The sequence below is a fragment of the Nocardia cyriacigeorgica genome, assembly GCF_010858045.1.
In the GTDB taxonomy this organism is placed as follows: Bacteria; Actinomycetota; Actinomycetes; order Mycobacteriales; family Mycobacteriaceae; genus Nocardia; species Nocardia cyriacigeorgica_E.
Genome location: NZ_JAAGVC010000003.1, coordinates 262,674 through 317,848 on the forward strand (window position 1 = coordinate 262,674; position 55,175 = coordinate 317,848).

The 55,175-nt window shown below is 69.2% G+C and carries 55 protein-coding genes and 2 pseudogenes; 32 read left to right on the forward strand and 25 right to left on the reverse strand.

The genetic code is table 11. The annotated features are described in order from the left end of the window. The 7 genes from GV790_RS30715 to GV790_RS05145 form a co-directional block, all read left to right on the forward strand. Positions 1–497 (forward strand): PfkB family carbohydrate kinase (locus GV790_RS30715; RefSeq protein ID WP_218586374.1); only part of this gene is annotated, 497 nt, incomplete at its 5' end. Further along, complete coding sequence (locus GV790_RS05120; protein ID WP_163810979.1) at positions 494–1,468, forward strand: glycosyltransferase family 9 protein; 975 nt, start codon at positions 494–496, stop codon at positions 1,466–1,468. The genes GV790_RS30715 and GV790_RS05120, both read left to right, overlap by 4 nt. Next, complete coding sequence (locus GV790_RS05125; RefSeq protein ID WP_163810981.1) at positions 1,458–2,543, forward strand: hypothetical protein; 1,086 nt, start codon at positions 1,458–1,460, stop codon at positions 2,541–2,543. The genes GV790_RS05120 and GV790_RS05125 overlap by 11 nt, the downstream gene beginning before the upstream one ends. Before the next feature lie 74 nt (positions 2,544–2,617). Next, on the forward strand, positions 2,618–3,700 hold the full coding sequence (locus GV790_RS05130) for an NAD-dependent epimerase/dehydratase family protein (RefSeq protein ID WP_163810984.1): 1,083 nt from the start codon (positions 2,618–2,620) through the stop codon (positions 3,698–3,700). Positions 3,701–3,747: 47 nt separating this feature from the next. Continuing rightward, positions 3,748–4,575, forward strand: a complete 828-nt coding sequence (locus GV790_RS05135) for an SDR family oxidoreductase (protein WP_163810986.1) — start codon at positions 3,748–3,750, stop codon at positions 4,573–4,575. 43 nt (positions 4,576–4,618) lie between these two features. Continuing rightward, complete coding sequence (locus tag GV790_RS05140) at positions 4,619–5,533, forward strand: alpha/beta fold hydrolase (protein WP_163810988.1); 915 nt, start codon at positions 4,619–4,621, stop codon at positions 5,531–5,533. Positions 5,534–5,574: 41 nt separating this feature from the next. After that, positions 5,575–6,381 (forward strand): MerR family transcriptional regulator, encoded by an 807-nt coding sequence (locus GV790_RS05145; RefSeq protein WP_163810990.1) that lies wholly within the window; start codon positions 5,575–5,577, stop codon positions 6,379–6,381. Here GV790_RS05145 and GV790_RS05150 read toward each other — a convergent pair. Beyond that, positions 6,335–7,552 (reverse strand): erythromycin esterase family protein, encoded by a 1,218-nt coding sequence (locus tag GV790_RS05150; protein ID WP_163810992.1) that lies wholly within the window; start codon positions 7,550–7,552, stop codon positions 6,335–6,337. The two genes, GV790_RS05145 and GV790_RS05150, sit on opposite strands and share 47 nt — an antisense overlap. 112 nt (positions 7,553–7,664) lie before the next feature. Here GV790_RS05150 and GV790_RS05155 point away from each other — a divergent pair, with 112 nt between their 5' ends. Continuing rightward, the gene (locus GV790_RS05155; RefSeq protein WP_163811145.1) at positions 7,665–8,357 is read left to right on the forward strand and encodes a MerR family transcriptional regulator; all 693 of its coding nucleotides are present in this window, start codon (positions 7,665–7,667) and stop codon (positions 8,355–8,357) included. A 148-nt stretch (positions 8,358–8,505) separates the two neighbouring features. Here GV790_RS05155 and ligD read toward each other — a convergent pair whose 3' ends face one another. The 3 genes from ligD to GV790_RS05170 form a co-directional block, all read right to left on the reverse strand. After that, positions 8,506–9,447, reverse strand: a complete 942-nt coding sequence (gene ligD, locus GV790_RS05160) for a non-homologous end-joining DNA ligase (protein WP_163811147.1) — start codon at positions 9,445–9,447, stop codon at positions 8,506–8,508. Between the two features lie 89 nt (positions 9,448–9,536). Continuing rightward, positions 9,537–11,582 (reverse strand): CocE/NonD family hydrolase, encoded by a 2,046-nt coding sequence (locus GV790_RS05165; protein ID WP_175585803.1) that lies wholly within the window; start codon positions 11,580–11,582, stop codon positions 9,537–9,539. Beyond that, the gene (locus GV790_RS05170; RefSeq protein WP_280212490.1) at positions 11,583–12,863 is read right to left on the reverse strand and encodes an ATP-grasp domain-containing protein; all 1,281 of its coding nucleotides are present in this window, start codon (positions 12,861–12,863) and stop codon (positions 11,583–11,585) included. Between the two features lie 139 nt (positions 12,864–13,002). Between GV790_RS05170 and GV790_RS05175 the strand changes: the two are divergent. The 3 genes and pseudogenes from GV790_RS05175 to GV790_RS05185 form a co-directional block, all read left to right on the forward strand. Beyond that, positions 13,003–13,880: pseudogene (locus GV790_RS05175) on the forward strand (molybdopterin oxidoreductase family protein); the annotation flags it as partial. Next, positions 13,877–14,224, forward strand: coding sequence for a hypothetical protein (locus GV790_RS05180; RefSeq protein ID WP_163810996.1), 348 nt, complete (start codon positions 13,877–13,879; stop codon positions 14,222–14,224). The pseudogene GV790_RS05175 and the gene GV790_RS05180, both read left to right, overlap by 4 nt. A 142-nt stretch (positions 14,225–14,366) precedes the next feature. Further along, positions 14,367–14,912: an STAS domain-containing protein gene (locus GV790_RS05185; RefSeq protein ID WP_163810998.1), complete on the forward strand. Its 546-nt coding sequence runs from the start codon at positions 14,367–14,369 to the stop codon at positions 14,910–14,912. 84 nt (positions 14,913–14,996) lie between these two features. Here the strand turns inward: GV790_RS05185 and GV790_RS05190 are convergent, their stop codons facing one another. Further along, a complete protein-coding gene (locus GV790_RS05190) occupies positions 14,997–15,725 on the reverse strand; it encodes a PAS and ANTAR domain-containing protein (RefSeq protein WP_163811151.1) in 729 nt (242 codons plus the stop codon). Positions 15,726–16,030: 305 nt separating this feature from the next. Between GV790_RS05190 and GV790_RS30500 the strand changes: the two genes are divergently transcribed. Then, a complete protein-coding gene (locus tag GV790_RS30500) occupies positions 16,031–16,771 on the forward strand; it encodes a hypothetical protein (protein ID WP_175585804.1) in 741 nt (246 codons plus the stop codon). Then, positions 16,752–17,708: a hypothetical protein gene (locus tag GV790_RS05200; RefSeq protein ID WP_163811001.1), complete on the forward strand. Its 957-nt coding sequence runs from the start codon at positions 16,752–16,754 to the stop codon at positions 17,706–17,708. Before GV790_RS30500 ends, GV790_RS05200 begins: the two co-directional genes overlap by 20 nt. A 52-nt stretch (positions 17,709–17,760) precedes the next feature. Here the strand turns inward: GV790_RS05200 and GV790_RS05205 are convergent, their stop codons facing one another. The 4 genes from GV790_RS05205 to GV790_RS05220 all read right to left on the reverse strand — a co-directional run bounded on the left by GV790_RS05205 (position 17,761) and on the right by GV790_RS05220 (position 21,599). Further along, positions 17,761–19,098, reverse strand: coding sequence for a flavin monoamine oxidase family protein (locus tag GV790_RS05205; protein WP_163811003.1), 1,338 nt, complete (start codon positions 19,096–19,098; stop codon positions 17,761–17,763). Between the two features lie 190 nt (positions 19,099–19,288). Then, on the reverse strand, positions 19,289–19,900 hold the full coding sequence (locus tag GV790_RS05210; RefSeq protein ID WP_163811005.1) for a TetR/AcrR family transcriptional regulator: 612 nt from the start codon (positions 19,898–19,900) through the stop codon (positions 19,289–19,291). Positions 19,901–20,019: 119 nt separating this feature from the next. Further along, complete coding sequence (locus GV790_RS05215) at positions 20,020–20,877, reverse strand: polysaccharide deacetylase family protein (RefSeq protein WP_163811007.1); 858 nt, start codon at positions 20,875–20,877, stop codon at positions 20,020–20,022. 362 nt (positions 20,878–21,239) lie between these two features. After that, complete coding sequence (locus tag GV790_RS05220; RefSeq protein WP_163811009.1) at positions 21,240–21,599, reverse strand: hypothetical protein; 360 nt, start codon at positions 21,597–21,599, stop codon at positions 21,240–21,242. Positions 21,600–21,880: 281 nt separating this feature from the next. Between GV790_RS05220 and GV790_RS05225 the strand changes: the two genes are divergently transcribed. After that, positions 21,881–22,510: a hypothetical protein gene (locus tag GV790_RS05225; protein ID WP_163811011.1), complete on the forward strand. Its 630-nt coding sequence runs from the start codon at positions 21,881–21,883 to the stop codon at positions 22,508–22,510. Between the two features lie 82 nt (positions 22,511–22,592). Here the strand turns inward: GV790_RS05225 and GV790_RS05230 are convergent, their stop codons facing one another. Both GV790_RS05230 and GV790_RS05235 read right to left on the reverse strand, forming a co-directional pair. Beyond that, positions 22,593–22,742, reverse strand: coding sequence for a hypothetical protein (locus GV790_RS05230; RefSeq protein WP_163811013.1), 150 nt, complete (start codon positions 22,740–22,742; stop codon positions 22,593–22,595). A gap of 77 nt (positions 22,743–22,819) precedes the next feature. Then, entirely contained in the window at positions 22,820–24,475 is a 1,656-nt protein-coding gene (locus GV790_RS05235; protein ID WP_163811015.1) for an acyl-CoA synthetase, read from the reverse strand. 327 nt (positions 24,476–24,802) lie between these two features. On the opposite strand from GV790_RS05235, the gene GV790_RS05240 reads away from it, so the two are divergent. Continuing rightward, on the forward strand, positions 24,803–26,758 hold the full coding sequence (locus GV790_RS05240; RefSeq protein WP_163811017.1) for a GMC family oxidoreductase N-terminal domain-containing protein: 1,956 nt from the start codon (positions 24,803–24,805) through the stop codon (positions 26,756–26,758). A 66-nt stretch (positions 26,759–26,824) separates the two neighbouring features. Here GV790_RS05240 and GV790_RS05245 read toward each other — a convergent pair whose 3' ends face one another. Both GV790_RS05245 and GV790_RS05250 read right to left on the reverse strand, forming a co-directional pair. Beyond that, entirely contained in the window at positions 26,825–27,097 is a 273-nt protein-coding gene (locus GV790_RS05245; RefSeq protein WP_163811019.1) for a MoaD/ThiS family protein, read from the reverse strand. A gap of 4 nt (positions 27,098–27,101) precedes the next feature. After that, positions 27,102–28,199, reverse strand: coding sequence for a WD40/YVTN/BNR-like repeat-containing protein (locus GV790_RS05250; protein WP_163811020.1), 1,098 nt, complete (start codon positions 28,197–28,199; stop codon positions 27,102–27,104). Positions 28,200–28,384: 185 nt separating this feature from the next. Here GV790_RS05250 and GV790_RS05255 point away from each other — a divergent pair, with 185 nt between their 5' ends. From GV790_RS05255 to GV790_RS05265, 3 genes are all read left to right on the forward strand, one after another. Continuing rightward, complete coding sequence (locus GV790_RS05255; RefSeq protein WP_163811023.1) at positions 28,385–29,008, forward strand: hypothetical protein; 624 nt, start codon at positions 28,385–28,387, stop codon at positions 29,006–29,008. Positions 29,009–29,119: 111 nt separating this feature from the next. Then, complete coding sequence (locus tag GV790_RS05260; protein ID WP_163811025.1) at positions 29,120–30,076, forward strand: ferritin-like domain-containing protein; 957 nt, start codon at positions 29,120–29,122, stop codon at positions 30,074–30,076. An 81-nt stretch (positions 30,077–30,157) separates the two neighbouring features. Continuing rightward, complete coding sequence (locus tag GV790_RS05265) at positions 30,158–31,693, forward strand: lipase maturation factor family protein (RefSeq protein ID WP_163811027.1); 1,536 nt, start codon at positions 30,158–30,160, stop codon at positions 31,691–31,693. Positions 31,694–31,705: 12 nt separating this feature from the next. Here GV790_RS05265 and GV790_RS31845 read toward each other — a convergent pair whose 3' ends face one another. Next, the gene (locus GV790_RS31845; RefSeq protein ID WP_228806660.1) at positions 31,706–31,873 is read right to left on the reverse strand and encodes a hypothetical protein; all 168 of its coding nucleotides are present in this window, start codon (positions 31,871–31,873) and stop codon (positions 31,706–31,708) included. 65 nt (positions 31,874–31,938) lie between these two features. After that, a pseudogene (locus tag GV790_RS31850) lies at positions 31,939–32,145 on the reverse strand (cold-shock protein); the annotation flags it as partial. A gap of 128 nt (positions 32,146–32,273) precedes the next feature. Here GV790_RS31850 and GV790_RS05275 point away from each other — a divergent pair. Continuing rightward, the gene (locus tag GV790_RS05275; RefSeq protein WP_163811032.1) at positions 32,274–32,780 is read left to right on the forward strand and encodes a flavin reductase family protein; all 507 of its coding nucleotides are present in this window, start codon (positions 32,274–32,276) and stop codon (positions 32,778–32,780) included. Between the two features lie 45 nt (positions 32,781–32,825). On the opposite strand, the gene GV790_RS05280 is transcribed toward GV790_RS05275, so the two are convergent. Continuing rightward, positions 32,826–34,004, reverse strand: a complete 1,179-nt coding sequence (locus GV790_RS05280) for a hypothetical protein (RefSeq protein WP_163811035.1) — start codon at positions 34,002–34,004, stop codon at positions 32,826–32,828. Beyond that, positions 34,001–34,942: a metal-dependent hydrolase gene (locus GV790_RS05285; RefSeq protein ID WP_163811037.1), complete on the reverse strand. Its 942-nt coding sequence runs from the start codon at positions 34,940–34,942 to the stop codon at positions 34,001–34,003. The genes GV790_RS05280 and GV790_RS05285 overlap by 4 nt, the downstream gene beginning before the upstream one ends. A 140-nt stretch (positions 34,943–35,082) precedes the next feature. Here GV790_RS05285 and GV790_RS05290 point away from each other — a divergent pair, with 140 nt between their 5' ends. Both GV790_RS05290 and gndA read left to right on the forward strand, forming a co-directional pair. Further along, positions 35,083–35,718: a TetR/AcrR family transcriptional regulator gene (locus tag GV790_RS05290; RefSeq protein ID WP_163811153.1), complete on the forward strand. Its 636-nt coding sequence runs from the start codon at positions 35,083–35,085 to the stop codon at positions 35,716–35,718. A 95-nt stretch (positions 35,719–35,813) separates the two neighbouring features. Beyond that, positions 35,814–37,259, forward strand: coding sequence for an NADP-dependent phosphogluconate dehydrogenase (gene gndA / locus GV790_RS05295; protein WP_163811038.1), 1,446 nt, complete (start codon positions 35,814–35,816; stop codon positions 37,257–37,259). A 50-nt stretch (positions 37,260–37,309) separates the two neighbouring features. Here the strand turns inward: gndA and GV790_RS05300 are convergent, their stop codons facing one another. Beyond that, entirely contained in the window at positions 37,310–38,083 is a 774-nt protein-coding gene (locus tag GV790_RS05300) for an acyl-[acyl-carrier-protein] thioesterase (protein ID WP_163811040.1), read from the reverse strand. 80 nt (positions 38,084–38,163) lie between these two features. Between GV790_RS05300 and GV790_RS31730 the strand changes: the two genes are divergently transcribed. Continuing rightward, positions 38,164–39,792 carry a LuxR family transcriptional regulator gene (locus tag GV790_RS31730; protein ID WP_163811042.1) on the forward strand — a complete coding sequence of 543 codons (1,629 nt, stop codon included), beginning with the start codon at positions 38,164–38,166 and terminating at the stop codon, positions 39,790–39,792. Here the strand turns inward: GV790_RS31730 and GV790_RS05310 are convergent. Then, on the reverse strand, positions 39,789–40,754 hold the full coding sequence (locus tag GV790_RS05310) for a GNAT family N-acetyltransferase (RefSeq protein ID WP_163811044.1): 966 nt from the start codon (positions 40,752–40,754) through the stop codon (positions 39,789–39,791). The two genes, GV790_RS31730 and GV790_RS05310, sit on opposite strands and share 4 nt — an antisense overlap. 231 nt (positions 40,755–40,985) lie before the next feature. Between GV790_RS05310 and GV790_RS05315 the strand changes: the two genes are divergently transcribed. After that, a complete protein-coding gene (locus GV790_RS05315) occupies positions 40,986–41,525 on the forward strand; it encodes a VOC family protein (RefSeq protein ID WP_163811046.1) in 540 nt (179 codons plus the stop codon). A 57-nt stretch (positions 41,526–41,582) separates the two neighbouring features. Here the strand turns inward: GV790_RS05315 and GV790_RS05320 are convergent, their stop codons facing one another. The 6 genes from GV790_RS05320 to GV790_RS05345 all read right to left on the reverse strand — a co-directional run bounded on the left by GV790_RS05320 (position 41,583) and on the right by GV790_RS05345 (position 47,492). Continuing rightward, the gene (locus GV790_RS05320) at positions 41,583–43,970 is read right to left on the reverse strand and encodes a serine/threonine-protein kinase (RefSeq protein WP_163811048.1); all 2,388 of its coding nucleotides are present in this window, start codon (positions 43,968–43,970) and stop codon (positions 41,583–41,585) included. Positions 43,971–44,064: 94 nt separating this feature from the next. Beyond that, entirely contained in the window at positions 44,065–44,850 is a 786-nt protein-coding gene (locus tag GV790_RS05325) for a MerR family transcriptional regulator (RefSeq protein ID WP_163811050.1), read from the reverse strand. A 17-nt stretch (positions 44,851–44,867) separates the two neighbouring features. Then, complete coding sequence (locus GV790_RS05330) at positions 44,868–45,662, reverse strand: CPBP family intramembrane glutamic endopeptidase (protein WP_163811052.1); 795 nt, start codon at positions 45,660–45,662, stop codon at positions 44,868–44,870. Positions 45,663–45,730: 68 nt separating this feature from the next. Next, positions 45,731–46,921, reverse strand: coding sequence for a serine hydrolase domain-containing protein (locus GV790_RS05335; protein WP_163811054.1), 1,191 nt, complete (start codon positions 46,919–46,921; stop codon positions 45,731–45,733). 104 nt (positions 46,922–47,025) lie between these two features. Further along, complete coding sequence (locus tag GV790_RS05340) at positions 47,026–47,304, reverse strand: hypothetical protein (protein ID WP_163811056.1); 279 nt, start codon at positions 47,302–47,304, stop codon at positions 47,026–47,028. A gap of 2 nt (positions 47,305–47,306) precedes the next feature. Continuing rightward, positions 47,307–47,492, reverse strand: a complete 186-nt coding sequence (locus GV790_RS05345; protein WP_163811058.1) for a hypothetical protein — start codon at positions 47,490–47,492, stop codon at positions 47,307–47,309. Positions 47,493–47,738: 246 nt separating this feature from the next. Here GV790_RS05345 and GV790_RS05350 point away from each other — a divergent pair, with 246 nt between their 5' ends. From GV790_RS05350 to GV790_RS05390, 9 genes are all read left to right on the forward strand, one after another. Next, positions 47,739–48,629, forward strand: a complete 891-nt coding sequence (locus GV790_RS05350) for a helix-turn-helix domain-containing protein (protein WP_163811060.1) — start codon at positions 47,739–47,741, stop codon at positions 48,627–48,629. Continuing rightward, positions 48,616–48,825, forward strand: a complete 210-nt coding sequence (locus GV790_RS05355) for a DUF397 domain-containing protein (protein ID WP_163811062.1) — start codon at positions 48,616–48,618, stop codon at positions 48,823–48,825. Before GV790_RS05350 ends, GV790_RS05355 begins: the two co-directional genes overlap by 14 nt. A gap of 371 nt (positions 48,826–49,196) precedes the next feature. Then, complete coding sequence (gene gntA, locus GV790_RS05360) at positions 49,197–49,886, forward strand: guanitoxin biosynthesis heme-dependent pre-guanitoxin N-hydroxylase GntA (RefSeq protein WP_163811064.1); 690 nt, start codon at positions 49,197–49,199, stop codon at positions 49,884–49,886. Between the two features lie 733 nt (positions 49,887–50,619). Next, positions 50,620–51,849 carry a lytic transglycosylase domain-containing protein gene (locus GV790_RS05365; protein WP_306042607.1) on the forward strand — a complete coding sequence of 410 codons (1,230 nt, stop codon included), beginning with the start codon at positions 50,620–50,622 and terminating at the stop codon, positions 51,847–51,849. Positions 51,850–51,860: 11 nt separating this feature from the next. Next, complete coding sequence (locus tag GV790_RS05370; protein WP_163811068.1) at positions 51,861–52,121, forward strand: hypothetical protein; 261 nt, start codon at positions 51,861–51,863, stop codon at positions 52,119–52,121. 69 nt (positions 52,122–52,190) lie between these two features. After that, positions 52,191–52,979, forward strand: a complete 789-nt coding sequence (locus GV790_RS05375) for an oxygenase MpaB family protein (protein ID WP_163811070.1) — start codon at positions 52,191–52,193, stop codon at positions 52,977–52,979. Between the two features lie 260 nt (positions 52,980–53,239). Further along, entirely contained in the window at positions 53,240–53,632 is a 393-nt protein-coding gene (locus tag GV790_RS05380) for a phosphopantetheine adenylyltransferase (protein WP_163811072.1), read from the forward strand. Beyond that, positions 53,629–53,994, forward strand: a complete 366-nt coding sequence (locus GV790_RS05385) for a DUF4345 family protein (protein WP_163811074.1) — start codon at positions 53,629–53,631, stop codon at positions 53,992–53,994. The genes GV790_RS05380 and GV790_RS05385 overlap by 4 nt, the downstream gene beginning before the upstream one ends. A 93-nt stretch (positions 53,995–54,087) precedes the next feature. Then, a partial coding sequence (locus GV790_RS05390; RefSeq protein WP_163811076.1) for a Dyp-type peroxidase occupies positions 54,088–55,175 on the forward strand: 1,088 nt, incomplete at its 3' end.

A 55,175-nucleotide genomic window follows, 5' to 3' on the forward strand; every position in this document is an offset into this window, starting at 1 on the left:
CCGTCGGCGCCGAGCGTGACGGTGACCCCCCGCGACGGACACCACTGGTGTGGGATCCCCATCCGAAAGGGCCGACCCCCGTGCGCGGGGCGGACCTGGTGACGCCCAACCGCCCCGAGGCCGAGCACTTCCTGCCGGACTCGGCCGATGTCGGTGCTCGTGCCCGTGCGCTCGCGCGGCGCTGGTCGGCGCGGGCGGTCACCGTCACGCTCGGCGCCGACGGGGCGGTGCTGTTCTGCGCCGGACGATCCGATGTCGTGCGCATCCCGGTTCCGGCGACAGGACCGATATCGGTGCGCGACACCTGTGGTGCCGGCGACCGCTTCGCGGTGGCCGCCACGATCGCCATGGGTGAGGGCGCCGACGCCGAGGACGCCGTCCGCGCGGCCGTCGCTGCCGCCTCGGCCTTCGTCGCCGACGGCGCGGCTGCCGCCTTCGGCGAGAACGCGCCCCAGATCCCCGCACCCGAACTCGCCGCGAGCGACCCGAGCTGGTGAGCGTCGTCCTGGTTCTGCGCGCACTCGGTCTCGGCGATCTGCTGACCGCGGTACCCGCCCTGCGCGCCCTGCGCCACGCCCGCCCCGGCGATCGGCTGGTGCTGGCCGCTCCGCGGTGGCTGCGCCCGATCGTCGAACTGACCGGCACGGTCGACGCACTGCATCCGGTATCGGGCCTCGGCGCACTGCGCTGGGCCGGGCCGTCTCCGGCCACCGCGGTGAACCTGCACGGGCGTGGACCCGCCAGCATCGCCGACCTCGCGGTCATCGCGCCCGAGCGCCTGATCACCTTCGGGCACCGCGATTTTCCACAGTTCCCCGGCCCGGACTGGCCGGAGGACACCCACGAGGTCACCCGCTGGTGCGGCCTGCTCGACTGGGCCGGGATTCCCGCGGACCCGGCCCGGCTGTCGCTCGCGGCGCCACCGGCCACCGCAGCCGATCCGGCGCGAGTCCTCATCCACCCGGGCGGCAGCTCGGCCGCGCGCCGCTGGCCCGCCGAACGATTCGCCCGCGTCGCCGCGCACCTGCACGGCCGCGGATACCGGGTGCTCATCACCGGCGATGCGCGCGAGCGCACCCTGGCCGCACAGGTGGCCGCCGAAGCCGGTGCGGGCACGGTGGTGGCGGGCCGACTGGCCCTGGACGAGACCGCCGCCCTGGTCGCCGGTGCGCGCCTGGTCGTTTGCGCCGATACCGGCCTCGCGCATCTGGCCACTGCGTTCGGCACGCCGTCGGTCGTCATCTTCGGGCCGAACCCGCCGCGCTGGTGGGGACCACCGCCACGGTCCCGGCACCGGGCGCTGTGGGCGGGCCGGATCGGCGATCCGCATGCGAGCACACCCGATCCCGGACTGCTCATGATCGGCGCGGACGACGTCATCGAGGCCGTCGACGACCAACTCGCGCTCGCCTGGTCACCGCGCGCCCGCACCGACGCGATGAGCACGGTGAGCGACCGTGCCTTCTGACGGCGCCGAGCGTGCCGCGGTGACCGTCGGCATGGTCGCCGACCCGGATCTGCCTGCCCGCCTGGCCCACCAACTCGGCGAGCGCCTACCGGACCTGCTCGCCCGGCACGATCGCGGCATCGACTGGAAGGTCGAGGTCTTCTACGACCCGTTCGAGGCGATGCACCCCGACGACGAACACCTCATCGACAAGGCCGCCCAGCACGTCGGCCATACCGACTGGGATCTGGCGCTGTGCCTGACCGATCTGCCGTTGCGCACCGACGACGGCATCGTGCTGGCGAGCCTGGACCGAGCGCACCATGTCGCGCTGATCTCCCTGCCCGCGCTCGGCGGCTGGCGCTTGCGTAACCGGTTGCAAGAGCTGGCCGTGCGGTTGATCGACGGGTTACGACCGGCCGGGGTCCCGCGCGAACTGCGGATGCCGCGCCCGTTCCACCGCGCCCGCGTCGAGACCCCCGACCCCTCGACGGCGCGCATCGTCTCGCCTCGGCGCGTCGGATTACCGCGGCTGCTGGCAGGCATGGTGCGAGCCAACCGGCCGTGGCAGCTGTTCCTCGGGCTGTCGTCGGCGCTGGCGGGATCGCTGGCAGGCACCGCGTTCGGTGTGTTGTATTCCAGCATCTGGCAATTGGCCACCGCGCTCGGGCCGTTCCGGCTGGCGGGTGTGGTGGTCACCGCGATCGCCGCGCTCACCGTCTGGACCATCGCCGGGCACGGCCTCTGGGAGCGCGCCGATGCCGCGGGCATGGCACACGGACCCGATCTCGCACTGCGCAATGCCGGCACCGTGGCCACCGTCGCGGTCGGCACGGTCGTGTTCTTCGCGACGCTGTTCCTGCTCACCTGCGCCGCGGTCGGGCTGATCATCCCGCCGGCCTACCTGGGCAGCGTGCTCGGTCGCGCGGTCGATGTCGGCGACTACCTGACCATCGCGGCCATGGCGAGCGCGCTCGGCACGGTGGCGGGCGCGGTCGGTTCCGGCCTGGAAGACGACATCACCGTCCGGCGCGCCACCTACGGCTATCGCGAGCGGGAACGACGCGACCGCGTCGCCCGCGACCGGGACAGCTGAATCGGCCCGGCGGCGTGGTGTGGGCGCCGGGCACGCGGGTATGCCGGTAGGGCCGGCCGACACGAGGAGGACCGATGCGGGTAGTCGTGATGGGGGCGACGGGGAACGTGGGCACCGCGGTGATCGACGCGTTGTCGGGCACACCGGAGGTGACCTCCATCGTCGGTGCGGCGCGGCGGCGCCCGGCCGAGGACCGGGTCGGGGTGGAGTGGGTCGCCGCCGACGTACGCCACGACGACCTCACCGCGCTGTTCCGCGGTGCCGATGTCGTGGTGCACCTGGCCTGGCTGTTCCAGCCGACCCACCGGCCCCTTGACACCTGGCGGGCCAACGTCGGCGGCACCTCACGAGTGCTGGAGGCGGTGGCGGCCGCGCGGGTGCCTGCCCTGATCTACGCCTCCTCGGTCGGCGCGTATTCGCCGTGCACAGACGACCGCCCGGTGTCGGAGTCCTGGCCCACCGAGGGCTGGCCCGGCGCGTCCTACATGATCGAAAAGGCGTATGTGGAACGGCTGCTCGACACCTTCGAGCGCCAGCAGCCCGACTGCCGGGTGGTGCGGATGCGCCCGGCCTTCACCTTCCAGTACGCCTCCGCCAGCGAGCAGCGCAGGCTGTTCCTCGGGCCGCTGATGCCCAATCCGCTGCTGCGGCCCGGGTTGCTGCCGGTGCTGCCGTATCCGCGCGAGATGCGCTTCCAGGCCGTGCACAGCGTCGATGTGGGACTGGCCTATGCGCTGGCCGTGGTCTCCGAGGCGCGCGGCCCGTTCAATATCGCGGCCGAACCGGTGCTCGCCCGCGCCGAACTCGCCCGCATCCTGCGCACCCGCACGGTCGAAGTGCCGCCCCGGCTGGTGCGCACCGCGCTCGCGGCGGCCTGGCATCTGCGGCTGGCGCCGGCCACCCCGGGATTGTTCGACGCGATGATGCACCTGCCCGTCATGGACACCACCCGCGCCCGCGTCGAGCTGGGCTGGACGCCGCGGATCAGCTCCTCGGACGCCGTCACCCAGTTCCTGGACGGATTCCGCGCCGGCGCCGGGGGCCGGACGCCGCCGTTGGCGCCGGATGCCGGCGGGGCCTGGCGCTACCGCGAGTTCACCTCCGGTGTCGGTGGACACGACCCGGTCGACCGCGCGCTCGCCCAGCACGGACGATGAGGACCGCACGGCTGTGTCGCCCGGGCGTTGGCGGGTAGCCGATCAGCATGGCAACTATCGCTCCCTTACCGAAGGAACGCATCGGCGCACCGCTGCGCGCCGTGGTCACCGGCTCCGATTCCGGCATCGGACGTGCCATCGCCGTCGCCCTCGCCGGTGGCGGGGTGGATGTGGGCATCACCTATCACGCGGACGAGCAGGGCGCCGCGCGCACCGCCGAGCTGGTCACCGAGCGCGGCGCGCGGCCCGCCGTCCGCCACCTCGATCTCGACGATCTGCCGACCAGTACCGCCGTCATCGACGAATTCGCCGCCGAACTGGGCGGGCTGGACGTGTTGGTGAACTGCGCCGGAACGGGCTCGGCCACACTGGCCATGGAGATGGACTTCGACACCTGGCGGCACGTGCTGTCGGTGGATCTGGACGGTGCGTTCCTGTGCTCCCAGCGCGCCGCCGCGCACATGATCGAGGCCGGTCGCGGCGGACGGATCATCAACATCACCAGCGTGCACGAGCACGCGCCGAAGGTCGGTGCGGCGCCGTACTGCGCCGCCAAGGCCGGACTGGGCGCGCTCACCAAGGTGCTCGCGCTGGAACTCGCCGAATACGACATCACCGTCAACTCGGTGGCGCCGGGGGAGATCTCGACTCCGATGACCGGCCAGGAAGACGCCGATCCACGTGCGCAACCGCGCCCCGGACTGCCACTGGGCCGCCCCGGCCACGCCGACGAAGTCGCCTCCGTGGTGGCCTTCCTCGCCACCCCCGCCGCCGGATACGTCACCGGCGCCTCCTACATCGTCGACGGCGGCATGCTGCTGATGGGCCCGCAGTCCAGCCAGCTCGTCCCCGACGAGAAGTGGCGTCGCCCCTAGCCGGGTTGACCTTGACCCTGCGTCAGGGTTGCAGCCTTGGCGCATGACGCACAACAGCACCCACGCCGCTCGGCTCGTCCCGCCGATCGGCGCATTCCAGGACATCGATGGACGGCGACTGTTCATCCACCGAGCGGGCAGTGGGGGACCGGCGGTGGTGTTCCTGCCCGGCGCGAGCGCGGTGGGGCTGGACTACTTCGGTGTCCAGCAGGAGATTTCGCGATTCACCACGGCCGTGATCTACGACCGTGGCGGAACCGGCTACAGCGATCGGCTCCCGCTGCCGCGCACGGCTGCCGCCGTTGCCGTCGAGCTGCGCGATCTGCTGCGCGCGCAGCACATCGCCGGCCCCTACGTACTCGCCGCGCATTCCCTCGGCGGGTTCTACGCGCACCGATTCGCTCAGCTCTATCCGCGTGAGGTGGCCGGACTGGTCTGGCTGGATGCCCTGCACCACGACTGGGACGCGTACATGCCGGCATCAGCGAGCCTGGCCGCCGCCGAACACGCGGGCCCCGGCCTCGCTGAACTCGAGCAGATGCGCCCGATGCTGCGCGACATCCACTCCGAACTGCTCGCGGCCTACCCCGAACACCTGCGGCAACCGCTGGTGCGGGCCAAGCTGACCACCGAGTGGCTTCGGGCCGGCCTCGCCGAACGCAGCGGATTGGCCGAACTCGCCGCCGAGCTGCGCGGCGGGCCCGGGCTGCCGGATGTCCCCACGATCGCGCTCAGCGTCGTCGGCACCGATCCGGCCGAGCGGGACCGGATCCCGGCCTCGACGGTGCAGCAGCTGCACGATGGCAGACGACGCATGGATGCCGCGCGGGCGGCTGCGGCCCCGCAGGGCGAACAGCGCATTGTGGACGACACCGTGCACCACCGGCTGTGTTTCGACCGCCCCGACGCCGTCGTCCGGGCGGTCGCCGATGTCATCGACCGGGCCACCCGCCCCTAGACTCGGCGCGATCACCCGCGACGACGATTCGGAGGAGGACGGTGCTCACGATCGGACAGCTCGCCACGACCGCCGGCGTGACCGTGCGCACCGTCCGCCACTACCACCACGTCGGACTGCTGCCCGAACCCGAACGCGACGCCTCCGGCTACCGCCGCTACAGCCCGCAGACAGCGGTCGATCTCATCCGGATCAGGACCCTCGCCGAGGCCGGGGTGCCGCTGGCCCGGATCGACGCGTTGCTACACGCCCGGCCGGCCGAATTCGCCGCCGCCGTCGCCGATATCGACGCCGACCTGCAGCGCAGAATCGACCAGCTGGCCGGCTACCGCCGCAGCATCGCCGCACTCGACAGCGGTGAGCGGCTCGTCCTCCCGGCCCAGGTGGTCGACATCCTGGACCGCATGCGCCGCCTCGGCGTCAGCGAGCGACGTGTCCGCGCCGAACGTGACGCGTGGATTCTGATGCAGGCGCTGGAGCCGGGCGCCATGGCGCAGCGGATCCGGGAGAAGAACAGCGCCTTCGACGATCCGGAGACCGTCCGGCTGTATCTGGCCTGTGATCGCGCGGCGGACTGGGATCCGCGCGATCCGCGGCTGGACAGGCTCATCGACGAGCTCGACGCGTGGAAGACCCGGCACGAAGCAGACGGCGGCGGCTCCGGACATGTGGCGCTGGTCTTTTCCCGGATCTCGGAGGAAACCCCGGCGTGGCAGCGCATCGTCGAGGTGCTCACCTACCGCGCCGAGCGGCGCCGCACCGCCCGGTCGGGCAGTGGAGGCGGTGCGGCTCTCGGTTCGCCTACCAGTACCGATGCCGCTGCCCGTCGGTGTCGGCGATCCAGATGATCGCGTCCGCGCCCGTCAGGTCCGCCGGGGTGAACGGGATGTGGCCGGGCATCATCGGCTCGCCTGACCGGATCGTCGCGGGCAGGGCGGCGCGCAGCGGGCCGGCCGGGAACAGGGCGCGCCCGCTGGTGGCCTCCGCCAGCACACCGGCCAGGGTGCCCGGCTCGCTGTGCGGGTTCGCGTCGGCGGCCACGAAGGCATAGCGCTCACCGAGGGCGAGGGCGACGAGCGCGCCGGCGTTGGCCCACCGCACCTGGTTCTCGCCGACCGCCATGCTGGGCGGCGCGTATTGCAGGTGCACATTGTGGGCGAAGACCAGGGTGGCACCGCGGTGTTGTTCGCGGGCCCTGATGTCGAGCAGGTTGTCGGCCATCAGCTCCGCGCGCACCGCGAGCATGTGCGCGATGCGGTCGGGGCCGGTCTCGGCCATGGCGGCATGGAAGCGCAGTTGGCCGAGGGCGGTGCGGGCGGAGGCGACGGCGTCGGCGTAGCCGTCCGGGTCCGCCGGGTGCAGGGCAGGCGCGGCGCGCCGCAGGGCACCGGCCAGATCGTCGGCCAGGATACGCAGGGCGCGAGCGCGTTCGGAGTCTCCGATGGAGGCGGCCGGGTCGTACATGGCGGCCTGGTTCGTCCACTCGGCGTCGTCGCCGAGTAGCGTTTCCAGCTCATCCGCCGACCGCGGGCGCAGGGGCTCGGGCAGGTACGCGACGGTCGCGCGCAGGGCAGGTCCGGGGCTCGCGATCTCGACCTGGTCGCCCGGAAAGTCGAAGCCGTAGAAGCGGACCCGATCGTGCGGCGGGCGGCCCGCGTTGTGCATGCGGAGCCATTCGACGAGTTCCCGATTGCCCGGTACGGCGCCGAAGTGATGGCTGAACCCGGTGGCGAGCACGGTGTCGAGATCGGTGCCCGCGCCGTGGACGTAGTCGTCGACCAGCGTGGCGGCGGTCATGTCGATCTCGAGCGCGATCGACCGGAAACCCCGGTCCACCAGTTGGGCGAGGAGTTTATTGCGCAGCACCGGGAAGGCCGCGATCCCGTGCGTCGGCTCGCCGAGCCCGAGCAGGGCCGTCGGCTCGGCACGCGCGGCGAGCAGTTCGTCGATGGCCCGGCCCAGGCTCGCCGAATCGCCGAGTTCGCGCCCGAGCGCGCGCAGCGAGGTGTCAGTGGACATGGATACCCCTTTCAGAAGAACCTGCCCTCGACGCTATCGTTGAAGAATCGGGTGAGACTTTCTCGAACCCCACCAGGCATTTACTGCTGAAACCCTCAAACGGAGGTCCGCGCTGCGTCCCATCGACCTCGCCCGGGAACACCGGTTGTCCGCCCAGGCGATCCGCAACTACGAGGACGCGGGCATCCTCCCGCCGAGCGCGCGCAGCGACACCGGCTACCGGCGCTACACCTCCCTGCACGCGCAGGCGCTGCGCACCTTCCTCGCCTTACGTGCCGGACACGGCCATGAACCGGCCGCGGAAATCATGCGCGCCGTCAACCGCGGCGACACCGAATCCGCCTACCGCCGGCTCGACGCCACCCATCTGGCCCTGCTCACCGAACGCGACACCCGCCTCGATGTCGCCGCCGGCCTCGGCGCACTGTCCACCACGCCACCGCCGATCCCCGGACCTCCGCTGACCGTCGGCGAACTCGCCCGCCGCATCGGTGTGCACCAAGCCACCCTGCGCGCCTGGGAATCCGCGGGCATCCTGCGCCCGCAGCGCAACCGGGCGACCGGCTACCGCGAATACGGCCCCGACAGTGTGCGCGACGCTGATATCGCTCGTCAGCTGCGCCGCGGCGGCTACCCGCTGCACAAGGTCGTGCAGTTCCTCGACTCCGTCCACGAGGCCGGCGGCCCGGAAGCTCTGCACGAGTTCCTGGCCGCCTGGCAACATCGCCTCGACACCCGCAGCCGCCACTTACTCAGCGGTGCAGCACAATTGGATGCCTACCTCACCCTGCTCGATCGCCGATAGCCGGTCCGCGCCCAGGGCTGCACAGTCTCGTCGCATGCCGAGCGCACTGCGCCCGCCGCCCTGGCCCGAGCCATCCTGCACGGCGACGCATGAGCACTCCGGTGCTTCCAGGGCCGCCGTGCCCGACGGCTGCGGCTCGGGTGTGACCTCAACTGCTCGCCGGAACGCCGACCTGCTGCGGTGTCTTGTCATTGCGCAGCCCGCGCCAGCTGGGGTGGCGTAGGCCCTCGCCGGTGTATTCGCGGTATTCGATATCGCCGACCAGGACCGGGTCCACCCAGTGGGCGGCGCCGACGGCGGAGCGGGGCGGCGGTTGGGGGAAGGGCGGATCGGTGCGGGCGAGGGTATCGAGACGGGCGCGCAGGGAGCGGCGGACGGCGGCGGTGAAGCCGGTACCGACGTTGCCGAGGTAGACGAGGCGGCCGTCCGGGTCGTTGGCGCCGAGGATCAACGATCCGAAGGTGGATGCCATGGCGCCGTTGCCGGTGGTCCAGCCCGCCACGATCGCCTCGGTGGTCTTGCGCAGGGGCGTTTTGATCCAGGCGGGGGAGCGGCGGCCGGGCTGATAGGTGGAATCGATGCGTTTGGACACGATGCCTTCGAGATGGTTCTCCCGGGCCACGGCGATGAGCTTGTCGGCGTCGACGTCGAGCCAGTGCGGCGGAGTGCGCACCGGCGCGTCGGTGAACTCCAGCTCCTGCAAACGCTCGCGCCGTCGCAGGTACGGCAGGCCGGTCAGCGAGTCGGGGCCGGCACCGAGGATGTCGAACAGATGCAGCTGCACCGGCACCGCGGCGATCAATTGGTTGGTCGGCCGCACGACATGCATCCGCCGCTGCAACAATGCGAACGACGGCGCGCCCGTGGCGCTCTGGGCGATGATCTCGCCGTCGAGTACCAGCTCACGCCCGCCCGCCAGATCGCCGAGCACGCCGGCCAACTCCGGATACGACCCGGTGACATCGCGCTGATTGCGGCTGTAGAGCCGGCATTCACCGCCCCCGCAGACCACGATCGCCCGCACCCCGTCCCACTTCATCTCGACCGCCCACTCGGCATCATCGGGCGGCCGTCCTGAGACGGCAAGCATCGGCGCCGGAACCGCGACCACCGCCCCAGCGTATCCGCAGCAAACCTCCGCGTCCGCCGATTCGCTCGGGGCACGGTCGGGCGGCGTGTTCACACCAGGTCGCGGGGGATGCGCCGGTGCCAGTTCTGCGAATACACCCGCTGGTCGACCACCCGCGGGTCGACGGTGGACAGGTCGATCTCGTAGGCGTCGAGCCGGGCGTCGATGACGAACTCCTCGGCGGTGCAGCGCAGCACGGTGCGGGTGACGATCTCGGTGCGCCAGCTGCCGCGCTCGAGACGGCGCACGGTGCGGGTCTCGCCGCGTACGGAGGTGACATCGTTGCCACGGAAGCTGAACCATTCGGTGGTGGCACGCCGGACCCGGGTTCCGGTCTCGTCCAAACGGATGATGCCCTGGTCGTTCTCCACTTCGAGCGTGGAGACGCCGCTGGCCAGGTCGCGTTCCACCTTCCAGTGGTGCTTGCCCGGCTGCAACCGAGTGCTGGCGTCCGGTGGCGCCGCTTCCGGGGCGCCGAAGGAACGCGGCTCGGTGTCCCCGCGCCGGGCCGGACGATGCGGCAGCATGAGCGAGCTGCGCCCCGCCACCAGGGTGAGCATGACGGGCTCCGGCGACGGCCAGGCCAGCGGCCAGTACGACGAGGAGATCGACAGCCGGATCCGGTGACCGGGCGGGAACGAGTGGGCGATGCCGTTGAGCGGCACCCGGACCCGGTAGTGGCGGCCCGGCTCCAGCGGCCGCGGATCGGCGCTGCCGTCGCGATGGGTGAGGTTGAGCAGCCCGTAGGTCACCCGGGTCGCCTCGCCATTGGGCGCCACATCCGACAGCCGCGCGGCGACCATCGCGTTCGGACGGTCCGCCGACACCTCCAGCTCCAGGCTCGGCAGCCCCAGCACCTCGAAGGTGTCCTCCAATGCCTCGGTCTCGAAGACCAGCGACCCGCCGTCCTCCTCGCGCTGGTCCGACGGGAGATCCGGGGTCGCGGCATAGGACGCCCATTTGCCTGCGAACATGCCGACACTCAATGGCGACTGCACGTGCAGCAGGCGGGCGTCGATCTCGGCCGGCGCCTCGGCCAAGGTGTAGCGCCCGAGCACGTAGTGCCGCGGCTCGATTCCCGCGGAGGGCCACCGCGGTTCACCGACCCAGCGGCCGGGCCGGTCCTCGTAGGACGGCTGCGGTGACACGCTGTCCTGCATCCACGCCCGCAGCATCGGCTCGTCCATGATCCCGGTGTCGACGCCTTTGAGCCAGTGATCCCACCAGCGCACCAGCTCCTGGAGGAACCCGATCGCCGGGCCGGGCACCCCCAGATGCGGGTACTTGTGCCCCCACGGTCCGATGATGCCGAGACGGGGCACCTCGAGGTGTTCGAGCAGCCGGAAGATGGCATTGGTGTATCCGTCGGCCCAGCCGCCGACCACCAGCACCGGGCAGCGCACCGCGCCGTAGTCCTCGTTCACCGACGCCCGTTTCCAGTAGTCGTCGCGGTGTTGATGGCGCAGCCACTGCTCGATCCACAGCCCACTGCCCGCCAGCCGTTCGTGCCACATCTCGCGCCAGCGATCACCGACGATGTCCGGATCCGGTGGCAGGCTGTTGAAGGCGAACATCACCGTCGCTTCGGACAAATTGTCCGAGAGCAGGCAGCCACCCATGTAGTGCATGTTGTCGACATAGAGGTCCTCGGTCGCCGACGCGCTCATCACCGCCTTCAACGCGGGCGGGCGCTGAGCGGCCACCTGCAAACTGTTGAAACCGCCCCAGGAAATGCCCATCATGCCGACATTGCCGTCGCACCACGGCTGCGCGGCCAGCCATTCGATGACGTCGCAGGCATCCTGGTGTTCGGTGGGCAGGTACTCATCGGTGAGCACACCGTCGGAGTCGCCGCTGCCGCGCAGGTCGACCCGCACGCTGACATACCCGTGCCCGGCCAGATAGGGATGGTTCAACGCATCTCTGGCTCGGGTGAGGTCGCGTTTGCGATACGGGATGTACTCGAACACCGCAGGTAGTGGCGTGTCGGCGACCGGTCGCCACACGCGAGCCGCGAGCCGGGCCCCGTCGCGCATCGGGATGAAGATGTTCTCGATCTCGCGCACCCGGTAGGGAAACGATTCGACCGTATGCACTCAGTCGACCTCCTGGAATTCGAACCGAAGGGCCTCGAGACAGTCCTGATACCGCTGTTCGAGCTCGGCGTGATCGTTCGCGCCGATGTAGAGGGTGGCGAGCCGGTACCGATAGGCATCCTGATTCGGCAGCTCCGACAAGCGGTCGCCGACATTCACGTCGATGTGCACCACCGTCGCCGGGAACCGCCGGCGCAGCGCCGCGATCTCGCTCTCGGCCGGCACCCTCGTGACCACACCGTCGTCGTACCGGGGGATCAGGCATTGGGCGGCGACGGCGAAATCACCCTGCCGGGAAGGCATCCGCGGCCTGCGCCCGAGCGCGACGTCGATGGCGACCGAATGATTCGAGGTGCCATCGACTTTGACGAACAGATCGCTGTGCGACTGCGAGATCCGGGTATTGATCTCGATCAGCCACAGCTGTGCGGTCTCCGGCTCCCACATGAACTCGGAGTTGAAGCAGCCGTTGTCGAAACCGATGTGGCGCAGGTACCGCTCGGTGACGTCGATCATCTGCTGTTGGACCTCGACCGGCACCGTGCGTGCCGGGTAGTCCAGGTGCACGAAACTGTGGCCCGCTTCGTCCTTGCGCATGTCGAACACCCCGTGCACGTGGTACTCGCCCTGGAACATCGATCCTTCCGGCGCCGCCTGGATCCCGCTGACGACCTGTTCGGCCAGGCAGGTGCGACCGCCGACGGCCCGGGCCTCCTCGGGGACGCGCACCCGCTCGAGTACCTGGTCGAAGGGGTCGGCGATGCGCGCGATGGCGTCCCTGATCTCGGCGGTCGCGTCGGCGAACTGCTGTGCGTCGGCGATCTCGAACCCCAGCTGTGAGGAATGCGCCTTGATCGGCTTCACCCAGAACGGGAACGCCAGGTCGATCGTGTCCAGCGCGTGCGCATCGAAGGGGTCGAAGGCGGCGAACCCGGGGACGCATTCGGGCACCGACGCCCGTTGCAGCATCCGGCTCCACAACTTGTGTTCGCAGCCGATCACACTGTCCAGGCTCGGCGAGGGCAGGTGATACTCGGCGGCCAGGATCGGCACGAGCACGCTGGTCGGGAAGTCCCAATGCGCGATGATCGCGTCGATCGGGCCGTCGAACGCGGCGAGTTCGTCGCGTGCGCGCCGGAGCAGCTCGTCGAAGTCGAACTCCTCGGCCGAGACCAGCGCGTCGTAATCGAGCAATCCGTGCACGCGCAAGCCACCGGGCACCTCGACCGTCTCCAGGTCGGCGCGCTGCCCGCGCGTCAGACCCGGGACGAAGACATTCACCACGTTCGTCCTCCAAATGCGGCTACCGCGATGACGGCGTCGGGCCGGGCAGCGACAGCCGCTCTCACGCCACAGCTCGACGGGCTCTTGGACACCGGCTACCCCGTACCGGGCGCGGCACGCACCCGGCACGATTCCGGGCCGCTGCGCACCCCTCGTTGAGACCGGCCATCGGGGGTTCCATCAGGCCACGGCCGCCGCGGTGCCGGTCAACAATGTGCACCTGGTGCGCGGCATGCTCGGCAGGCCCGGCTGCGGGGTGTTGCAGATGAACGGCCAGCCCACCGCCGAGAACACCCGTGAATGCGGCGCCGACGGCGACCTGCCGGGGTTCCGCAACCAACCCGGCGGTCTCGCTGCCGGAGCTGGGACGTATCCGCGAGATCCTGTCGCAGGAGCGGCTGTTTCTGGTGGTGCAGGATATTTTCCGGACCGAAACCGCCGAACTGGCCGATGTGGTGCTGCCCGCGGCGGCGTGGGGTGAGAAGACCGGCACCTTCGACGGGCAGCCGCTACCGGCCTGGCATGATCCGGAATCGGCGTTCGAGGCATGGCAGCGGTGCTCGGACGGCCGACCCTGCGATTACACCGGCGTCGGTTACCGAATGCTGCGCGGTGGTGATCGCCGGAGCGGATGCCGCCGACCTCGGCATCTCCGAGGGAGATCTGCTCGAGCTGACCTCGCCGCGCGGCACGATCCGGGCGCACGCTCGGGTATCGAGGATTCGGCGGGGTGTGTTGTTCGTACCGTTCCACTACGGCTACTGGGATGCCGAGGGGCACGGTCATGATCGTGCCGCCAACGAAATGACCGTCACCGATTGGGATCCGGTGTCCAAACAACCCCTGTTCAAGACTTCGGTGGCAGCGGTCCGCCGCCTCGCCCGCGGCAGCGAACCGGCCCGCGCACCGACCAATACGTCCTCGGCGCCGCTGGACCAGTCCGTGCCGCCCACCCGTGGGGGAGCGCAGGCGATGGCGGACTCCGATGTCACCGCTACGAGGAGCTCCCGATGACATTGGCGATGCCGCTCGACGAACTCCATCGCGGTGAGCACACGCTCGAGCACGACCTCACCGCGCTCTCGGCCCATCACCACGGCGAGCACGAGATCCGCTACATCGCAGGCGATCTCGCCGCCTGGTCGCGCGAACATCGGAAGCGGATCGAGCGAGTGTGCCCGCACCGTGGTGCCGGCGCGCACCACGCGGTGAGCCTGCGATCGATCACCGCACCACTACAGCGACGGGTGAGTGATCTGCTGGAACTGGCACAGGATTGCCATCCGCAGACCCTGCGTCAGCTGCGCTGGGCGAACGCCATGCTGAAAGTGCTGTCCCCGCAGATCCTCGCCGGCTGACCACCGTGGCCATCGCGTTATGACGAATAAGCGGTGCCGACCACACGATGTCGTAGACTGGTCGGTATTCAAAGGTTTGCCTTCAGAATGCAGGGTGGCCTGATCAGGGCGCGCAAGCGCACGGACCTGATTCGGGAGCATGATGGCACCACATTCCGAGTTCGAGACCACCCCGTTGCCGCGCCGGGAACTCTCCGCGCTGTGCGGGCACCCCGATCCGAAGGACCGGCTGGTGTGCTGCCGGCGCAGCCGCGGCCGCTCGGTCGTGCTGTCGGTGCGCGGCGAGGCCGACGCCTTCACGCTGCCGCTATGGCGGCAGGCAGTCGCCGAGGCCGCCGAGGATGCGCGTGCCAAAGGTGGCGGGTTGATCGTCGACACCACCAGACTGAATTTCCTGTCCTGGCGCACCTTGGCCACGCTGGCCGAGGACGCTGAGCGCTTCGGATGCGACGGCGTACCGGTGTGCCTGGTCAGTACCAGTTCCACGGTCTTCCGGCTCGCCGCCGCCGACCCGCGGGTCGGGCGGCTACCCATCCACTCCACCGTGGTGAGCGCGCTGACCCGGCTCGAGCTGGGCCGGCGCGGTTCACCTCCGCCGCGCGGAACCCGCCATCAGCAGACGCGCACCGCTCTCGTCGACCCGCCGCCGAGCGGGGACGGCTACAGCTCGACGAATGGGCATGGCTGACCGGGCGCACGCCACTTCGATGCCACGCCGGCGGCCCGGGCCTGCGACGTGGGCACACAGCCGCTCAGACGAGCCCGCCGACGATCACGCGGAATCTTCGTCCGGCTGCCCGTCGGAGCCGCCGTGATCGACGCCTGCCGTGCCGTCGCCTCCCAGTCGCCGGTGCACGGTGAGCAGCATGTGGTCGAATCGGATGCGCTGCTGCGCGGGCGCCTCGCCCTGCGTGCGAAGTGCCGCGACGAGTAGTTCGGCGAAATCACGCAGTTTGATGTTGGTTTCCTGGGATCGCCACCGCAGCACCCGGAAGGCTTCGTCGGCACTGAGACCGTAGATGAGCATCAGAGCGCCCTTGGCCTGTTCGATGACGGATCGGGCGTGGATGATGTCGGGCACCGTCTCGTCGAGGATTTCCTTGCGCTGGACGTCGAAGGATCCGGTGACGTCCACGCAGTATCCGGTGGCGCCGACGACGACGCCGTCCTCGACCAGCGGCTCGCCCACCACGATGACATGATGTTGCTGCCCGGCGGTGTCCACGATGCGGTGCCTGCTGGAGAACGGTTCACCGGTCTCGATGGCCTGCGCGATGCACCGCGCGACGCCCTCGCGGTCGTCGGGATGTTTGTGTGACAACAGCAGCTCGGTGGTCGGCTCCACCTCGCCGGGTTCGTATCCGTACAACCGGGCGGCCTCATCCGACCACGCCCAGTGCTCGTCGGTGAACCAGAGCCGCAGGATCCCCATCCGCTGCGGCTCTCCCGCCACTGCCTCCAGCGGATGGACAGTGGTGCCCGGTTCACTTTCGCCGCGCATGCTCGGCACCCGCCCGATTATCGTCTAACCAGCGGAAATATGCCAGGAGCCGGATCGCGGAGGCAGGGTGGCCGGCGGGGTCGTGCGGGCTCGACAACCACACCAGGAAACAGTTCTGAATCCCATGGTGAAATCACGCGCGACCGGTCGCCGGTACTGCTTCAATTAGCTATCCGGCGAGGGCGATCGCCGGGAGCGGAGGGTGGACGATGGATCCGCAGGCGATTCGAACGGCTCTCTATGGCGGCGATCCGGCCGGGACCGATCACGGGAGACCATGGCCCGGGATCGCCCCGATATTCGCCGTGGCCGCCGCATCGGTGCTGATCTGCGCGGGATGCGGTACGACGCCTCCCACTGCTCGTACCCCACCGCCTCCCGTCGGTGCGACGACGTCGAACGAGGCGGCCATCGCGACCACGCCGAGCGGTGCCGGACCCGACAACACGACCGGTGGCCAGGTGCCGCCACGTGGCCCGGGAACCGGTGGGCCGCCGCCGGTTCCGGGGAAGCCGGATCGTGGTGGGGGCGGCGGTGGGCCGGTCGCGCCGATCCGGATCGCGAACCCGGTGCAGCGTCAGGGGACCCCCATCGACCCACTGCTCGCGGAGGTGCGTGCCGCTGTCGCCAGCGTGTGCGACGGGTGCGTGGTGACGAAGGGCATCAACCCGGATTCCGAACGCACACAATGCGTGTACGACGGATTCAGCGGCGCGCAACACGAACCGTGGGATGATGAGAGCGATCCGATCGGGGGCTATCTGCTCATCACGCCCGGTGTGCCACTGGTGTTGCTGACCGGCCCGGTTTCCTGCGATCCCACGGATCCCGGTGGGACGGGCGGTACCGGTGAGGGCGGCACCGGTGGTCCCGGTGAGGGCGGGACGGGCGGTTCCGGTGAGGGTGGAACGGGCGGTACCGGTGAGGGCGGGACCGGTGGTTCCGGTGAAGGTGGAACGGGCGGTACCGGTGAGGGCGGAGCCGGTGGCTCTGGAGCAGGCGTGACCGAGACTCCCGAGACCGGTGATGGCGCAGCAGCCCCCTGAACCAGCTCCCGGCAGCGCGGAGCCGCGCAGCGACGAGCCGTCATCGTCCCCGTTCGAGGGATTCGGCAAGGTAGCCGCGACTCTCGGCCAATTCGTCGCGCCGACGACACTGCTCACCGCACTGTTGTTCTACTTCGGCTGGAACCACGTCTACTGGTACTTCCGGCATTTCGGCGTCGAGTCGGCCAGCCTGCATCCGAGCATCACCGACTACCTGATGCGCAGCGTCGATGCCCTGTTCGTCCCGCTGATCGTGGCCGGGGTGATCGGGATGGCTTTGACCTGGGGATATCTGGCGTTGCCGGAATCGGTGCGCGGTGCGCCACGTAGTCGGTGGCAGTTGCGGGTGGTGACAGCGATCGCGGTGCTGGTGCTGGCATTCGGGTTGAGCCGGCTGTTCTTCGTGTTCCCGTTGAACAACATGCTCGGTGCGGCACCGCTGTCGGTCATCGCCGGGGTCGGCTTGCTCTGGTACGTCGTCCTGCAACGCAGGCAACTGTTGCGTGAGCGCGACCCGCAGGCGCCGCCGCGCTCGGAGGCCGCGGCGGTGATCGAGTGGACGATCCTGTTCGTCGTCGTCGGAATCAGCCTGTTCTGGGTCGCGACCGACTACTCGGCGGCGGTCGGCAACTCCCGAGCCCAGCTGTCGACCGCGGAAATCCCGTACAGCCCAGGTGTTGTCGTCTACAGCGAGAAGGATCTACACCTGTCCAGCGTCGACGTGCGCAAGGTCGCCTGCGACCCCGCCGACAATTCCGGTTACCGATTCCGCTACGACGGTCTGGTCATGCTCTCCCATATCGGCGACCAATATGTCCTGCTCCCACGCAACTGGCCCACCCACCGCGGCGCCGCCATCGTCCTGCCGGCCTCCGCACCCGGCGCGGTGCGATTCGAGTTCCGCCTGTCCGACAACCCCGCAGGCGACCGCTGCTGACACTCGCGACTGCGCGCTGAATGCGGGGCGCAGTAGGGGAAACCGGCTCGCGCTACCGGCCGACGGAATCGCGGTCGTTCAAGGCCGTGAGGACCTCATGGGCCGCGCGGGTGCCCGATTCGATGGCGCCGTCGAGGTAGCCGGCGTGCCCGTCCGCGGTTTCCGTTCCCGCCCAATGGATATCGCCGACCGGTGTGGCCGGGAAGGGTGGGAATCCGTCGGTGGTCCCTGGTTCGGGAAGGGCGACGTACCCGCCACCCGCGTACTGGTCACGGTGCCAGGACTTCTCGTGCCAGTCGACCGGTTCGGTGACCTCGGGGCCGATGTGCGGGATCAGTGGGCCGAGGATGGTGGTGCGGCGGTCCGCCGGATCGAGGTGGTCGAGATCGCGGGCGCGGGGGCCGGCGGCGAGGACACACAGGTGGCCTGGTCCACCGGGTGGGCTGGTGTCGAAGACGGCACTGCCGGGGTTGTCGAGCTGGATGAATTCACCGCCGTGACGGCTTCGCCAGAACGGGCGCTCATAGACCGCGATCGCCTTGTAGACCGAACCCATGTAGGTGTTCTGCGTGAGTGCGATTCGGCTCGGCGGCAGCGCGGGGGTGAAGGTGATGTGCCGTTGCATGGGGGCGGGCACGGTGACGATCACCTTCGCGGCGCGGATCTCGTCGTCCGGCGTGCGGACGGTGATGCCGCGGTCGCCGCGCTCGACCGAGGTGACCGGCTGCCCGCATCGCACACGCACACCGAGTTCGGCGGCCAGGCCGTCGACGAGCGCGCCCACGCCTTCGGTCAGCAGGAATTCCTGCGCGCCGCCCGCGGTGGACATGATGGTGCGCAGACCGCCCTGGGCTCGGATCATCTTCGTCATCGCCTGAACCGAGATCCGGTCGAGGTCGGCCGTCCACGAGACCTCCGCGATCACTTCCAACAGCCGGCGTGCTGTGCGGCCGGGCACCCGCCGCAACCATTGCTCGACGGTCGAGTCGTTGCACCGCGCTGGTGCGCCGATCCGCGCCAGCAGTTCGACTCCGGCCAGCACCAGCCCGGCCGTGAGCATCGACGGACCTACCGGCGACAATCGGCGTGCGCCGGTCACCACGGCGGGAAGGGGCCCGGTGTGCATCGGGAACGGCGTGAGGCCGAATTCGGCCGCCACCGCGGTGATCCGATGATGATCGTGGCCGATCCATTGACCACCGAGATCCACCCGCGAATCCAGCATCGTGGTCGCACTCATCGCTCGCCCGCCGATCCGGTCGGCCGCCTCGAGCATGATCACGTCGGTACCGCGCTGATGCAGTATGCGCGCCGCCGTCAACCCGGCCAGGCCCGCACCGACCACCACCACGGTCCGCTCGCGCGATGCCTGCACCGAGTTGTCATCCATGACGTAGCCCTTCTCCGCGGGTTCGGATTGCTGTGCACGGTCCCGGCGGTTGCCGCGAGACGGCTCGCCCGGAGGGGCGGCGAGCTGAACTAAGTCGGTCAACCGTACGACATTTACGGTAGACGTCGATCCCGGGGCCCGCAAGGGCCGAGGCGGGCCGGTACCAGGGACGAGCACCGTGCCGGGTGGGCTACCGGGACACGGGGCGCGGATCGGCGAAGCCGACGATCATCTCCACCGCCTGTTCGAGGTCGCGACGAGAGCGCGCGAGATCCGGATCGGTCACGTGCTGCATGATCAGCCCGTCCACCACCGCGAACGTGAGCCGGCCGAGAGTGCCGAAATCGACGGCACAGCGTTCGCCCGACGCTCGCGCGGCCGTTTCGCAGAATTCGGCGACCAGAGTCGCGTAGCGCTCGCAGAGCAGCCGGGCCAGGCCGCCGGGGCCCTCGCTGCGCACCGAATACATGGCCAGCTCGTATTGCATGACCTGGAGTCCCGGTTCCCCCTCGACGAGGGTGTCCCAGAAGTTGGTGACACCGTGCCGGATCGCATGTTCCACGCCCTGATCGAGCTCCAGGCCGGCCCGCGCGGCGGCCATTGCGTCATCGACGACGGTGGTGATGACCGCACGCAGCATTTGGTCCTTGGTGGGGAACACGTAGTGCAATGTGCCCAAGGGAATGCCGGCCTCGACCGCGACCGCGCGCGTCGTGATGCCGCCCACCCCGACCTCACCGAGCACCTGGATCGCCGCCGCGACGATCTGCCCCTCACGCTCGGTTGCTTTGACGTAGGCCATCGGCGTCCTCCTCATCGGGCCGATCGAGTTCCGCGCCGCCGTAGTGTGGTCGCGCCGGAAGTCGGACGTTCGACCGACTGTAGGGTAGCGGAGAAAGTGGACGGCCGCCGCGTACGGGTTCAGCTCTGGTTCGCCGCCGCGTAGTGTTCGGCGATCTCATCGCTGGTGGTGAGCCAGACGCCGTGGTGGCCGGCGATGTATTCCAGGGCCTGGTCGAGATATTTGGCGCGGTAGGGCTGGCCGGTGACGAACGGGTGCAGGGCCAGCGCCATGACCCGCCCGCTCTGCGCGGAGTCGGCGTAGAGCTGGTCGAAGTGGTCGGTCACGATCTGCACGAAGTCCGGGCCGGTGAAGCTCTTCATCGTGAACAGGCCGAGATCGTTGAGCTCGACGGAGTAGGGCACACTCAGCAGTCCGGGCACGTTCAGCCGGAACGGCTGGTCGTCGGCGGTCCAGTCGAGCAGGTAGGTGAGGCCGAGTTCGGCCAGGATCTCTGGGGTGTCGAAGGTTTCGCTGAGTGCGGGGCCGAGCCAGCCGCGCGGGCGTTGGCCGGTCGCCTTCTCGATGGTGGCGATCACGTCGGTCAGGTAGGCGCGTTCGTCCTCGACGGCCGACTGCACCGTGGCATTGTCGCGGCCGTGCGCCAGCCATGCCCAGTCGCGCTGCTGGCCGGCCGCGATGATCTGCGGATACTTCTCGCACACCGCCGAATTGACGAGCGCGCTGGCGCGGATGCCGTGCCGGTCGAGGATCTCGGCGATCCGCCAGATACCCACCCGCGGCCCGTAATCGCGCCAGCCGTAGTTCAGTGGGTCGGGCACCAGACCGGCGGTGGCCTCGTTCAGGCTGGTGGCGGGTGCGTCCACCGGGAAATGCTCGATATTCAGACCGACGTAGAACGCGATGCGGGCACCACCGGGCCACTGAATCGGTTCCCGATCGACGATCGGGCTGTAGTCGTAGAGCGCGTTGTCCATACGGGTCCTTCCGGTTGCGTGCGTGCCGCCCGCCGCGGGCACCGCCGCGAACGGTATGCGTTACGGCCCGCGGGCGCGAGGGGGACAGGCGACGGATAGGGGACCGCACGCGACACGAGCTTGTGCTCGCGACCAACCGGCCTCCGGCCGGGCAGTGATTTGCCCAGACGTAGCCGAGAGGTATGTGCCTGCGCGGGTGCCGTGCGTACCGTGAGAATCGCCCTGGTCGGAACCGATGTGAACGGCAAGCCCATTCGCGACCACTTGCTTGCCGCGCCCCCTGCGATGGACCGTCGATCGGCCACGGCGCGCTCCCGCGCGGGATCCGCAGCCCGCGCGGGAGCACCGGCTCGGCCGGCTGTTCACAGCCAGGCCGCATCCCACGGATCGCGCCACGTGGATTCGGGCACCTCGAACACCGCGGCCTCGCCACGGTCGGCGAGCACGTGCAGCAGCGACGCCGCCGGAACGGTCAGTCCCGCGATATGCCCTGGCAGCGTGAACACCATCCGCGCGCGGGCCCGCCGGCACTCGTGCACCAGATCGAGGAACGCCCCCGGCACGAGCGAGGCGATATCGGCGCGCTCGTGAAAGATGGCGGCCATATCGAATCCCATCCGCCGGGCAATGGCGATCAAGCGTTGATCACAGCGGGGAAGTTCGACGTCGACGAGCAGTTCGTCGCGCAGATAGCCGTAGGCCAGGGGAGACAACGCTGTCATGGTCCGTTCACCACCTTCGCTGGCCCGGATCAGCACGACAGATGTCGCGCTGCGCCGAGGCCGACCCCGATCGTCGCGGGTCTGTGATGAATGTAGGGCGTCCGGCCGCCGGTCAGCAGGGCCGTCGGCAGATGTTGTGACCGCTCCCAGCAGCGCGCCGCCCGCATTGTCGCCGGACGTGATCGGCGGAATTCCCCGGTGGTGTGCCAGGGCATGGATGCGTAGCCGGGTTCGAACGGGGTATGCGATATCCACATCAGCTATCGATGATTGGAGGCGTCATGACCGACGTCGACGGCAATGTTTCGACCGGCCAGGGCAGCCGGTTGCGGATTCCGCGCAGCCGCGGGGCCGTGGGTGGGCTGGTGGTGCTGCTGCTGGGCATCTGGGGCGCGCTCATCCCGTTCATCGGCCCGTACTTCGACTTCACCTACACACCCGACGATCCGTGGGTGTGGACGGCGGCACGGGGCTGGCTGCAGGTGCTGCCCGGTGTGGCGGCGATTGTCGGCGGCCTGCTCATGTTGATGAGCAGGAACCGCGTGGTGGCCAGCTTCGGTGGCTGGCTGTCGGTGGCGGCGGGGGTGTGGTTCGTGATCGGGCCGGTGCTGGCCGATCTGCTCCGGCTCGGTGATATCGGCGAGCCGGTCGCGACGTCGGACCTGAAGCGCGCGCTGCTGCAACTGACCTTCTTCTACGGTCTCGGTGCGCTCATCCTGTTCTTCGCCGCGACCTCACTGGGACGGCTGTCGGTGCGTAGCGCACGCGATATCGCCTTCGCCCGGCGTGAGGTGGCTGCCGACGCCGGTGCTCGTCGGATGGTCGATGAACCGGTGGTACCCGCCGACGCGCCCGAGGCGGGCACCCGCAAGCGGTGGCGCAAGCCTCATCTGCGGCACCGCCCCGTGTAGCACCCGTCGCTGACCCGGTTGTGCGCTGTTCTTTGGCGCACAACCGGTTCAGCGCAGCCGGACACAGTGCCGGTCGAGCCCGTCAGCCGGCGCGCCCGGACTCGCACCAGTGCGACGGCCGGACGAGGAGCGCGGTGAGCCGGGCGGTGCGGATCGGCAGCCCGCGCAGCCCGTCCTCACGGAGGCCGAGCACGGCGGCGAGCAGGGTGGTCCGGCGCGGCAGGGTCCGCATTGCGCGGCGCCCGCGCGAGATCGGCCACCGCGAACATCGACAGGTCCTCGGCGGTATCGCCCACCGCGAGGGCCACTTCAGTCGACGGCGGAGTCCGTGGAAGATTGTTCGATCAACTGACGGCGCAGTAGTTTTCCGGTGGCGTTGCGCGGCAATTCGGCGATGATGTCGACCTCACGCGGGACCTTGTGCCGGGCGAGATGGGCCTTCACGTAATCCTTGATCTCCTGCGGGTCGAGTGCCGCGCCGCCCGCGGGGACGACGAAGGCGCGCAGGCGTTGACCGAAGTCGCGATCGGCGACGCCGATGACCGCCGCCTCGGCGATATCGGAACGTTCGGTGAGTAGGTTCTCGACCTCCGACGGGTAGACGTTCTCGCCGCCGGAAATGATCATCTCGTCGTCGCGGCCGTCGATGAACAGCCGTCCGTCGGCGTCGAAATGCCCCACGTCGCCCGAGGAGAGCAGGCCGTCGACGATTTCCTTGTTCCGGCCGTCGGTGTAGCCGCTGAAGCTCAGCCCGCTGGAGACGAAGATGGTGCCGATCTCGCCCGGCCTGGTGACCCTGTCGCGGTTCTCGTCGTAGATCGCGACGCGACAGCCCACCGGCGGGTAGCCGACGGTCCCCGGCGCCACCCGCATATCGTGCGGGGTGGCGACGGCGGCGACCGCCACTTCGGTCGAGGCGTAGAGGTTGTAGAGCACGTCTCCGAACGCCTCGGCCGCGCGCCGGCTCAGGTCCGGCGACACTGCGGACCCGGCCGCGAAGATCACCCGCAGCGCGGAGGTGTCGTACCGGGCGAGGACGTCGGGGCCGAGGTCGAGGATCCGCTGCAGCATCGTCGGCACCAGCACCAAGGTGGCGGCATGGTGCTCGGCGACGGTGCGCAAGGTGCGTTCCGGATCGAACTTGCGCTGCTGGAAGACCACCGTATTGCCCAGTGCCCAGCCCAGCGTGAACTGCGACAGGCCGGTGCCGTGGAAGATCGGCGCGGCCATCACCATCGTGTTGTCGCGTGGCAGCGGCACCCGGTCCAGGAACTGTGCCGATTGCAGCGGCGACACCTTGTCGCGGGGAGCGCCTTTCGGTGTCCCGGTGGTGCCGCTGGTCAGGATGACCATGCCGCCGGGGCGCTTCGGTCTGCGCGGAGGTTCGGTGGCGCTCGCGGCGATGAGCGAGTCGATGGTGGCCACGCTGCCGTCGGCGGAAACGACCCAGGACAGATACCGACCCACATCGTCCGGCACCGCGGCGAGCGCACCGGAGAATTCCTCGTCGTGCACGATCGCCCGGATGCGCTCGCGCCGCACCACCTCGGCCAGTTGCGGTGCGGCGAAGCCGGTGTTCAACAGTACGATTCGGGCTCCGAGTTTGCCCGCGGCGAGCAGGGTGAGCACCATGCCGCGATGGTCGCGGCACAGTGCCGCGACCACGTCGCCGGGACCGATACCCTCGGCGCCGAGTCCATGGGCGAGCGCGTTCGACAAGGTGTCCAGCTCACCGAAGGTGAGCGGGCCGCGCTCGTCGATGATCGCGGTCCGGCCGGGATGACGGTGCAGGCCGTGGCCGAGAACGGTGACGAACGGGCCGAAGACCGCCGCATCGCGCAGCGTCCGGATGATCTCGGCCGGGCGGCGGGGATCGATCATGCCGCGCCTGGTGAGGACCGCCAGCGCCGATGCCGCATCGCTGACGGTGCGCAGGGCCGCGTTCGGTGTGCTTCGGTGTGCCATCGCCGGTCTCCAGTCGAATGCGTCGGGCTCGTATCTCCACGTTTACTTGGAGAATACGCATTAACTTACTGGCTCGGGCAAGCTTGCCGCGTTTTCTGTGCCGACTCGACCGAGCGGTGCGGGCGTCGCGCCGGAGTGACTGTTGAGGCCCTCGGCGTGGTTGGTAGTCCGGCGTCGGCTCGGTCGGGTGGCCGGGTGCACCGAGCGCTGTCGGATGCGTCGGTCCCGCCGGGTCGCGAGTTCGGCCGAGCTTCGAGAATCGGCATTAAGTTAACGAGGGTGTGGCGCAGGTGATAGAACTCTTCCAGCGAGACGAAGGGGACACTCATGGAGCCGACGGCACAGCAGCGCGCGGCGCTCGCTCTGATCTGCGATACCTTCGCACCGGGCGACGGGCAGGACCTACCGTCCGCGAGCGAACTCGGCGCGATCGACACCGTCATGCGGATGCTCGAACGCAACCCGCGCGACGCCGAGAAGAAGCAGCTGATGACGCTGCTGACGCTGTGGGATTCCCGGTTGTTCGGTGTGCTCACCGGCAGCGGCCCGCGACGGTTTTCGGCCCTCACACCGCGGCAGCGCGAGCAGACGCTGCTGCGGCTCGGCGACTCCCGATTCGCGGCGAAACGGACGCTGTTCCAGGCCCTGAAATCGGCGGCCCTGCTCTCCTACAACGTGACTCCCGGTGCCACCGGGGAGAACCCGCTGTGGAAGCAGATGGGCTACCCGGCGCCACCCGGCCCCCACCCGGCCGCCACCGGCCCCGCGCTCGAGCCGCTGCGTCCCACCGAGCCGACGACCCTCGACTGTGACGTGGTCGTTGTCGGTTCCGGCGCGGGCGGCGGCACGGCTGCCGCGGTCCTGGCCGGGGCCGGCCTCGATGTCGTGGTACTCGAACGCGGCGAGTACTACGACGACCAGGACTTCGGCAGCGGCGAAATGGACGGCCTGCTGCGGTTGTACGCTCCCGGCCCGCAGGCCACCAGCGAAGGCCAGCTCACCCTCGCCCAGGGCAGCTGCCTGGGCGGCGGCACCGTCGTCAACTGGAGCACCGCCCTGCCCACCCCCGATGATGTGCGCGCGGAATGGGCGGATCTCGGCGTCCCCCAATTCACCACCACCGAATACGACGACGCCCTGGCCGCGGTGCAGCAGCGGCTCGGCGTGAACCGCGACCGCTCTCCGCTGTCGGCCCGCGACGCCGTCCTCGAACGCGGTGCCACCGCCCTCGGCTGGGACATCGACACCCTGCCGCGCAACGTCTCCGACGCCTGCGACGCCGGTGCCGACTGCGGCAGCTGCGGCTACGGCTGCCGGCTCGGCGCCAAGCAATCGGTCACCAAGACCTGGCTCCAGGATGCCGCCAGCCGCGGCGCCCGCGTGGTCGTCGACGCGAACGTGCGTCGGATCGAGGTGAAAAATGGGCGAGCCGAGGGTGTTACGGCGCAGACCGGCAGCGGCGTCGCGATCGAGGTGCGAGCCCGTGCGGTGGTGGTCGCGGCCGGCGCGATCCAGACCCCGGCGCTGCTGCGGCGATCCGGCCTGCGCGACGACACCATCGGCCGATACCTGCGGCTGCATCCGGCCGCTGCCGTGTACGGGGTCTTCGACGAGCAGATCCGGCCGTGGGAGGGCGGATTGCAGGCCCGGATCTGCCGGCACCACCACAACCTGGACGGACGCGGCTACGGCGTCATCTACGAAACCGGGCCGGTGCAGCCGGGGCTCGCGGTCGGGTTCATGAACTGGCGTGGCGCCGAGGCGCACCGGGCGAGGATGCTCGAGCTCGCCAACACCGGCGTCGTCGGCGTCATCACTCGCGACCGCGACCACGGCAGCGTCAGCATCGACCGCAGCGGCGAAGCGGTGGTCTCGTATCGGCTGTCGGATTACGACCGCGCTCACCTGCGCACCGGAATCGGCGGTGCGGCACAGATTCTCGAAGCGGCGGGCGCGCGGCGCATCTTCTCCGGGCATCAGGCCGGTGTCGAGTACGAGCCGGGGGTGCGCGGTTCGCACGCCGAGTTCGTCGCCGCCGGTGACGCGGCGGGCTACGGTCCCGGCCAGTGCGCGATGGCGGCATTGCACATCATGGGCTCGGCCCGGATGGGTGGTTCCCGCGCGCTCTCGGCCACCGATCCGGACGGCGCGACCTGGGAGGTGCCGAATATCGTCGTCGCCGATGCCTCCTGCTTCCCGACCTCCTCGGGGGTCAATCCGATGGTGACCATCGAGGCCATCGCCCACATGAACGCCACCCGCCTGGCCGCTCGACTGCGCTGAACGCATCTGTCGCCCGGGCGAGTCCCTGCCCCGCGGCAGGAGCGCGAAAGTGGCTGCGGTGGTGAGCTATCCGCCGGCTACCGCCGGAATGATCATCACTTCGCTGCCGGACTTCAAGGGGGTATCGATGCCATCGAGGGTGCGGCACTCGTCGCCGTCGACGTAGAAATTCACGTACCGGCGCAACCGCCCGCTCTCATCGCGCAGCCGGCGCTCCAGCGCGGGGAACCGCTCGCGCACATCGTCGAGCAGGGTACGCAGCGACGCCGCGTCGACCTCGAGTTCCCGCTCGCCACCCGCGTACGGACGCAGCACCGATGGCAGCCGGACGGTCGCCATACCGCTATCCGATCACCGCGGCGCGCACGCACAGCACGTCGGGCAGTTTGTCGGCCACGAGCTGCCAGTGGTCGCCCTCGTCGGGGCTGCAATAGACCTCGCCGTTGCGGGTGCCGATATAGATGCCGGTCGGGTCGGCGTCGTCGGCGCACATGGCGTCACGCATGACCGCCGCCCAGAACGGCACCTGCGGCAGGCCGTCGGTCTGCGCGGACCAGGTGTCGCCGCCGTCCTCGCTGCGGTAGACCGCGCAGCGCGCGTCCGGCGGGAAACGGAACCGTTCCATCTCCGCGTCCAGCGGGAAGGTGTAGATCACGCCGGCCCGGCGCGGATGCGCGACGATCGGGAAACCGAAATTGGACGGCGGCAGCCCGGCGTCGATGCGCTGCCAGCTGATGCCGTCGTCGACGCTGCGGAACACGCCGCCGTGATTCTGTAGATACAGCGTGCTCGGGGTTTCGGCGTCGCGAGCGACCTTGTGCACGCATTGGCCCCACTCCGGCACCTCGTCCGGCATGAAGTCGGCGGCCACACCCTTGTTCGTCGGTGTCCACGACGCGCCGCCGTCATCGCTCTGGTAGACGCCGCCGGTGGAGATGGCGACGGCGAGCCGCCGGGTGTCGGATGGATGCGCGAGCACCGTGTGCAGTGCGAGACCGCCGCCGCCGGGCTGCCACTGCGGCCGATGCGGATGCTCCCACAAGCCCCGGACCAGCTCGAATGTCCGTCCGCCGTCGGTGGATCGGAACAACGCCGCCGGTTCCACTCCCGCGTACACCACGTCCGGTTCCGCGGCGGTGGCCGGTGCGATCTGCCACACCCCTTCCAGTGCTGCTCCGGTGTCCTCCGGGAACGCCAGCGGTGCGTCGTCCGGCTCGGTCCAGGTCTCGCCGAGATCGTCGCTCGAGACCATGGTCGGCCCGAAATGGCTGTTCAGCACGCCGGTGATCAGGCGCGGGCGCCGGCCACGGGTGTCGATGGCCAGCGCCTTCACGTCGGCGACCGGGAACTGCGGGGTGCTCACCTCCCAGCTCGACCGGCCGTCGGTACTGCGCGCCAGGAACAGGCCCTTGCGCGTTCCGATTCCGAGCATCACGTCCATAGCCGACCTCCAAGGGTCACCGCCACGCCGACGGGTGTGAGCGTACTCCCGGGCGCGCCGGAACCAGTCCGAAACGGATCGAGGCGACACCCGCGACCGCACCGGCGCGTCCGACGTGACATTTCCGCGATGGTTTCGTAATCTAGCCGTGATCTGTTCCCGAGAGTAGGCGGTGGTCGAGTTTCATGCCCGGTCAACATCGCAAACCGGCCGCAACCCGAAAACTCGCGCCCCTGGCCGTCTGCGGCGTCGCGGCCACGGTTATCGGCATCGTGTCGGTGGAGATGGGATCGACGCAGGCCGCGCAGCCCGCGCCCGTCGCCGATGCCCGGCCGGAGCCCGCCAGGAATCCGGCAACGGCGGCCGCGCCCACCCTGCCTGCCCCCGCTCCGGTCCATCAGGTGGCCGCCGCCGATCCGGCGCTGATGGCCAAGTCGGCGAGTCAGCACACACCGTGCCCATCGGTGCTCGCCGGCGCACTACCGCACGTGGCGCAAGTGGGCAATCTGATCGGTAAGACCTTCGCCGTCGCCGACATCGGCGGAGCGATCGGCCGCGGTAACGACGACCATGGCGCCGGCCTGGCGCTGGACTTCATGACCTCCGATCGAGCACACGGTGACGCGATCGCGAACTTCGTGCTCGCGAACAAGGAGCGCTTCGGCGTCACCTACGTGATCTGGCAGCAACGCTACAACGACGGCAGCGGCTGGTCGTTCATGGAAGACCGCGGCAGCGCCACCGCCAACCACTACGACCACGTGCACGTGTCCTTCGCACCCTCCGCGGATGTGAACCTGATCTGCTGATCCCGCGGGCTGCGGGAACGCCTGTTACTGCTCGGCGGACCGGGGTAGTCCCGGTAACGGTGCAGCGTCGCGCCGACCCATACCGGATATTCCGAAAGGGACGAGACCCGCATGAGCAACACCGCAACTCTTCTGGCGCAGCTTCGCGCTGTCCTCGACTTGACCAACACCGAAATCCAGATCGCCGAAACCCGGCTCGCGCAGGCCCGCACCGAGGCGGTGCATCGCGAACTGTCCGAGAACGCCGACAATGCCCGCGCCCGCGCCGAGGCCATCGAGGCCGCCGTGCGCGAACTCGGTGGTGTGCCACCGCTGATCGGCCCGTTCCTCGGCCGCGCGGGCGCCGCGATCAAGGCGATGGTCGAACAGGCTCAGCCGTTCGAGGAAGCGCTGCTCGGTGATCTGACCCTCGAACACCAGCTGCTCGACCGGGCCCGCTACATCAAGGCCCTCGCCACCGCCGACAAACTCCCCGACATCGTGTCGCTGGCCGACCGGCTGATCACCGCCCATTCGGCGACCGTCGACTGGCTCACCACCGTGCTGGCCGAGGACGCCCTCGGCGGCCCCGCCGCGCTGCGCCGCACCCCGCTCCAGGCGGCCGCGGGCACCGCGGTCAAACTGGTCAACCTGCCGGTCACCTGGTCGGCCCGCAGCCTGGACCGCGTGGTGGACACCGTCCGCGCGACTCCGCCCGCGCTCGGCGATCTGCTCGCGCAGGGCGCGCACGCCGGTGACGTCGCCGTCAAGACGCTCACCGCCTCGCGGGACGCGGCGCTGGAAACCGCCGAGCGGGTGGTCCGGCGTGAAGGTGCCGAGTCGGCCGCCGATGCCGTGCACTCACTGCGTGCCGTCACCGGAACCCTCGAACCGGAGGAGCTGCCGATCGCGGACTACGACGAGCTGAACGTCGGCGAGGCGGTGGCCGCGATCAAGGAGCTGACCGATCCGGCCGATGTGCGCGCGGTCGTGGCCTATGAGGAGGCGAACAAGAACCGCCAGGGTGTGGTCTCGGCCGCCCAGACCCGGCTGGCCGGGATCGCGCAGGAGGTCACCGGCATCACCTGAGCGGCGGCGTTCCGGAAGAACACCGCCCGATCAGGTGTTTTCCTTCACAGACGGTGAGGTCGAACCGAGGCGATCGGCGCGATGTTCGGGTTGTACGACTCCGGTTACATACTGGCCCGGCTGATCTTCGAGCGACTGCTCGGGCTGGTGTACCTGGTCGCCTTCCTATCGACGCTGGCCCAGTTCCGGGCGCTGTGCGGCGACCATGGATTGCTTCCGGCGCGCCGGTATCTGCGGGCGGCGGGCTTCCGGCGCGCGCCCAGCCTGTTCCAGCTGCACTACTCCGATCGGATGGCGGTGGCGCTGGCCGGGCTGGGCGTCGCGTTGTCCGCGGCGGTGGTGGCCGGTGTGCTCGATGTCGTCGCGCTGCCGGTGGCCATGGCGATCTGGGCGACCCTGTGGGTGCTGTATCTATCCTTCGTGCACGCCGGGCGGGTGTTCTACGGCTTCGTGTGGGAGATGCTGCTGCTGGAAGTCGGGTTCCTGGCGATCTTCCTGGGAAACGCCGGCACCGCGCCGCCGATCCTGGTGGTGTTGCTGCTGCGCTGGGTGCTGGTGCGGCTCGAGGTCGGCGCGGGCCTGATCAAGATCCGCAATGATCCGGCCTGGCGTAACCGCACCGCCCTGTACTACCACCACGAGACCCAGCCGCTGCCGAACCGGTTCAGCTGGTACTTCCACCATCTGCCCAAGCCGATGCATCGCCTGGAAGTGGTGGGAAACCATGTCGCGCAGCTGATCGTGCCGTTCGGGCTGCTGTGCCCGCAGCCGATCGCGTCGGTGTCGGCGGTGATCATCATCGTGACCCAGCTGTGGCTGATGGTCAGCGGCAATTTCGCGTGGCTGAATCTGCTGACGATCGCCCTGGCCACCCTCGCCCTCGATGGTCGGTTGCTGAACGCGATCCTGCCGGTCGAGCCGGCCCCGGCCGCGGATGGGCCGGTCTGGTTCACCGTCCTCGTGACGGTGGTCGCCGTGGTGATGGTGGCCGCGAGCTGGGCGCCCGTGCGCAATATGGCCTCGCGCGACCAGGTGATGAACGCCGCGTTCAACCGCTTCTACCTCGGCAACACCTACGGCCTGTTCGGCCACATCACCCGCACCCGGTTCGAGATCGTGATCGAAGGCACCGATGACGACCCCGACGCCGATCCCACCTGGAAGCCCTACGAGTTCAAAGGCAAACCCGGCACCCCGACCCGGCGCCCGCGCCAGGTGGCGCCGTATCACCTGCGGCTGGATTGGATGATGTGGTTCGCGGCGATGTCGAACCGCTACGCCGAAACCTGGTTCCTGAACCTGATGGTCCACCTGCTGCACGGCGATCCGGCGACGCTGCGGCTCCTCGGCGCCAATCCGTTCCCGCGGCGACCGCCGAAGTACGTGCGCGCCCTGCTGTACGTCTACCGGTTCACTTCCTTCGCGGAACGGCGCCGCACCGGGGCATGGTGGTCGCGCGAGCTGATCGACGAGTACATGCCGCCGGCCGCCCTGCTCAGCACCCGCCAGGCCGCAGCGGACGCGCGCGCCTCCGCCGAGGGCGAGCAGGAGTCCGGCCGGACCGCCGGAAGCCGCGACTCCAGTCGTGACAAGCGGCCGCGCCCACCCCGCTGCTGATCGGCATCGCCGCTAATGGCCGGTCGATGCCCCGGTATCGACGACCAGCGCGACCAGCATCGCCGTGGCGGCCAGCAGGCTGAGCCCGATCAGGATCACCGGTGCGGTACCGAGGGCGGCGAGGACGGTGAGGCAAGCGAGAAAGGTGAGGATGTAGTGGTGCGCGTGCTGTGGTGCCATCGGATTCCTTCCGGCCGGGATCGGTGCGGACGGTGCGGTGACCGCGTGTACGGGCGAACCTGCACAGCTTCGGGACCGCTGCGGGTGTGCGTGGTGGTGAAAACGACGGGCTGTCCGGCGGACAGGGTCTTGTAGCCGGTGGTCTCGATCGCGGAGAAATCGACGAAGACCGCCTCGGTGCCGTCATCGGGGGAGAGGAACCCGAATCCCTTCTCCGCGTTGAACCAGGCCACAGTGCCGTGCCGCCACAGATAACCTATGCCATCCGACATAGATTTCTTATAGCACTCGGGTCAGCGGAGTTTCAAGTCGGTGCGGCGCCCGCGACATCCGACATGTGCTGCGGCAGGGGCGTTATCGTTGCGGCGGGGCCGGACGCTGCGAGCGGGCAGGAGGCGTGATGTCGCACGAAGAGGTCGACGAGGCGTTCGATGCGCTCATCGCCGCCGCGGACAGTCCGATGTGGGTGGTCACCACCGTCGCCGACGGTCGAAGGGCCGGCTGTCTGGTCGGCTTCGCCGGCCAAGTCGGCATCACGCCGCGCCGGTTTCTGGTGGCGGTGTCGAAGAACAATCACACCTACCGGATCGCCCGCCGCGCGGGATATCTCGCCGTGCATCTGCTCACCGGCGACCAGTTCGATCTGGCGCGTCTGTTCGGGTCGACGACGGGAGATTCCACCGACAAGTTCGCGCGGTGCGCGTGGTCCGGCGGCCCGCACGGCTTGCCGATCCTCGACGGGGCGGCCGGCTGGTTCGCCGGGCGGGTCATCGCCCGCAGCGATTTCGGCGATCATGTCGGTCATCTGCTCGAGCCGATGACCGCGACGGCGCCGCCGCCCACCGCGACCTCGTCGGCGCTGCACCTTCGGGCAGTGGCCGATCTGACGCCGGGCCATGAAGCCTGACGACGTGTCGCGACGAGCGGCGGCGCGTTCGAGAACCGTTGCCTGCTAGGCGGGTTCGGTCGCCGAGATTTCCGCCTTCGCCGGTGCCGTCTCCTGCTCGGCCCGGATCTCGGCGCCCGATTCCGCTTGCGGCACCGTGAAAGTGGCCGCGACGGCAGCAACGGCGATCACGAAACAGCCGATCGTGTACCAGAGATTGCCGATCGGGTCGCCGTCGGCCGTCACGCCGTCCACGGCGCCGAAGAAGTCGGGCAACGCCGACGCCCACAGCAACGCCATCACAGCCAGATACACCAGGGCGTACCCCTGCACGAATCGATTGCGGTACCCGTATGCCCGCGTGGTGCCCGCGCGCAACGCCGCCCACTGCCGGTAGATGAGCACCGCCGCCACCACCGAGAGCACGACGAGCTCTGCGGCGTAGACGAATCCGCGCACGGAGTCGCTGCCGATCCCGATGATCGTGGCGGGCAGCGGCAGGACGAACGTGCCGACCGAGGCCAGCAGGCCGATCACCACGGTGCGCCACACCAGTTGTGGTCCGGTGAACGTCGTGCCCGCGTCGACGTGGCGGCCCACGAAGTACTGCACACACAAGGCCAGCGACATCGGCCACAGCGCGGCGAACACCACCACGCTCGGCAGCGGCACCGCATCGAAGAACGGCTGGTTGATGGGGTTGTCCAGCGACCACTCCCACCAGCGCAGCTGCGGACCGATGTGGTCGAAGATCTCGTAGAACGCGTGATGCACGAAACCGACGCACGCCGCACCGAGCAGCACGCCGTGGCGGCGGAAGATCCCGAGCATCCGCACGATTTCGAAGGCCACCGTCGCCATGAACGGATAGATCGCGATGATGTAGAGCGGCAGCCTGCCCCAGAGGAATTCCACGGTGAACAGGTTGTGCGCGAACATCGTGTCCACATGCTCGTCGATGCCGAACGCGCCGGGGAAATACAGTGGCGGTTCGATCACGAACAGGTAGGCGGTGGCGCCGAACCAGAGCACCAGGTTGGTCGGGTCACCGTGTTTGCGCAGCCGCATGATCGCGTAGAGCAGCGCGAGCACCGAGCCGAGGACGATGGTGACCTCGAGCGCGAGCAGCGTCCAGTTCTCCAGCCCGGCCGGATTGCGGAACTCGACCAGCCCGCCGGTCTCCGCGCAGGAAAAGCCCATGCGCTCGGCGAGATCGGCGAAGGTCGGGGTACACAGATCGCTCATGAGTTCACCGCCGAGGCGACGGAGGTGTTCTGGTCCGCGGTGTACCAGCGGGTGCAGTCGTAGCCGGCGTCATAGCGGGCGAACCACCGATCGGCCAGTTCGGGCAGGTTCTCGTGGGTCGGGTCGTGCTTGGGCATCTGGCTGCGGAACACACCGGCCAGTGCGGTGAGCTGTTCCTTGCGTGGGAGCCCGTCGAACGCGCGCGGCATCGGGCCCTTGGTCAGGTAGGGGGCGAAGGCGGTCAGCACCTTCTGCTTGGCGCGGTGGCGGGCGAACATCGCCATGGCATCGACCTGGCGGTCGGCGAGCGGCACATGCTGATTGAAGCCCATGCAGGCGATCCGGATCACCTTCATCACGTGCGCGAAGATCGACGGCGCCATCCGCATCCGGTAGAGCTCGTCGCCGACCACGGCGTTGAACAGGATCAGCGCGGAACTGCGGTGCTCGACCTCCTCGACGAAGTGCCAGATGAACAGCGAGGCCACCCGGTCGTCACCGGGGCGGAACAGGGTGTCCTCGTTGTCGAGCATCAGCTTGAACACCGGCGTGAAGGTGGCCTCCAGGTCGGCGGTGTAGGCGAGCCGGTAGTTCTGTGAGGTGGCCTCGGTGAGTAGATCGAACTCGCCGATCACCGCGTCGAGGGTGTTCTGCAGCCCGGGATATTTCTTGATCAGCGCCTTGACGTGCTGACGGTGCGCGGTCGAGTGATGGCCTTCCTGGCGCATGAAGGCGGTGGCTTCCGCGGCCACCTCCGGGTCGGTGAATACCGGCTTGAGCTGCATGATCAGCTTCACGATCATCTTCTCGAAGCCGACGGCCAGGAACGAGACCGCGTTCGACATGCTCGACCAGGCCGGGTTCTGCGGGTTCCACAGGAACGGGACATCCGCGTCCTCGAATCCGAAATCCATCTTTCGGGGCTGCACATTCGTCACAGGGAGTACCTCGCGTCGGGGATGGGGCGGTCGCTGCGCGGAGCAGCGCTCTGCACGTAACCATACAACCAAGCATCCGCTTGTATGATTACTTTGTGAAGATCGCCGGACCCGGACATGGCGGTGGTAATGTCCGCTCGGTGGCGCGCAGACGCGGATGGGGCGGGAGTCCGCCGAAAGACGACGAGGAAGCGCACCGGCGCATCGTCGCCACCGCGGTGGAGTTGATCGGCCGCACCGGTGCGGCGGTCAGCATCGCCGATGTCGCCGACGCCCTCGGAGTCATCCGCCAGACCGTCTACCGCTATTTCCCCAGCGCCGAATCGCTGCTGACGGCAGCCGCCATCGCCTCGGTCGACGGATTCCTCGACCGGCTGGCCGCCCACGTCGCCGGCCTGGACGATCCGGCCGAGGCGATGACCGAAGCCGCCCTGTTCACCCTGGCCGACGTGCGCCGCACCCCGCACCTGGCCATCGTGCTGACGAGCTCGTACTCGACCATCGACCCCGACAGCATGACCTCGGTACAGGCCAAGTCGTTCGGTATGACGATGATCCACCGCTTCGACGTCGACTGGGCCCGCCACGGCTACGACGAACCCGCCCTGGAAGAACTGGTCGAATTCGTCCTCCGCACCATGCACTCGTTCCTGGTGTCCCCGGGCAACCCGCCGCGCACCGAGCACGAATTGCGCGCCTACCTGCGGCGCTGGATGGGCGCCTCGATCTCCGCGCAACGTGAGTTCGCCGCCGGCGCCGGTGCGCTCGGCCGGTAGCGCCGCCGGGACCGAGCGCGGGCCGCGGCGCTGCCGGCGCGCTGCCTAGACTGCGTGGGTTGACACAGAGCTCGATCGACAAGGAGAACCCGCCGATGACATCTCCCACCGCGCGCGCACAGATCGGGGTCACCGGCCTCGCGGTCATGGGCAGCAATATCGCCCGGAACTTCGCGCGGCACGGCTACACCGTCGCCCTGCACAATCGCAGTATCGCCAAGGTCGACACCCTGCTGGCCGAGCACGGCGGTGATGGTGATTTCGTGCGCACGGAGTCGATCGAGGAGCTGATCGCGGCGTTGGAGAAGCCGCGCCGGGTGCTGATCATGGTGAAGGCCGGTGAGGCCACCGACGCCGTCATCGAGGAACTGGCCGCGGCCATGGAGCCCGGCGACATCATCATCGACGGCGGCAATGCCCTCTACACCGACACCATCCGGCGCGAGGCGTCGCTGCGCGAGCGCGGGCTCAACTTCGTCGGCGCGGGCATCTCCGGTGGTGAGGAAGGCGCGCTCAACGGGCCGTCGATCATGCCGGGCGGGCCCGCCGAGTCCTACGAATCGCTCGGGCCGCTGCTGGAATCGGTGGCCGCGAAGGTCGACGGCGTCCCGTGCTGCACCCACATCGGCCCGGACGGTTCAGGGCATTTCGTGAAGATGGTGCACAACGGCATCGAGTACGCCGATATGCAGCTCATCGGCGAGGCGTACCACCTGTTCCGCGAGGCGCTCGGCTTCGATGCCAAGCAGATCGCCGATGTGTTCACCCAGTGGAACTCCGGTGATCTGGAGAGCTACCTGGTGGAGATCACCGCGGAGGTGCTGAACCAGGTGGACGCCAAGACGGGGAAGCCGCTGGTCGACGTCATCGTGGACGCCGCCGAGCAGAAGGGCACCGGCCGCTGGACGGTGAAGTCCGCCCTCGATCTGGGCATTCCCGTCACCGGTATCGCGGAGGCCGTCTTCGCCCGCGCGCTGTCCGGTTCGCGTGCCCAGCGTGCCGCCGCCAAGGGCCTGGCCTCGGGCACGCTCGCCGACAAGCCCACCGATGTGGAGACCTTCACCGAGGACATCCGCCGCGCGCTCTACGCCTCCAAGGTCGTCGCCTACGCACAGGGTTTCGATCAGATCGCGGCGGGCAGCGCCGAGTACGGCTGGGGTCTGAAGCCGGGCGATCTGGCCACCATCTGGCGCGGCGGCTGCATCATCCGGGCCCGGTTCCTGAACCGGATCAAGGAGGCCTACGACGAGAACCCGAACTTGGAGAGCCTGATCCTGGCCCCCTACTTCCGTGAGGCCATCGAGACCGCGATCGACAGCTGGCGCCGAGTGGTCGCCACCGCGACCCTGCTCGGCATCCCGGTGCCGGCGTTCGCATCGTCGCTGTCCTACTACGACGCCCTGCGCGCCGAACGCCTGCCCGCCGCCCTCACCCAGGGCCAGCGCGATTTCTTCGGTGCGCACACCTATGAGCGCATCGATGCCGAGGGCAAGTTCCACACGCTGTGGAGCGGGGATCGCAGCGAGATCCAGACCAGCTGAGGGCGGGGAGGCCGGAGCGGCGGCACGTCCGCTCCGACCTCCTGTCCGGCTCAGACGCGTTCGATGCGCGCCAAAGTCCTTGCGCTGCCGTCGACTTCGAGTTGGACGTGCAGTCCGTCCCGGCTCTGCCAGGAGCGGATCAGCACCTCGTCGCCGGCCATGACGGGCCCGGCGTGTTCGAGGATCACCCGGTACGGCGGGGCCGGGGCGTCGGGGTAGCGGGCGAGGGCCTCTTCGACCGCCTCCCAGTGCACCGCGTTGTTGACGTGGCCGTAGCGATCCACATCGGTCACCCGCAGCGGGAACGGCCGCCCCTCGCCGTCCGCGCCGGTGTGTTCGGCGAGCGCGGGCCGCCAGCGCAGCCGGTGCTGATCGGTGGCGGCGAGCATCGGCGCCATGAAGCGGTCGGTCATCCGGGCCGGGCGCCCGGCCTCGATATCGACGTGGATGAGGAACATCTCGGTCTCGATCAGCCCGCCGTTCTCGCTACGGACCTGGATTCGCATATTGCACCACCGGTTCGACAGCGCCGAGGGCCAGCGCCGCAGATGCACCCGGTCACCGAATTCGATGGGTGCCAGCACATCGATGACGGTGCGGCGCACGATCCAACCCGGATGCAGATCGCCGTCGTCGACCACCTGGAGGTGGTCGTAGCCGATGTCCTGGAGGTACCGCGCGACCGCGTCGAGCCGTAGCCGCTCCTCGCCGTCGGTGTCGCCGAGGCGCACCGGCCAATGCTCGTGGAAGGCCCGGTTCTCGTCCGGGCACGGTGTCAGGGGGAACGCGATCTGGGCCAGCCGGTCGGCAGTGGCAGTGCTCATGCGGCTCCTTTCGCAGGTCGCGGGCCAGCGTAGCGCCGGCGACCCTTGCGTGCACGCGCGGCGAGGGGGACCGTGTTGGTGTGGTCGCTGATGTCGAGCGAGGCCGAACCGCATTCCGCGCCGCCGCGTGGGACGAGGCGTACGCGGTGCTGGGCCGGGCGGCCGACACCGGCGAGCTCGACGCCGCGGATCAGGAGATCCTCGCCGAATGCGCCCACCTGCTCGGGCACACCGAGCAGAGCGTCGACCTGCGCGGTGGGCTGTACGCGCAGTACGTGCATGATGGCGCGCACCGCGAGGCCGCACTGTGTGCCTATCGCATCCACCTCGTGCTGAGTTTGCACGGCGATATCGCCGCGGCCATGGGGTGGCTGGCCCGCGCGCAGCGCCTGCTCGCCGCCGAACCCGAATGCGCGGCGCACGGCTATGTGTGCCTGGCCGAGGCCGAGGCGAATTACTTCGCCGGCAATCTCGACCTTTCGCTGGAACTCGGGCGCCGCGTCACCGCGCTCGGCGAACGTTACGGCGATCGCGATCTGGTCGATTACGGTCTGCACCAGCAGGGACGGGCCCGGGCTGCCCTCGGCGATATCGCGTCCGCTGTGGCTCTGCTCGATGAAGCGATGCTCGCCGTGGTCTCCGGTGAGGTGCGCAGTCCGCTGCTCAGTGCGGGCATCTATTGCAGCTCGATCAGTGTCTGCGAGGCGATCTCCGATATCGCCAGGGCGCAGGCGTGGACGTCGGCGTTCGAGCAGTGGGCGGGTTCGCGCCCGGTCGGCACGCCGATGTCGGGATCGTGCCGGATGCACCGAGCGGTGATCCTGTGGCTGCACGGGTCGTGGATCGAGGCCGAACGCGAGGCCCGGCTGGCCTGCCGGGAGCAGAACGGCACCGTCGCGATGGACGCGGGCCGCGCCTGGTACCAGGTCGGTGAGATCCGGCGACTTGTCGGCGATCTCGCGGGCGCCGAAGAGGCGTTCGCGCACGCCGGCCGGTACGGCAGCGAAGTCCAGCCCGGGATGGCCTTGCTGCGCGCCGCGCAGGGACGCTCCGGCGCCGCGGCGGCGGGGCTGGCGAGAGCCTTGGCCGAACGGCCCGCCGATCGCCTCGCCCGCGCGAAACTGTTGCCTGCCCTGGCCGAACTATCGCTGGCCGCGGGGGAGTACGCGCGGGCGCAGCAGGTGGTGGCCGAGCTGGAGGCGCTGGCCGATCTCGGTCCGGCGGTGCGGGCCTGCGCCGCCTACGCGCGCGGTGCGCTGCACCTGGCCGAAGACGATCCGGCCGCGGCGCTCCCGGCGCTACGGACCGCGGCGCGGATCTGGTCGGACCTCGACATGCCCTACGAACTCGCGCGCACCCGCCGACTGATCGGCGCGGCCTGCCACTCGGCAGGTGACGAGGAGGCCGCGGGCGTGGAATGGGACACCTGCGGGTCGATGTTCGCTCGGCTGGGTGCGGTGCCCGACGTCGAGGCCACCGAGGCGATGCGCGCGGATCGAGGACCGTCGTCGTTGCCCGCGGGCCTGACCGCACGTGAGGTCGAGGTGCTGCGCCTGGTGTCCGGCGGGATGACCAATCACGCCATCGCGGAGTCGCTTTCCCTGAGCGATAAGACGATCGCCCGCCATCTCGGCAATATCTTCACCAAGATCGGAGTCTCTTCCCGCGCCGCCGCGACGGCCTACGCCTACCGGCACGATCTCGCCTAACGCCAGTCGTCGATCACATAGGCCTCGGGATGGCTGTAGCCGCGATCGCCGGGACGGTGCATGGCGATGCCCTGCAGGTAGGTGCGGTAACCGCGCGCGATCATGGTGCTGTAGGCGTGCGTGCGCGCCAGGTTCGTGCCCGCTTCCATCACCCCGGCTCCGCGTTCGGCGGCGAGGTCCTCGCAGGCGTCGAGGAGTTGTTCGAAACGTTCGCCCGCGCCCGGCCCCGGGCTGACGGCGCCGAACTTCACCAGGCAGACGTCCTCGCCGGCTTCGGTGCCTGCGCCGAGGTGGCAGACCGCCATCCCGGTCACCGAGCGGCCGTCCATGATCAGCACGGTGTCGCCGTGGGTGCGGCTACGAGTCATTTCGCCCGACAGATCCAACCCCTCGTACACCGAGTCGGTCAGGGTGCGGCACATCGAGAGCACCGTCGGCTCCTCGGCTCCGGACAATTCGGAGTAGGCCATCCACCCCGGTGCCGGCTGGGTGCGCTGCACGGGTTTGCGCATGATCGCGGTGAGATAGCGCGGCCAGAAGCCGAATTTGCGGTAGAGCTCGACGTGTTTGGGGCTCTGCGCGAAGGTGAACAACCCCTGGAGGGTGGTGCCCCAGGCGGCGAAGCGCTCCATCACCGGCTCCATCAGCAGCGACCCGAGGCCGCGATCCCAGAATTCGGGGTGGATCGTCAATGGACCGACGACCCCGACGCTGCCCCAGCGGATGCCGAAATTGGAGCCGGCCAATCGGCCGTCCACGACGGCGGCGAAGGCGGCGCTCGGATCGACTGTCCACCGGGTGCGCACCAGGTCGGCGCTCTGGGCGAACGTCATCGGATCGGGGAGTCCGATGAAGGTGCCGAAGGCAAGGCGGAAGATCGAATCCGCTTCCGCCAGGTCTGATTCCCTCAGTGTCCGGTAGGCGGTCCCCGAGGCGTACCGGTTCGTTGTCGCAGTGCTCATATCCGAACGGTAGGGCCGGGGCCGGGGCTGCCGCATCGGGTGAACGGCCCATTCGGCCGGTGCTCGGCAATGAGGTGAAGTACCCACAGTCGTCCGGTGGACGGCGATCCCGATCTTCGGGAGGCGATGCGTGGTGAAACGCGAGGCCGGGGGAGTATGGAAGGGGAACGGGGTGTCCGCGCGTCGACGGCGCGCCGGAGACGGTGGAACGATCGGTCGAGGAGGCCGGGCATGCGCGGAATCAATCATGCTGTGCTGTACGTGTCGGATCTGGAGCGCAGTCTCGCCTTCTACGAGGGCGTCCTCGGTTTCGAACGGCTGCCCACCGGATTCCCGGGCGGCGCGTTCCTCCGGCACGCCGGTTCGGCCAACGATCACGACCTCGGTCTGTTCCAGGCGCGCAACGCCGCGGCCGCACCGCCCGGTTCGGTCGGGCTGTACCACGTGGCGTGGGAGGTCGACACCTTGGCCGAGCTCGCCGCCATGCGGACGAAGCTGGCCGGGGCGCGTGCGCTCACCGGTTCCGGCGATCATGGTTCGACCAAGGCGCTCTATGGCCGCGACCCGGACGGCATCGAGTTCGAGGTGTGCTGGTTGGTGCCCGATGCGCGGGTCGAGGAGGCGTTGCGTCCCGGTGCCTCGTTGACGGGGCCGCTGGATATCGACGCCGAGATCGAGCGTTACGGCGCGGATACCGAGGGTGGTCCGCGCACCGATCCGTCGGTGTGGGCCCGGATCGCGGAACGTGATGCCGCGCAACGGGGTTCGTGAACAGCCCCGGGCCGGCAGAATGCGCCGAGGCCGGGCGACGCAGCGGTGCGGCCGCCGTCAGAACAGCCGCAGATTCCCGAGGTAGATCTTGTCGCCGACCGCTACCGCGGTCTGCTCACTGGTGATGTCCCAGACCTGCCCTTCGCTGTCCCACACCTGAAGTCTGTTGCCCGCGCGGGACGATTCGGTGACGATGGCGACTCGGCTGCCGTCGGTGCCGAGCAGCGTGCCGTCGTCGGACATGGCGCCGGTGATCACATACTCACCGGTGTAGGCGTCCACCACCCGGCTCGACCCGTAGGTCGCCAGCAGCGTTCCGACTCCGCGCAGCGGCAGATGTTCGGGCCGATCGTCGCCACTGTAGGACTGCTGCTCCCAGAGCACGATCCCATTGCGCGGACTGATGCCGGCGTAGGTGGTCGTGGAGCCATTGGTCTTGATGGCCGTCGGCACCGAGGTCTCCACCGGGCCCCGCTGGGTGTAGTACGGGTGTTGGCTCGGGCGCCAGCCCGCGGGCAGGTCGGCGGTTTTGGTGCCGTTGCGGTCGTAGATCCCGCGTGCATCGCCGTCGCCGAGGACGAAGCCGTCGATGAAGACGTTCCACGTGTCGTCGAACTGTTCGGCGCTCTCGCGTCGCAGGATCTCCGCGCCGTCGTCGAGGCGGATCACCCGGAACTCCCACTTCGACAACGGGTTCGACGGATCGGGCGCGGAGGTGACCATGGCCAGCCGGGCCAGTCCGAACACGTCGATGGCATGGCGTGGCTGCCCGGACGGTGTGGTCGCGGCGATATCGGTGCCACTCAGCGGCGCGAGCTCGCGGCCGTCCAGCCCGACGACGCGCAGCAGCGGTGACAGTGGGTCGTCGGGGCGGTCGACGAAGACGAACCGGTCACCGACGGCGGTGAGGCTGTACACGTCGCCGGTGGCGGGCACGGTCGCGATGATCCGGCTCGCCGCGATATCGACCACCAGGACGGTGTCCGTGGGGCCGGACAGGTCGCAGGCCACGGCCGCGTGGTTCGGGCTCACGACACAGCCGACCAGGTGAGATTCGGTGTCGTCCAGGAGGATGGGCGCGGTGCCGTCGACGAGCCTGCCGGTCTTCGCGTCGACGATGTCGAGGTAGTCGACCCAGTCCGCCTCCGGCGATCGGACTGTGCGGGTGAACAGCACGATCTCGGAATCGCCGCCGACCGCCGACACCCTCAGCGTGCTCGAGCCCGGCGGCCCGGGAATCTCCTGCAGCGTCCACACCGGTTCATCCGGGCGCTTGTCGAGTGCCGGCAGGATCGGTGTCACCGGGCGCCGGGGCAGCTGCGCGGCTTCCTCGGCGCCGGCATCGTGCAGATACCCCCGAATGCCCACGACAGCGCCGATGGTCGCGATGACCGCGACGACCAGCCCGGCGATCACCAGCGGAATCCGGTGCGGTCGCGCCGATCGTGACCCCGCACCGACCGAGCCGGGCGGTCGGTGCGGTACGGCAGGAGTGGGCCCGGCGGCCGGTGGCCGGGCAGGTGGGGCCGGGGCGAACGCACCACCGGCCGGGTTGGCCACCGTCGGCGCGTAACGGTCGCTCGCCGTGCCGGGGATGGCATGCTGCGGCGCAGACCCTGCCAGCGCCTGTCCGAGGGCGGCCGCGAACTCCCGGCTGGTCGCGAAACGATGCTCAGGACTCTTCGCCATCGCCCGCGCGATCACCGCGTCGACCTGCGGCGCGAGGTCGGGCCGCCGCTCACGCACGCTCGGTACCGGCTGTTGCGCGTGCGCCATGATCACCGCGACCGGGCTGGTCCCGGTGAACGGCTGCGTACCGGTGAGCAGATGGAAGGCGGTGGCGGCCAGCGCGTACTGGTCCGATCGTGGTCCGACCGGCAGGCCCTGCATCTGTTCGGGCGCGGCGTAGGCGATGGTGCCGATCGTCATTCCGGTTCCGGTGAGGTCGGAACTCTCCGGACCCATGCGAGCGATGCCGAAATCGGTGAGCAGGTAGTGGCCGGTCCTGGCGAGCAGGATGTTCGCGGGCTTGACATCCCGGTGGACGAGTCCGCGCGCACCCGCGTAGTCGAGTGCGTCGGCGACCTCCGCGATCGCCCGCGCCACCTCGGTGGCCGGCAGCCCGCCCGGCGCGTTCGCCAGCAGCGCCGAGACGTCGACGCCGTCGATCAGCGCGAGTGAGATCCACAATCGCCCGTCGAACTCCCCGCGGTCGTGCACGCTCACGATGCCGGGATGCGAGAGCGAGGCGGCCAGGTCGGCCTCGCGCTCGAATCGCCGCCGATACTGTTCGTCCCGGGTGAACTGCGCCGCGAGCACCTTGATCGCATCCGACCGCGGCAACCGCGGATGCCTGGCGACATACACCTCGCCCATGCCGCCCACCCCGAGTAAGCGTTCGATGGTGTATCCCGCGAACACCGACCCCGGCTCCAAAGCCCCCACCGCTGGTTACCTCCGCTATGCGATCCGTGAAACGATCACACCGTATACCGGGGGAGTCGTCGGCTGCCGCGCTTGCCGCATATCCCGGTGCGCGTCAGTGCGTGTCCGGTCGGGGAATTCGCACACCCGCGGCGCGAAGCTTGGCTTCCACCAGCGCGAGCGCCCGTGCCGTGGCCGATCCTTGTTCCTCGCCGTGGTGGGCGATCAGCTGGTATCGGGTCGCGGCCTCGGTGCCTGCTTGCAGGCCGGTCACGATGTTGAGATGGGCAGGGTTGGCCAAGTAGTGCTCGGCCATCGCGGTGGCGAGCTCGTCGATGCGGGGGTCGTCGGGTTCCCAGTCCGCGGCGTGGGCGGCGCGTTGGATCAGCGCGACGTAGCCGGGATCGTCGAGCGCCTGTTCGACATCGGTGAGGTACGCCTCGAAGCCTCCGGGGACCAACGCCTTGGCCAGTACCCAGCCCTCCCGGGTGGCGGCCACCTCGCCGGCCGGAAAGCCCAGGTCGGACATGCGTTCCAGCAGCGCGACGGCGCGGTCGCCCAGTAGCGCCCGGTCGCCGTCGGCGAAGCGGCGCAGCGTGGCGCGCCGCGCGATCAACTCCTCGATCCGTGCGGTGAGCTTCGCCTCCACGTCGGCGAGCGCGGCGGCGAAGGATGGCGCGTCGGCGGCGAGCATGGGCCCGATGTCGGCCAGCGGCACCCCGGCCGCGGCCAGCGTCCGCACCCGCACCAGCCGTAACAACTCGGCCGATCCGTATCGCCGGAATCCGGAGCTGTCGCGTTGCGGCTCGGCGACCAAGCCGAGCTTGTGATAGTGGCGCACCGTCTTCACGGTGACGCCGACGAAGGCCGCCGCCTGCCCGATCGTGACTCCGTTTCGCATGGTCTCAGCCTCCCGCATCAGGTGAGGCCGAGCGCGAAGGCGGCCGTGCCGGACGTCGCGACGAGCGAGGTGACGCCGACGTGCATCCCGATCGACAGCCGAATGTCCTTGTGCCGCCATGCCAGCCAGTACCCGGGGAAAGTGAAGATCACCCGCGAGAGGAACACCCACGGTGACCAGAAGTGGTACATCGCGAACAACACCGTGTTGCACACCGGCGCCCAACCGCCGAGATGGGCGATACGGGGCAGCAGGAAACCGCGGAAATACAACTCCTCGATGAGGGGCAGGGCGATTCCGGTGAGCGGCAGGCAGATCGCCATCGTGGTGAGCAGCGTCGAGTACGAATAGCCGTCCAGGTCGAGGTAGGTGTTGTTGCCGCTGCCACCGGTATTCGCGTACGGCAGCCAGGTGAACAAGCGCTTGCAGGCATTGTTCAGCGGTGCCAGCGCGAGCCCGAGCACCATCATCCAGGCGATGAGTGCGATGACCATCGGCACCAGTTTCGCGCGCGGGACGGGTCTGCCGGTGTACTGCAGCACGCCGCGCAATGAGACGCGGCCGTTGCGCCGGCGGCCCAGCCACAGCAACCCGGCCAGGACCGGAATCAGGACCAGGCACAACGCGATCGCCCATCCCAGAAATGCCGGAAAACCGATGGCCGCGACGAACGGTTCCGCGACCAGCAGATAGAGGGCGACGATCAGGACGCCGGGGGCGAGATGCAAAGTCACCGACAGCGGCAGGCAGTGGCGGTCGCCCAGTAGCCGCTCGACCAGCCCGCCCGCCCGTGTGTCTGCCGAGGTGTGCATGACGAGAACTCCTCCATGTAGGTGGCCGCACCGAGCCGGATGAGCTCGGTGCCGCCAGGGCCGGCTACTCAGTGGACGCGGCGCTGGCGGCCACCGAACACCGCCGCGAGCAGCCGCTGCTGTGCGTTCTGGAACGGCACCGCGATGGACATGGCGGAATCGTCGACACAGGTCAGGGCCGCGGTCATGGTCGTGGCGCCGTCGGGGGTGCTGTACATCAGCGTCGCGTAGCCCGCGTGGGCGCCGTTGTGGGTGATCACGATGCCGCCGTCGTCGCCAAGATCCCGGATGAACACCCCGAGGCCGTAGTCCATGGCGGGGATGCCGGTCGGGTGCGGCGCGCACAGCTCGGCCAGCAGGTCGGCCGGCAGCAGTTCGCCGCGCAGCAGCGCGGAGAGGAAGGTGTGCAGATCCCGGGTGGTCGAGATCATGTCGCCGCCGCACGGGTTCCAGGAGGGGTTGTGACGGGTGACGTCGACGATTCGCTCCCCGCCGTCGCCGGTGCATCGGTAGTAGGCGTGGGCGTGCGGCTCGGGAATGTCCGGTGAGGTCTCCGGCGCCACGGTGCCCGAGAGCCCGAGCGGGACCAGGATCCGCTGGCGCATCTCCTCGGCGAAGGACCGGCCGGTGACCTTCTCGATGAGCAGTCGCGCCAGCACATAGTTGGTGTTGGAGTAGCTCCAGCCTGCCCCGGGCGCGAACCGCGTCGGCTTGGACAGTGCCAGCTCCACCAGTTCCTGCGGCCGATAGGTCTTGAATCGGTCGGCCACCCACTCCTCGCCCGAGGGGGTGCCCGGTGCGGCGATTCCGAGCACCACCGTCCCGTCGTCGTAGAGTTCGCCGGTGAAGTTGAATATCCCGCTGGTGTGCTGCAACAGCATCCGCACGGTGATCTGCTCGTCGAGCGCGAACTCGGGCAGGTAGTGCACCGCGGGGCTGTCGAGCCCGATCGTGCCCTCGGCCACCAGGTGCAGGACCAGGGCCGCGGTGAAGGTTTTGGTGTTGCTGGCGATCCGGACGTGCCCGTCGACCGGCGGCTTCGCGGTCCCGCCGAGTTCGGCGGTCCCCGCACTGCCTGCCCATTCGCCGCGTTCGTCGTTCACCCGCACCGAGACGCCGACGAACCCGGAATCGACGATCTCCGCCATCGCCTTCCGAAGCTCCGGGCGGTCCTGCGCGGCAACGGTATTCGGCTCGATGGCCGCACTGTGCGCCCGGGTGGGGTCGAGGGCGGTGGCGGCGTTGTGGTTGTTCGGCATGGTGGTGTGCTCCTGTACTTCGCTGTGTCCCGGTCGGCTTCGTGCCGTGGCGAGGAGCGTCCACCCTGACCCGAGGTCAATGGCAACGGTGATGTGGACCACACCTAGCCGAGGGCGTTCAGGTCTATCAGGGTGGCGAGGATGGTGGCGCCGTGGTCGGTGCCTTCGGCGCCGGAGAGGATGCGATCGAGGAGGGGAGCGTTGGCGAGCATGCCCGCGCCGTAATGGCCGGTGCTGCGGGCGCTGGACAAGACGGCGTAGATGATCGCGGCGTACACCTGGGACCGGGGGATGGTGAGGCCGGGGATGGTGGCGAGGCGGGCATCGACGGCGTCGATCACTTCACGGAGTACGGCGATTTCGATCTCGCGCAATCGGTCCACGGCTAGTATCCGAACTTCATGCGATCCGACGGGGCCATCCGATTGTGTTGCACCAGTAACGTTTTCGCTTGAGATTTGATGGCGCACACGGTGATCGGGCAGTCGATGTGCTCCTGCATCACCCGGTGGGCGAGCTCGACGGACATGCTGAGAACGGCGTTGTGGCGAAAAGGGGGAAGGGCGTTCATAATCGGGAGCACCTCCGGTCTCGTCATCGGTTGGTGTGTGCCGCGAGAGCCGGGGTCCGATTGGGGCGGACCCGCACCGGCGCTCTGGAGCTGAGCTCAGTAGACACGCCGCGCAATGGCTTTGGAATGTCCATCATCGGGTTTCTTACGTCGAGACACCCAATTTCTGCGGTGGGCCGGCCACGACAATGTGTTCCACGGCGGGGCGTTCCATAATTCGAACAATCCGATAGCGAGGCTAACGAGATGGCAGCGGGGTCGACACTCCCACAACGGGCGGCCGGGCGGGAACTGCGCAGGTTGCGGATGCGGGCGGGCAAGAGTCAGACGGCGGCGGGCAAGGCGATCGAGGTGTCGCCGCAGACCATCGGGAGGATGGAGGACGGGCTACCGACGAAGTTGTCGCGGGTATACGTCAACGCGCTGTGCGATGAGTACGGGGCGAGCGCGGCGGAGCGCGAGCGGTTGCTGACGCTGGCGGCGGAGGTCGAGGAAGCGAAGAAGGCCGGGAACGGGTGGTGGAGGACTTTTCCGCTCGAGCCCAGGTTGAATCACTACCTCGCGCTCGAGGACGCGGCGAGGAAGATAACGACCTTCCAGTTGACCCTGTTGCCTGGACTGCTCCAGACACAGGAGTACCGGCGGGACATTATCTGGACCGACAATCCCGCCATATCGACTGAGCATGCGGAGCGGAAGTTGGAGTTGGCCATGCGACGACAGGCCAAGCTGAAACAGGACGGATTCGAGTTGAACGTGATCCTGTCCGAGGCAGCGTTACGTCACCGAGTCGGTGGACCTCCCGTTATGGCCCGGCAGCTCCATCATCTGGCTGACATCGGTTGCCTGTCGAACATCTCGATCCGGGTGATCCCATTGCGCGCGAACGGACACATCGGACTCCAAGTCGGCGCGTTCTCATTGCTGGAGTTTCCGCCTCTGCCCTCGTCGCGAATGCTCGAGCCGCCAGTCGCTTACGTCGAAGCACATGTCGGGCATCTGTTCCTGGAACAGAAGCCCGAGATACGGCGCTATCAGGACGCGTGGGTAAGGCTGGAGCGTGTAGCGTCGGACGAAGACGATAGCAGGCGGCTGGTCCTCGAGATAGCGAAGGAGCTTGAGCGTGAACAGCATTGACCTGTCCGGGGCCCGATGGTTCAAAAGCACCCGATCCGAGAGCGCGAATTTGTGTGTGGAGATCGCCCACCTCGATGGCGGCATGGTCGGCGTCCGTGACTCCAAGAACCCGGCCGGCCCCGCCCTGGTGTTCACTCCGGCCGAATGGGACGCCTTCCTGAGCGGTGCTGCCCGGGGCGAGTTCGACCGCCCCTGATCCGCTGTTCGGGTCGAGGCCCCGGTTCGCGGTGAGTCCTGGCGAGGCGCGGGACCATCCGTTCATGCCTCCGCACGAACGGCCGCCGGGCGGAGGTGGGCGAGTGGTGGCGCGCGGTTCGCGGCGTGAGGCCGGGACCATGTGGGACAGTTGTTGGCCCCTCCCGGTGTGATCCCGACCATGCTCGTCCCGCATTTCCGGCCTGCGACCTGGCAACCCCGTCCCGGTACCGGGTACCCCGATTCGCGCAACCTGCTGGTCGGCTGACAGGATCACCGGCGCAGTGCGGTCGAGGTGGGTGCATTCGCCACGTGGAATCGATGATCTACCCCCTCGATCGAGGGACACGTGGTTGGAAAGGAACACCGGGATTGACGACGGACGCGCGGGCTGAGCTGGAGGCTTTTCTGCTCGGAGACCGGTTCGCCTGTCTGGCGGGGCGCTCCGCCTGGCGGCAGGGCGGTATCACCCACCGCCACTACGAGGTGATGGGCGGCGCGGAATCGGCGCGGTTGATGGCCTCGGATCTGGCCGAATTCGTCGGCTCGGCGGAGTGGAGCGCACGCAAGTTCACCAGCTTCATCGCCACCTTCGAGCAGCCTCGGGGCGTGGACGAACTGCGTTTCGAAGAGCTGCTGTGGCAGCACCTGCAGCTGCTGCACGAGGCCGACGCCGACACGTACGCCTGGGCACCCGGCTACTCCTCGGACCCGCAGTCCGGCGAGTTCGGCTACAGCGTGGCGGGGCACCCGTTCTTCGTGATCGGCCTGCACGAAACCCACCGCCGCTACGGCCGCCGCCCACCGTTCCCGATGCTGGCGTTCAACTCCCACGAGCAGTTCGGCCGGATCAAGGCCGCGGGCATGTGGGATCGCCTCGCCGAGAAGATCCGCAAACAGGACATCGCGTTGCAGGGCGACATCAACCCGAACCTGCTCGAATACGAGAAGCTCTCCGAAGCCCGCCGCTACTCCGGCCGCCCCAAACCCGCCGACTGGCAATGCCCGTTCAGCGCCCGCCCCGCCGCCCACGACCGCGAACTGGCCGGCGCCCAGGGCTGACCCGAGCCGGTCGCGCGGCCGACGTCACTATCGGCGAGCGGCAAGAGCGTCCAGCTTGACGTCTCGCCGGTCCGCCGGTGCCTGCGGGATTCGCGGGCGCCGAGGGCCTGGCGATTCAGCGCTGCGACGATCTGCCCGGGGGTATCGACCTGCCCGGCGACACTGGGTGACCGAGTCGCTGCTCATTCGAATCGCGCCGGCCACCCACGGCTGGTCCGTTGCGTACGGGCGTCGTGACTCTGGGTCGTGGCGTCGAGGCCGACGAAGGTGGCGTCCAGTTCGGCGGCTGCGGGCGCCCATGGTGTGGCGCCGAATTCGTCGCCGTAGTCGACTGCCGAGCTCGCTACGCCCGATACGTGAGGCGCCATTCTCCCGCGAACGACGGCCTAGCGGTTCTGGCATCGCCATGACGGACGCCCTGCTGACCAGGGCCGCGCCTTCGTTGCGCCCGTGTCGCCGCGGAATGCTGGGAGATCCCGCTGCCCGGTGGGCCCGGACGCGTCGACGGCATTCCGCCGGTGTGACCGCGCGCGTCTGATCCGTTCGCGCGGGCTGCTGATCGTAGCGCTCGCGATCCATCAATACCTGCCATAAGTGAATCAAAATTCTTCACCAAAAACCATGACAAGACCTACATCACCATGGTTATGTTAATGGTGATTCTGGCACTGAACGGTCCAGTGGTCGTCTGTCGGTGACCGCAGGGCGCGCAAGGATGGGTGATCGTATGCGGATGTCTGCTCCGGTGGCCGTCGCGGCGGTCATCGCGGCCGGGGTGGCCGTGCCGAGTTCGGCCGCCGGTGGCGAACGGCCCGTGCCCGCAGGGGAGGTACCGGCGACGGTGGCGGAGAGCCGGCCGGAGGACGAGGCCCAGGCACGCATGGTAGGGCTGCTGCCGGTGTCGGCGCCGCCGCCGAGGATGCTGCGGTCGGTGGAGCCGGCGGGCGGTGTGCAGGCGGTACAGCGCTACGAGGTGGCGTTGCCGGTCGCTGGTGGCGCTCTCGGGATCCCGGAGGTGGTGCTCGCCGCCTACCGCAATGCCGAACTCGCGCTCGCCTCATCCACTCCGGGGTGCGGCCTCTCGTGGCATCTGCTGGCCGGCATCGGGCGTATCGAGTCGGGCCATGCCGCCGGTGGGCGGGTGGACGATGCCGGTACGACGGTGCAACCGATCTTCGGCCCCGCCCTCGACGGGACCCTTCCGGGCAACGAGGTGATCCCCGCGGCGGGTGGCGGCTACGTCCGCGCTATCGGCCCGATGCAGTTCCTGCCCGGAACATGGGGCAAGTACGCCGCCGACGGCAACGGCGACGGCGCGGCCGACCCGCACAATATTTTCGACGCCACCGTGGCCGCCGGGCGCTATCTCTGCTCCGGCGGCCTCGACCTGCGTGATCCGGTGCAGGAAACGCGAGCGGTGCTGCGCTACAACAACTCCCGCGCCTACGCGACCGATGTGCTGAGCTGGTCGGCGGCCTATCGCGACGGAGGCGCGCCCGCTCGGGCGGTCGATGTGACGCCCCTGCCGGTGCCACCGCCGGATTCCGGCGACGCACCGCCGGCAGTCCAGGCGGCGGCCGTCCCGGGGCCGCTCACGCTGGAGCCGATGACGTCGGTGTCGGTCCCGCATCGGCCGACTCCGCCGTTGCTCACCGTCCCCGGCCTACCGCCCATCGACTGCGGCCTGCTCTGCGCCGGGGGCCCCGAGCACACCGGCCCCTCCACCGAGTCGCCGGGATCCGATCCGGCGCCCGCCGCACCACCGGTCGAGGATGCCGAGCCCGGACTGCCCGGCCCCTCCGTATCGCCCGAGCCGCGCGAAGCCCCTGAGTCGCTCGGAGCTCCTCAACCGCCCGCAGCTCCTGAGCCGCTGGAAGCGCCCGAGCCGCCGCAGGTGCATCGGGTACCGAGCATCACGTTGCCGTTCGGCATCGTGGTACCGCTTCCGGCCCCACCGACGTAGGCGAGGCGAGCATGTCGTTGAGGATTCAGCCCACACCGAGCGCCATGGCGCCGGGCGCGCCGCCGCGAGCGGTCGCGATTTCCGCGGCGCGGGAAGTGCTCGACTATTTCGGCAAGTGTCCGGCGTGCGGATATCCCGCGAACGCGATCGCGCGCACGGTCACCTACAGCGATGGTTCGGTGCGCGAGCTGGCCACCGGCACCTGCGGGTTGCCCTGCGGATGGTCGGGTCCGGTCGAGCTCACCACGATGACCGGACCGAGGCGTCGATGAGCCGAACAAGCCCTCGGCGCCGCTGCCGCGCTGGGTTTCCGGATGAGTGTCACGGGAGGGGATCAACCGATGTTCGCAGGTAGGAATGCGTCGTTGCTGCATCGCTATCTGGGCGACCGCAGATTCGTGCTCGCACTCCCGCGAGCGATTTCCTTGCAGGTCCTGCATCCGGCGATCGCCGCGGCCCTGGTGGAGCATGCGCCGGAACGGTTGTGGGAGCACAAGAGACGCACCGTCTCCAGCATGGTGCACATCGCCTATTCGCAGCGTGATCTGCGCCTGGTGATCCGTTTCGGGCACGAGCACGTGAAGGGTGTCGATGATCTGGGCGAGCGTTTCCACGCGTTGAACCCGGAGCTGTTCTTCTTCCAGCACGCCACTTACGTCGACACGCTCGTCACCGCGATCTCGACCTTCATCCGCCCGCTGTCGGCCGAGGACCGGGAGGAGCTGTACGCGGATTGCCGTGACTGGTATCGCCGCTACGGCATCTCGGCGCGCAGCCAGCCCGCCACCTGGCCTGCCTTCCTCGATTACTTCACCGACGCCTGCGATACTCAGCTGCGCCCGAGTGCCCAATCCGCACTCCTGGAATCGCAAGTGCTGCGCCCGGATTCATGGCTACCCGGCACCCTCCCCGGTTTCGCGGTCCGCTCGCTGTTCCACGACCGCGCAGCCGAACTGTTCGACGCGCGTCCCAGCACCGCCGACACCGTCGCCTTCCGCACCTACGCCACCGCTGTTCGCGCCGGAATGCTGCTGGCCCCGCGCTCGGTCAAATACCTGCCGGCCGCCCGGCTCGCGGCCAAGAACGATCAGACCTACATGGACACGACCGCCACCGCCGGCGCATCGTGAAGCGCCGTGCCGGGCAGCGCTTTCATGGCGAGTGCCTCGACAGGGCGGAACACATCGGCCTGCCGATCATTGCGGGTCGATTCCTAGCCGGTGAATCCGGTCGCGGCCAACGCCTCGGCGAGGGGCTCGGCGACTCCGTGAATCCGCCGAGCCCGGAGGCGAACAGTTCGGTGTCGACCGAGTCGCGGCAGCAGTTTTTCGGAAGCGCCGGACGAATTCGCGGGTCAGGCTTGGCACCGACTTCGATACCGAGGAGAACCATGTCGAGACAATCCTGGGGCCGGCTGTTACTGATCGCGGCCGCGGTGGTGAATCTGCTTCCGGCCGTTGCCGTCCTGTCCGTGGACCGCGCGGGTGCCGCATACGGGCTGGAGTCGGTCGACGGCGATCTGCGGCTGTTGCTGCGCCACCGCGGTCTGCTCTTCGCGATCCTTGGCGCGGGCTTGCTGGTGGCGGTGTTCCGTCCGCGCCTGCGCGCCGCCGCCCTCACCGCGAACGCGGTGAGCATGGCCGGTTTCCTCGCGCTGATCCCGCTCGAACTGCCCGTGGGGCCTGCGCTGATGCGCGTGGCGAAGGTGGACGTGGTGGGCCTGCTCTTGCTTGCCGGTGCGGCGACGGCGTTCTCCAAGCGCGATGCGGGGAGCCTCGCATGAGGGCGATCGTCCTGGTGCTCGCGGCCGTATTCTTCGGCGGGATGGGGCTTTACGCGTTCGCGGCACCCGCGATACTGGCTCGGCCGTTCGGCCTGTCGGTGCAATCCCCGGTGAGCCGATCTGAGATTCGGGCGGTATACGGCGGCTTCGGGCTCGCCATGGCGCTCGTACTCGGCTGGTCGGCGTCGGGAACGGGTGCGATGCACAGCGGCGCCGCCGTCGCGGTGGGGTTTGCACTCGCCGGTATGGCGGTCGGGCGCGTCGTCTCGCGTGTGTGGGACGCGCCCACCGCGTTCTATCCGATCTGGTTCTACTGCCTGGTCGAAGCGGTAGGGGCCGGGCTGATCCTCGCCGTCGCGTGAGCGGGCTCGCACGGGCGAGGACGGCGTCGTGCGTGCAGCGCACATCCTTCAGCTATATTGAAGCTCGGCCGGATGTGCGCTACTCTCGCCGGCATGACGGAAACTACTACGGATCGTAGTAATGGTGTCGGCCCCGGCGGCTTCTCCCGACGCGTCCTGTTCGGTACCGCGCTCACCGCGGCCGGTGCCGCGACCGCCGGCGCGGTAGCAGGCCGAGCTACCGCGCCGCAGCGCAGCGCCTCCGTGATCGAGGCCTTTCATGGTGCTCACCAAGCCGGTATCGCCACCCCGGTCCAATCCCACGCCCTGTTCCTCGCGTGCGACCTCGCGCGACCCGACCTCGGGGCACTGCGTGAGCTGCTCTCCGCATGGACCACCGTCGCCGCGGCAGTGACCGCGGGGGAGCAGATGCCCGAATCCGCCGATGCTCTCCCGGGGGCGAGCGCTGAGACCGATGTCGCCGCCGGGCTCGCGCCCGCTCGGCTGACGGTGACGTTCGGGTTGGGCCCGAGCGTGTTCGACGACAGATTCGGGCTGGCCGCTCGCCGGCCGAAATACCTGCACCCGCTTCCCGAATTCGCCGGCGATGCGCTGAATCCGGCGTGGTCGGGTGGCGACCTGCTGGTGCAGATCTGCGCCGATGACGCCCAGCTGGTCAGCCACACCTTCCGGGCCTTGCGCGCCCGCATGCCCGGCCTTGCCCGCATGCGGTGGACCCAGCACGGTTTCCTGAGCCGCCCGGGCGGCGACGGCACCCCACGCAACTTCTTCGGATTCAAGGACGGAACCGCCAACCCCCGCAACGGAACCGTCGACTTCGATCGCGCGGTGTGGGTGGACTCCCCGGACGAGCCGGACTGGTTTCAGGGCGGAACGTATCTGGTGTTCCGCAAGATTCGGATGAAGACCGCCGAATGGGATCAGCTTCCGGTGTTCCAGCAGGATCAGATCATCGGCAGGCGCCGCGGCGACGGTGCCCCGCTGGGTGCGCATTCGGAGTTCGATCCAGTCGACCTGCGTGCCCGGGACGCCAGGGGAGAGCTCGCCATCCCGGACGACGCGCACGTGCGCCTGGTGCACGGCATCCCCATGCTGCGCCGCGGCTACAACTACGACTACGGAGTCCTGATCGCCAACGCGGGCGGTGCGCCCGACCCCGAGCCCGCCCGCCCGCACACCCA

Bases quoted from the DNA above. Each gene is read 5' to 3' on its own strand.
- GV790_RS05345 (WP_163811058.1), bottom strand. From the start codon at position 47,492: ATGAACGCCCTTCCCCCTTTTCGCCACAACGCCGTTCTCAGCATGTCC.
- GV790_RS05265 (WP_163811027.1), top strand. From the start codon at position 30,158: ATGTTCGGGTTGTACGACTCCGGTTACATACTGGCCCGGCTGATCTTC.
- GV790_RS05130 (WP_163810984.1), top strand. From the start codon at position 2,618: ATGCGGGTAGTCGTGATGGGGGCGACGGGGAACGTGGGCACCGCGGTG.
- gndA (WP_163811038.1), top strand. From the start codon at position 35,814: ATGACATCTCCCACCGCGCGCGCACAGATCGGGGTCACCGGCCTCGCG.
- GV790_RS05330 (WP_163811052.1), bottom strand. From the start codon at position 45,662: ATGCACACCTCGGCAGACACACGGGCGGGCGGGCTGGTCGAGCGGCTA.
- GV790_RS05185 (WP_163810998.1), top strand. From the start codon at position 14,367: ATGGCACCACATTCCGAGTTCGAGACCACCCCGTTGCCGCGCCGGGAA.
- GV790_RS05275 (WP_163811032.1), top strand. From the start codon at position 32,274: ATGTCGCACGAAGAGGTCGACGAGGCGTTCGATGCGCTCATCGCCGCC.
- GV790_RS05385 (WP_163811074.1), top strand. From the start codon at position 53,629: ATGAGGGCGATCGTCCTGGTGCTCGCGGCCGTATTCTTCGGCGGGATG.
- GV790_RS05255 (WP_163811023.1), top strand. From the start codon at position 28,385: ATGCCCGGTCAACATCGCAAACCGGCCGCAACCCGAAAACTCGCGCCC.
- GV790_RS05225 (WP_163811011.1), top strand. From the start codon at position 21,881: ATGACCGACGTCGACGGCAATGTTTCGACCGGCCAGGGCAGCCGGTTG.
- GV790_RS05230 (WP_163811013.1), bottom strand. From the start codon at position 22,742: ATGCGGACCCTGCCGCGCCGGACCACCCTGCTCGCCGCCGTGCTCGGC.
- GV790_RS05335 (WP_163811054.1), bottom strand. From the start codon at position 46,921: ATGCCGAACAACCACAACGCCGCCACCGCCCTCGACCCCACCCGGGCG.
- GV790_RS05315 (WP_163811046.1), top strand. From the start codon at position 40,986: ATGCGCGGAATCAATCATGCTGTGCTGTACGTGTCGGATCTGGAGCGC.
- GV790_RS05240 (WP_163811017.1), top strand. From the start codon at position 24,803: ATGGAGCCGACGGCACAGCAGCGCGCGGCGCTCGCTCTGATCTGCGAT.
- GV790_RS05190 (WP_163811151.1), bottom strand. From the start codon at position 15,725: ATGCGCGGCGAAAGTGAACCGGGCACCACTGTCCATCCGCTGGAGGCA.
- GV790_RS05310 (WP_163811044.1), bottom strand. From the start codon at position 40,754: ATGAGCACTGCGACAACGAACCGGTACGCCTCGGGGACCGCCTACCGG.
- GV790_RS05245 (WP_163811019.1), bottom strand. From the start codon at position 27,097: ATGGCGACCGTCCGGCTGCCATCGGTGCTGCGTCCGTACGCGGGTGGC.
- GV790_RS05365 (WP_306042607.1), top strand. From the start codon at position 50,620: ATGTCTGCTCCGGTGGCCGTCGCGGCGGTCATCGCGGCCGGGGTGGCC.
- GV790_RS05280 (WP_163811035.1), bottom strand. From the start codon at position 34,004: ATGAGCGATCTGTGTACCCCGACCTTCGCCGATCTCGCCGAGCGCATG.
- GV790_RS05220 (WP_163811009.1), bottom strand. From the start codon at position 21,599: ATGACAGCGTTGTCTCCCCTGGCCTACGGCTATCTGCGCGACGAACTG.
- GV790_RS05180 (WP_163810996.1), top strand. From the start codon at position 13,877: ATGACATTGGCGATGCCGCTCGACGAACTCCATCGCGGTGAGCACACG.
- GV790_RS05200 (WP_163811001.1), top strand. From the start codon at position 16,752: ATGGCGCAGCAGCCCCCTGAACCAGCTCCCGGCAGCGCGGAGCCGCGC.
- GV790_RS05350 (WP_163811060.1), top strand. From the start codon at position 47,739: ATGGCAGCGGGGTCGACACTCCCACAACGGGCGGCCGGGCGGGAACTG.
- GV790_RS05135 (WP_163810986.1), top strand. From the start codon at position 3,748: ATGGCAACTATCGCTCCCTTACCGAAGGAACGCATCGGCGCACCGCTG.
- GV790_RS05300 (WP_163811040.1), bottom strand. From the start codon at position 38,083: ATGAGCACTGCCACTGCCGACCGGCTGGCCCAGATCGCGTTCCCCCTG.
- GV790_RS05210 (WP_163811005.1), bottom strand. From the start codon at position 19,900: ATGGCCTACGTCAAAGCAACCGAGCGTGAGGGGCAGATCGTCGCGGCG.
- GV790_RS05260 (WP_163811025.1), top strand. From the start codon at position 29,120: ATGAGCAACACCGCAACTCTTCTGGCGCAGCTTCGCGCTGTCCTCGAC.
- GV790_RS31845 (WP_228806660.1), bottom strand. From the start codon at position 31,873: ATGGCACCACAGCACGCGCACCACTACATCCTCACCTTTCTCGCTTGC.
- GV790_RS05215 (WP_163811007.1), bottom strand. From the start codon at position 20,877: ATGGACAACGCGCTCTACGACTACAGCCCGATCGTCGATCGGGAACCG.
- GV790_RS05235 (WP_163811015.1), bottom strand. From the start codon at position 24,475: ATGGCACACCGAAGCACACCGAACGCGGCCCTGCGCACCGTCAGCGAT.
- GV790_RS05370 (WP_163811068.1), top strand. From the start codon at position 51,861: ATGTCGTTGAGGATTCAGCCCACACCGAGCGCCATGGCGCCGGGCGCG.
- GV790_RS05150 (WP_163810992.1), bottom strand. From the start codon at position 7,552: ATGTCCACTGACACCTCGCTGCGCGCGCTCGGGCGCGAACTCGGCGAT.
- GV790_RS05380 (WP_163811072.1), top strand. From the start codon at position 53,240: ATGTCGAGACAATCCTGGGGCCGGCTGTTACTGATCGCGGCCGCGGTG.
- GV790_RS05325 (WP_163811050.1), bottom strand. From the start codon at position 44,850: ATGCGAAACGGAGTCACGATCGGGCAGGCGGCGGCCTTCGTCGGCGTC.
- GV790_RS05205 (WP_163811003.1), bottom strand. From the start codon at position 19,098: ATGGATGACAACTCGGTGCAGGCATCGCGCGAGCGGACCGTGGTGGTG.
- GV790_RS05375 (WP_163811070.1), top strand. From the start codon at position 52,191: ATGTTCGCAGGTAGGAATGCGTCGTTGCTGCATCGCTATCTGGGCGAC.
- GV790_RS05140 (WP_163810988.1), top strand. From the start codon at position 4,619: ATGACGCACAACAGCACCCACGCCGCTCGGCTCGTCCCGCCGATCGGC.
- GV790_RS05250 (WP_163811020.1), bottom strand. From the start codon at position 28,199: ATGGACGTGATGCTCGGAATCGGAACGCGCAAGGGCCTGTTCCTGGCG.
- ligD (WP_163811147.1), bottom strand. From the start codon at position 9,447: ATGCTTGCCGTCTCAGGACGGCCGCCCGATGATGCCGAGTGGGCGGTC.